Raw genomic sequence first — 57,671 nt, forward strand, 5'->3', positions numbered from 1 at the left:
CGGCACCACGGAGCAGACCTCGGCCCCGGATCAGGAACACCGCCAGTGCGATGACGAAGCTGAGCCCCAGCGGGATCAGGTAGAGCGCGAGCGGGTCGGTCGGGAGCCCGGCGCGGCTCAGCCAGCCGTTGACGAACCCGCCGTAGAGCGTGATCGGGGAGAACGCGGCACCGAGGGCACCGTGGGCGAGGATCACGCCCATCAGGAGCGGGTCGATCCGGTACCTGCGGGCGATCGGCATCGCGATCGGCGCCAGCATGCCGACCGCCAGGACCGCGCCCAGCGACATGAGCACCGCCCCGAGGGCGAACATCGCCCAGAGGACCGCCCAGCGGCGCCCGCGCACGGTGCCGATCAGCAGGGACACGAGAAAGTCCAGGGTCCCGTTGGCCCGGGCGATCCCGAACAGCAGCGTGACCCCCACGACGATCAGGAAGATGTCGCCGGGGAAATGCGCCACGACGTCGTCGGGCGGGACGCCCGAGACGACGGCACCCACGAGGAAGGCCGCGGCGAAGGCGAGGACCCCGAGACTGACCGGGGTCGTCGTGGCCAGGACGAACACGGTCACCAGCACGGCCACGGAGACGGCGTGGGTCATCGTCGACCTCTCGGTGCGGGACGGGGTGGCCGGCGCGTGATGACGTCGGCGACGGATCGGGCCAACCCCGAAACAAGTATCAGAGTTCACGGCGGTGCTCAACGCCGCGCGGGTGGAGGTCGGCAGGTCGGCGGCCGGTCGACCGCGGGTAGCGAGACCGGAGTCACGCCACCGCGTCCGGGTGGGTGCCGGAGCCGGTGTCACGGCGTCGTCGCTGCTCGGAGTGCGGTCGGCCGAGCCGGGACAGCCGGCCGTTGACACAAATTATGATCCTTATTAATGTGATACTTGTTAGCTGGTTCACACCGATCCCGCGTCCCCACCACGCGAAGGGTGTTCTCTTCATGGCCATCACCACGGAGGAGCAGGAGCTCCTCGTCCGCACCGGTCCCGGCACGCCGATGGGGGAGCTCTTCCGTCGCTACTGGATGCCCGCGTTCCTCGCCGAGCGGCTCCCGGAGGCGGACTGCCCGCCGATCGCGATCAAGATCCTCGGTGAGCGCCTCGTGGCGTTCCGCGACTCGTCCGGCCGGGTCGGCATCCTCGACGAGGCGTGCCCGCACCGCGGGGCGTCACTGGCCTACGGTCGCTGCGAGGAGGGCGGCCTTCGTTGCATCTACCACGGCTGGAAGGTCGACGCCGACGGCAACCTCCTCGAGGCGCCGCCTGAGCGCAACCAGGAACTGTTCGCCGGGAAGATCAAGCAGACGTCCTACCCGACCCGCGAGGCCGGGGGTCTCATCTGGGTCTACATGGGACCCCGTGAGGAGATGCCGGAGTTCCCGCACTGGCGGTTCTGCGACCTGCCCGACGACCACATCATGGCGGTGCACTACAACCAGCCGACGAACTGGTTCCAGGCGCTCGAGGGTGACATCGACGCCCCGCACGCGTCCTACCTGCACCTGTCGATGAAGGCCTACCGCGAGCGGCACACCGTCGAGGACGCGTTCGCGGCGTTCTTCGGGTTCCACCGCTCCCCGGACGGGCACGCCAAGCACATGCCCTGGGGTGTCGAGACGATCTGGGGCTACCCGATGGAGGACCCGGAGCGCCCGGGTGAGACCCGGACCGACGTCGAGGCCTTCCTCGTCCACCCCTACATCGCCCCGGCATCCAGCATCGTCGCCGGTGGTGAGGCACTGGGCATCCCGTTCATCTGGCACGGCTGGACCCCGATCGACGACGAGAACCACCTCGTCTACTACGTCCACTACGACCCGGACAAGCCGCTCACCCCGGAGATCCGGGAGGAGATCAACCACGACTTCGGCCACCACAAGATCGACAAGGACGACGAGTACCGCACGATCGCGAACCTGCGGAACCACCACTTCCAGGACCGCAAGAAGCAGAAGACCGAGACGTACTCCGGGATCGACGGGATCGCCGCCCAGGACATCGCCGTCATCCAGTCCCAGGGCCGGATCCTCGACCGGAGCACCGAGCACCTCGGCGTCGAGGACATCGGGGTGACCGCCGTCCGCAAGTTCCTGCTGCGGGCGATCAAGGCGGTACAGGACGGCAGACCGGCACCGAAGGCCCTGTCGGCCGAGCACTACGCCCAGCTCGACGGCTACGTCGGCGTCGTCCCGAAGGGCAGCGACTGGCGCGAGCTCGCCCGCAACCAGACCGCCGCGGAGCCCACCGCCGCGGTCTGACCGACCCCCCACACACGGACGCGGGTCGCCCGTCGGCGGCCCTGCGTGCGCTCCCGCCCGACCGAACGAGAAAGAGGCAGTACCAGCATGACCAGTAGCGTGAACTTCGTCCACGAGCGTCACCGGGCCTCGGCCGGCATCCCCGCCGAGGAGGAGTACCGGTTCTCCCGTGCGGTGCGGGTCGGCGACCGGGTGATCGTGTCCGGTTGCCCGGCCATCGGTCCGGACGGCCAGCTGGACCCGGCGCTCAAGGGCGACATGTACGGGCAGTGCCGGGTGGCGATCGAGATGATCGAGAAGGTGCTCGGTGACCTCGACTCGTCGCTCGACCACGTGGTGAAGGTGAACTTCTACATCACCGACGCGCAGTACGGTGCGGACGCGGTACGGGCCATGCGGGACTTCTTCGGGCGCGCGCGCCCGGCCGCCACGCTGGTGGGCACCCCGTTCCTGTTCGGATCGGACTTCCTCGTCGAGATCGAGGTCGAGGCGGTTGACTGACCTCGACACGGCGCCCGCCACCGTACGGACGCGCGAGCTGCAGATGCTGATCGGCGGGGAGTGGGTGGACTCCCGCACCGGCGACCGGTTCGACTCGGTCGACCCCTACACCGGCACGACCTGGGCCTCCGTGCCCTCGGCCGGGCCCGACGACGTGGACCGGGCCGTCCGGGCGGCCCGGTCCGCCCTCGACGGACCCTGGGGCGCGCTGACGGCGACGGCCCGTGGCAGGCTCGTCCGGCGGCTGGGGGAGCTCCTGGCCCGGCACGCCGACGAGCTCGGTGCGGTGGAGACCACCGACAACGGCAAGCTGCTGCGCGAGATGGTCGGGCAGGTCCGGTCGCTGCCCGACTGGTACGACTACTACGGCGGGCTCGCCGACAAGATCGAAGGCACCACCCCGCCGGACACCAAGCCGTCGATCTTCGCCTACACCCGGCCGGAGCCGGTGGGGGTGGTCGGCGCGATCGCGCCGTGGAACAGCCCGCTGCTGATCACGACGCTGAAGCTGGCCCCGGCGCTGGCAGCCGGCTGCACCTTCGTGGTCAAGCCCAGCGAGCACACCCCGGTGTCGACACTGGAGTTCGCGCGGCTGGTCGACGAGGCCGGCATCCCTCCCGGCGTGGTCAACGTCGTCACCGGTGACGGGGTCACCGGCCGTGCACTGGCCGCGCACCCCGGCGTGGACAAGGTGGCGTTCACCGGCTCCAGCACCAACGGCGTGAACGTGATGAAGTCCGCGGCGGAGCACGTCGCCCGGGTCACGCTGGAACTCGGTGGCAAGTCGCCGAACGTGGTGTTCGCGGACGCCGACCTGGCCGCGGCAGCGAACGGCGTGATCGCCGGGGTGTTCGCCGCGACCGGGCAGAGCTGCAACTCGGGCAGCAGGCTGCTGGTCGAGCGGAGCGTGCACGACGAGCTGGTCGCGCGGGTCGCCGAGCGCGCGCGCACGATCCGGATGGGCGACCCGCGGGCCGACTCCACGGAGATGGGGCCGATCGCGTTCGCCCAGCAGCTCGACAAGGTCCTCCACTACGTCGACCTGGCCTCGACCGAGGGGGCCACCGTGCACTGTGGTGGCCGGCGACCCGGCGACGGGGAACTGGCCGGCGGCTACTTCTACGAGCCGACGATCCTCACCGGCGTCCGCAACGACATGCAGGTCGCCCAGGAGGAGATCTTCGGCCCGGTGCTGTCGGTCATCCCGTTCGACAGTGAGGACGAGGCGTTGCGGATCGCCAACGACACCCGGTACGGGCTGGCCGCCGGGATCTGGACCGACGACGTCCGCCGGGCCCACCGGGTCGCGCACCGGGTGAAGGCCGGAATGGTGTGGATCAACTGCTACCGCACGATCAGCTACAACGTCCCGATCGGCGGCTTCAAGCACAGCGGCATCGGCCGCGAAGGCGGGATCGACGCGGTGCGCGAGTACACCGAGACCAAGGCGGTCTGGGTGAACATGTCGGACCAGACCCGGGACCCGTTCGTCGTCGGCTGAGCCGGGATCGCACGAACGCCCACGAACCGAAGGGCATGACAATGGTCGTCACTGCGACCGACGAAGACCGGCGGGTCGCCGTCGAGGGGCTGGACCGCCTCGCAGGGTTCGCCACCGGTATCGAGTTCGCGACGCTGCCCGAGGACGTGACCCGCCGGGCGCGGCACGTCCTGCTGAACAACGCCGGCTGCGCGCTCCTGGGCAGCGAGAACGTCCGGCTCGAGCGTCTCGACACGCTCACCGCCTTCTTCGGCGACGCCGACGAGGCCACCGTGATCGGGACCGGGAGACGCACCTCCGCACCGGTCGCGGCGATGATCAACGCCGCGCGGATCAACGCCACGGAGCTGTCCGAAGGCGTCTCCAAGGGATCGGTACACCCGGGAACCGTGATCGTGCCCGCGGTCCTGGCCGAGGGCGAGCGGATCGGCGCGGCCGGGCGGGATCTGGTCCGCGCGGTCGTCGTCGGGTACGAGGTCCTCATCCGGGTCGCCTGGGCGCTCTCCCACGACCCGGACCAGCCCGCCGACACCATCCAGGCCCAGTCGCTGCACCAGGGGTGGTACCCGCCCGCGGTGCTCGGCGGGTTCGGTGCGGCCGCCGCGGTCGGCGTGCTGCACGGACTGTCCCGCCAGGAGATGGTGGAGGCCTTCGGCATCGTCGGCAACCTCGCGCCGACCACCACGTTCGCCTCGTTCCGGGGCGGCGCTGACGTGAAACCGCTGGGCTCCGGATGGTCCTCGGCGCTGGGGATCCTGGCCGCCCGGCTCGCGAAGGAGGGCCTCACCGGTGGCGGCCCGGAGATCGCGGCCGACCTGTTCCCGCTCCTGGTCACCCCGATCGACTACGGCTGCCTGACGGCGGGGCTCGGCGAGACCTGGGAGATCATGAGCCTGGACATCAAGTTCATCGCGGCGGGCCCGGTGCAGTCCGAGATCGAGTGCGCGCTCCAGCTGCGGGCCGCCGAGGAGTTCGACGTCGCCGACATCGAACGCATCGAGGTGGACACCAACGCCCGCACGATGCTCTGCAACCGGCGCCGCCCGACGACCCCGTCCGGTGCGAAGTCCAGCGCCGCCTACGGCGTCGCGCAGGCGCTGCTGGGCCGGTCCCGCGCGGACCTGGTCACCCGGGCGTTCGAGCCGGACGTCATCACCCGCGACGACTGGCACCGGCTGGCGGACAAGGTGGAGATGCGCCTGGACGCGGAGTTCGACCGGACCTTCGAGACGAACCCGCCGCGCTTCCGGCCCAGCCGGCTGACCCTGACGATGCGTGACGGGCACCGGATCGTGCACCGGGTGGAGGGCTTCCACGGCCTGCCCGGGTTCCCGCCCTCGGAAGCGGACTTCGTCGCCAAGTACCGCTCCCTGGCGGGTCGCTCCTTCACCGAACCCGCCGTGGACGAGCAGGTCGACCGGCTGCTCGCGATCGACACCGTGGACGACGTCGGGTCGGTCGTCCGATTGCTGACGCCCGAGAAACCCCGTCCGGGATCGGAGGATCATGAAACCACCGCCGTTTGAGTACTGCGCCCCGCGCACGCTCACCGAGGCCGTCGGCCTGCTCGGTGAGGTGGAGGACGCCAAGGTGATCGCGGGCGGGCAGAGCCTGATCCCGCTGATGAACATGCGGCTGGCCCGGCCCGCCCGGCTGGTCGACGCGTGCCGGGTCCCCGAGCTCGGGGCGATCCGCCGCAACGGGCACCTCTCGATCGGTGCGACGGCCCGGCAGACCGCGGTGCTGCGGTCGGCCGAGGTGCGGGAGTTCGCGCCGATCATCCCGGAGGCGCTGTCGCACGTCGGTCACGCCGCGAACCGCAACCGCGGCACGTTCGGGGGGAGCGTCGCGCACGCCGACCCGGCCGCGGAGCTGCCGACCGTGCTCCGCGCGCTCGGCGCCGACATCGTCGTGCAGGGGCCGGCCGGGGAACGGGTGATCCCGGCCGACGACTTCTTCGTCTCCTACTTCACGACCGCGCTGTCCGAGGACGAGATCCTCACCGAGATCCGGCTGCCGCGCCGGCACGATCCCACCCGCGGGGTGTGGGCCTTCACCGAGGTCGCCCGCCGGCACGGCGACTTCGCGCTGGTCGGCGTGGCACTCGTGGCGGAGCTCGACGACGACCGGCGGGTCACCGCGGCCCGGATCTGCCTCAACGGCGTGGCCGAGCGCCCGCACCGGGCCGAGGCCGCCGAGCAGTACCTGCACGGCCGGCGGCTCGACGACCCGGACGTCGCCCGCGAGGCGGGCCGGCTGGCCGCGGCGGACCTGCAACCGCCGTCGGACCTGCACGCCTCGGACCGGTACCGCAAGGACGCGGCAGCGGCCCTGGTGGCCCGCGCCGTCGGCAGCGCCGACGCTCGTTCCGCCGGCGCTGCGCCCGGCGCCGCACGACAGGAGGACGGACAGTGAGCACGGAGATCATCAACGGCGAGACGGTCGTCCGGCTCACCGTCAACGGGGAGCCGCACAGCGGGATCGCCGAGCCGCGGACGCTGCTCAGCGACTTCCTGCGGCACACGCTGGGCCTGACCGGGACGCACGTCGGGTGCGAGCAGGGGGCGTGCGGTGCCTGCACGGTCCGGCTCGACGGCGAGATCGTGCGCTCCTGCATCACCTTCGCGGTGGCGGCCGACGGTGCCGAGGTGGAGACGGTCGAGGGTCTGGCGGGGCCGGACGGCCTGCACCCGATCCAGGAGGCGTTCCGGGCGAACCACGGCCTGCAGTGCGGGTTCTGCACGCCCGGGATGCTGCTGACCACGCAGGCCCTGCTCGAGGAGAACCCGGCACCGACCGACGGTGAGATCCGCGAGCACCTGTCCGGCAACGTCTGCCGGTGCACCGGATACCAGGGGATCGTGGCCGCGGTGAAGGACGCCGCCGGCCGGCTCGAGAAGGAGGGACGATCGTGACGGGTGACGTGGCGGCGGCACGGCCGCCCCAGTACGTCGGGGCCCGGGTGCCCCGGGTCGAGGACCCGCGGTTCCTCGCCGGCGGGCACGGCTACCTGGACGACATCACGCGTCCCGGCCTGCTGCACGCCGCCTTCGTGCGCAGCCCGCACGCCCACGCCCGGATCCGCTCCGTCGACACCACGGAGGCGGCGGCCGTCCCCGGCGTGGTCGGGGTGTTCACGGCCGACGACCTGCAGGGCGTCCAGCCCATCGTGACCGCGCTCGACCGGCCGGAGGCGACCCCGGTGAGCCGGTCGGCCCTGGCGAAGGACAAGGTGCGCTTCGTCGGCGACGTGGTCGCCGTCGTGGTCGCCCGCTCCCGCTACCTGGCCGAGGACGGCGCCGACCTGGTCGACGTGGACTACGAGCCGCTCCCGGCCGTGCTCGACGCCGAGAAGGCGCTGGCGGCCGACGCCCCGGTCCTGGACGAGGAGCTGGGGCACAACAACTTCATCCACACCGAGGACTCGGCCGGTGACGTCGAGCAGGCGTTCGCCGACGCCGCGCACGTGTTCGCCAAGCGGTTCCGGGTCGGCCGCAGCGCGGGCGCGCCGCTGGAGACCCGCGGCACCATGGCCGACTACGACGTCGCGTCGGGCCGGCTGACGGTGTGGTGCTCGACCCAGCTCCCGCACCTGCTGCGGACGTTCCTGGCACCGACCATCGGCGTGTCCGAGGGCAAGCTCACGGTGATCTCGCCGGACCTCGGCGGCGGCTTCGGCACCAAGGCGCACATCAACTTCCCGGACGAGGTGATCATCCCGGCGCTGAGCCGGCAGCTCCGCAGGCCGGTGAAGTGGATCGAGGACCGGTACGAGAGCCTGGCCGCCAGCGTCCACTCCAAGGAGCTGATCGGCGACATCGAGATCGCGGTGGACGCCGACGGGACGTTCCGCGCGTTCCGCGGCCGCTTCATCGGCAACAGCGGCGCCTACGCCGTCGTCCCGTGGTCCGGGATGGTCGACCCGGCCTGCGCGGCGACGATGCTGCCCAGCATCTACGACGTGCGCAACGTCGCGTGGTCCGCGGACACCGTGCTGACCAACAAGTGCCCGACCGGCGCCGTCCGCGGTGTCGGATGGACCCCCGGCCAGCTCATTCGGGAGTCCCTGATCGAGGACGTCGCCCGGGCACTGGAGATCGATCCGGTGGAGCTGCGGGTGAAGAACGCGATCGGCCCCGAGCCGTACGTGACCGCGCTCGGTGCGCGCTACGACGGCGGCAGCTACGTCGAGTCGATGCGGGTGGCGCAGAAGGCGATCGACTACGAGAACACCCGGCGGCGGCAGCAGGAGCTCCGCGGGCAGGGCCGCTATCTCGGCATCGGGTTCAGCCCGTTCGTGGAACCCACCGGGTTCGCGTCGAAGGGGGCCCACCAGGTCGGCTACCCGATCCACTTCCACGACCAGACGTCGGTGACGATGGAACCGGACGGCTCGGTCACGGTGAAGACCGGGATGCACAGCCACGGGCAGGGCCACGAGACGACCTTCGCCCAGGTCGTCGCCGACCGCCTCGGCGTGCGGCTGGACGACGTCCGGGTGGTCCGGGGCGACACCGACCACTCCCCGTACGGCATGGGCACCTACGCCAGCCGGAGCGCCGTGATCGCCAACGGTGCGCTGAGCTACGCGGCTGCCGACGTGCGGGCCAAGCTGGTCCGGCTCGCGTCCGTCCTGCTGGAGGCGAGCCCGGACGACATCGAGCTGCACGACGGCCAGGCGTCGGTCCGCGGCGTTCCGGGCCAGGCCGTGCCACTGGCCTCGGTCGCGGGGTTCGGTTACTTCGGGCCGAAGGAGGTCGTCGCGGCCGACGGGACCGAACCCGCGCTGACCGCGACGCGCACCTACGACCCGGAGGAGAACTACGCCAACGGCACCTGCGCGGTCGTCCTCGAGGTCGATCCCGAGCTCGGGACGATCCGGATCGAGCGGATCGTCGCCGTCGAGGACTGCGGCGTCATGCTCAACCCGACGATCGTCGAGGGGCAGATCTCCGGGGCGATCGCCCAGGCACTCGGCCTCACGTTGCTGGAGGAGGCGGCGTACGCCGACGACGGCAACTTCCTCGCCGGCAGCCTCATGGACTACCTCTACCCGACCGCGGCCGACGTCCCGGAGATCACGATGGAGCACATCGAGACCCCGTCCGCCGTCACCGAGAGCGGGGTCAAGGGGGTCGGTGAGGCCGGCACGGTGTCGGCACCGGCCGCCGTCGTCAACGCGATCACCGATGCGCTGGCCCCGTTCGGGGTGACGGTCGACCGCACCCCGGTGACCCCCAGCTACATCCGCGACCTGATCCGTGGCGCGACCACCTGACCGGGCGGTGCGGTGACGTGGCCCGCGGCGGCGCGGGTCCTGCCCGTCGTGACCTGGAGGGACGATGACCGGCACGATGACCGAAGTCGAGACGACCGTCGAGGTCGTGCAGCGGGTGCGGGCCGCCGACGGGGTGGTCCGGCTCGTCCTGCGGAATCCCGAGGGCGAGATGTTCCCGCCGTGGGAACCGGGCGCCCACGTCGACCTCGTCCTGGGCGAGGGGATGATCCGCCAGTACTCGCTCTGCGGGAACCCGGCCGACCGGCACACCTACGAGGTCGCCGTGCTCCGGGAGCCCGACGGTCGTGGCGGATCGGCCTTCGTCCACGACCGGCTCGAGGCGGGGGCGACGATCCGGCTCCGGGGCCCGCGGAACCACTTCCCGCTGGTGCCGGCAGCCCGGTACCGGTTCGTCGCCGGCGGGATCGGCATCACGCCGATCCTGCCGATGCTGCGGGCACTCGGTCCCTCCGCGGACTGGACCCTGCTCTACGGCGGGCGGACCCGCCGCTCGATGGCCTTTGCCGACGAGCTGCAGGACCGCTATCCCGGCCGGGTGGCGATCTGCCCCCAGGACGAGACCGGTCTGCTCGACCTCGACCGGGCCCTCGCCGACCCGGACCTGGGGACCGTGGTCTACTGCTGCGGTCCGGGGCCGTTGCTGGACGCGGTGACGGCGCGGTGCACCCACTGGCCGGAGGGGACGCTGCACGTCGAACGGTTCGCACCGGCCGAACAGGTGGATCGTCCTGCCACCGCGTTCGTCGTCGAATGCGAGCGCTCCGGGATGACGCTTCCGGTGCCGCCGGACCGCCGGATCGTCGACGTGCTCGACGAGGCGGGGATCGACGTCGACGTCTCGTGCGAGGAAGGCATCTGCGGCACCTGCGAGACCGCGGTGCTGGACGGCGTCCCCGAGCACCGGGACTCCATCCAGACCGAGGCGGACCGCCGCCGGAACGACACGATCTTCGTGTGCGTGTCCCGAAGCTGCTCGCCCCGACTGAGGCTCGACCTGTGAGCGCCGGGCGCCGGGAGCCGGCGGTTACCGTGGTCGAGGCCGGGGATGCCCGGCCCTCGACCCCGGTGACGCGGGGTGAGGAGCGAGAGGGGAGGGCGCACGAGGTGGCCGCTTCCGAGCGCCCGGTCCGGCGCGGAGCGTTGCCCGCCCACACGGCGCGGCGCATCATGCGGGACTTCCTCGACCGCGGCCTGCGACCCGGCGACGCGCTCGCCGGCGAGGCCACCCTCGTGGAGCGCTACGGGGTGTCGCGGGGGACCCTGCGCGAGGCACTGCGGCTGCTCACCCACCTCGGGGCGGTCACGGTCAAGGTCGGCCCGTTCGGTGGACCGCGGCTCACCACCCCCGGACCCGACGTGGTCGGGAGTGCACTGGGGATGGTGGTGCAGTTCCGGGGGGCCACCCTGCAGACGGTGTTCGAGGCCCGGCTCGCGATCGATCCCGCGGTCGCGGCCCTCGCCGCCGTGCACCGGGACGACACGGACCTGGCGGCGCTCGACGCCTCGGTGGCGGCGCTCGCCTCGGCGCAGCAGCGGCGTGGACCGCAGTACGCCAAGCTCGCCGGGCGGCACATGGTGCGCGTGGCCGAGGCGTCGCACAACGCGATGCTCGCGACGATCGTGCCCGCACTCGCCGCGATGCACGCGTCCGTGCCCTGGCGGTACCCGGCCGGGAGCCGGGTCGAGCTGACCGAGCGCGTGCAGGCCAGTGTCGAGGCGATCCGGATGCAGGACGCCGAGGCGGCGAGCGAGATCACCAGGAGCATGCTGACGCTGCTCATCGAGGACATCGCCTCCAACCAGCGGCCGCAGCTCGAGAGCCCGATCCTCTGGCCCGACGTGGACGAGGTCGTGTCCGGGACCGACGGCGACTGACCCGCGGACGACCTACCCGGCACCCGGTCCCGCGTGGCCTTGAGCTTCGTCCGTGTCCGTGTAATTATGATACTAATTGAGTCGACGTGAGGTAGCACGATGGGTTCACTGGCAAAGAAGGTCTGCGTCGTCACCGGCGCCGGACGGGGGATCGGCCGCGCGATCGCGGCGCGGGCCGCCTCGGCCGGCGGCGTGGTGGTCGTCGCCGACATCGACCGCGCCGCCGCGGACGAGATGGCGGAGGCGTTGGGCGGTGACGCGACCGGCGCCCACGTCGACGTGGCCTCGCGCGAGTCGGTGGACGCGCTCGTCGGCGGGGTCGTCGATCGTTTCGGCCGGATCGACGTCCTGGTGAACAACGCGGGCTGGGACAAGGCCGGCCCGTTCGTCGACTCCGACCCCGCCGACTGGGACCGGATCATCCGGATCAACCTCTACGGCGTGCTGCACACCTCGCGGGCGGTGCTGCCGCTGATGGCCGAGCAAGGCCACGGATCGGTCGTGAACATCGCGTCTGACGCCGGTCGCGTCGGCTCGTCGGGCGAGGCGGTCTACTCGGCGACCAAGGGCGGGATCATCGCGTTCACGAAGACGACGGCCCGCGAGCTCGCCCGCAGCGGCGTGCGCGTCAACTGCGTGTGCCCCGGACCGACCGACACCGACCTGCTCGCGTCGTTCGCGGGGGAGAAGCTGCGCAACGCGCTCGTCAAGGCCATCCCGCTGGGTCGGGTCGGTGACCCGGCCGACGTCGCGAACGCTGTCGTCTTCCTCGCCGGCGACGAGGCCGGGTTCGTGACCGGGCAGACCCTGAGCGTCAGCGGCGGCCTGACGATGGTCTGACCGGCCGGCCCCTCCGCACCACGGAACTCGCAGAAAGGTCAGCCATGAGCAACGAGGCATCAGTGGCGACGGCCGAGCGCCCCGCGCCGGACACCGCGGTCGCGGTGCCGCGGGTCACCGCGACGCTGACCTCGGCGTTCGCCGAGGTCTACCGGCGCTACCCCGACCGGATCGCCGTCCGGTCGCTCGACGGGACCGCCTGCACGTACGCCGAGCTGGGCGCGCGGGCGCGCCGGCTGGCGTCCGGTCTCGCCGGCCTGGGCATGCGCCCGGGGGACCGGGCGATCGTCCTGATGAAGAACCGTCCGGAGAGCATCGTCATCGACCACGCGCTCGCCGCGGGCGGGTTCGTGCGGGTGGCGCTGAGCTACCGCCTGCACGGCCGCGAGGTCGTCGGCGTCGTGCGGGACTGCACCCCGACCGTCGTGTTCGTCGACGACGAGCGCGAGTCCGACCTCGCCGCGGCCCTGACCGAGGCCGGCCTGGACGTGCAGGTGGTGGCGGTGGACGCGCCGCGCACCCGGGGGGCGGTCGGCATCGGCTCGCTCCTCGACCAGCCGGAGATCGAGTCGCCGCCGGTCGCCACCGAGGACCTGGCCTGGCTGCCGTACACGTCGGGGACCACCGGCGAGCCGAAGGGAGTGATGCTCAGCCACCGCAGCCTGCTGGCGTGTGCCCGCAACCTCATGGTGGTCCTGGACGCGATCGAGTCCGACGACGTCGTGTACCACGTGGCCCCGCTGACCCACCTGTCCGGCTACCTGTCTATCCCCTACACCCTGCGTGGGGCCACCCACGTGTGCGTGCCGAAGTTCGAGCCGGCCGAGACCCTGCGCGCGGTCGGCGAGCTCGGCGTCACCGTGCTGCCGATGGTGCCGACGATGCTGAACATGTTGCTGTCCGAGCTGGACTCCGGGGGCTGGGACACCCGGAGCCTGCACACCGTCCTCTACGGAGGATCGGCGATCGCGCCGAGCCGGCTGACCCGGCTGGTGGGACACCTGGGGGATGTCTTCGTGCAGGCCTACGGGCTGACCGAGATCCCGTTCCCGCTCGCGTCGCTGTCCAAGCACGACCACCGCTTCGACCCGGACGGTCCTCCACCTGCCCGGCTGGCCTCGGCCGGGCGGATCACCCCGTTCGTCGAGATCCGGTTGCGGACCCCGGACGGCGGTGCGGCCGCGGACGGCGAGGAAGGGGAGATCCAGGCCCGCGGGGACACCACGATGATCGGGTACTGGAACCGGCCCGAGGCCACCGCGCAGGTCCTGCTGGAGGACGGGTGGGCGGCCAGCGGGGACGTCGGGCGGATGCAGGACGGCTACCTGCACATCGTCGACCGCAAGAAGGACATGATCGTCTCCGGTGGGTTCAACATCTTCCCGGCCGAGATCGAGAACGCCATCGCGGTGCTGGAGGGCGTGGACGAGGTGGCGGTGGTCGGCGTGCCGGACGCCCGGTGGGGCGAGGCGGTCAAGGCCGTCGTCGTGGTCCGGGACGGGTTTGCGGTGACCGAGGCCGACATCGATCGCGTGTGCCGGGAGCAGGTCGCGTCCTACAAGCGGCCGCGCTCGGTCGAGTTCGTCGACAAGCTGCCGAAGACCGGGTCCGGGAAGATCCAGCGCCACGAGATCCGGGCCCGGTACTGGGCGGGGGAGGAGCGCCGTGTCGGCAGCTGAGACTGTGCCGCTCCCGGACGCCCTGCTGGAGTTCCAGCGCACCCTGGCCCCGCCGGCCTCGGGATCCGCGAAGGATCTGCTCGCGGCCTTCGACGCCTACACCAACCAGGGGATACCGGACTCGGTCGAGACCACCCGGGGCCTCCCGATCCGCGAGGTCGACGGTTGGCGGGTCACCGCCGACGTCCACCGCCCGGCCGGCGAGGGTCCCTTCCCGGTCCTGGTCCACCTGCACGGCGGCGCCTGGGTCCTCGGCACGCCGGGCACCCACCGGCGGCTGGCCGGCGACCTCGCCGAGCTGGGCCTGCTCACGGTCGTGGTCGACTACCGCCGGGCTCCGAAGCACCGGTTCCCGGCCGCGGTCGACGACGCGGTGCACGCGGTGAACTGGGCGCGGCAGCACGCGAGCCGTCTCGGTGGGGACCCCGACCGGATCCTGGTCGGCGGTGACTCGGCCGGGGCGAACCTGGCGGCGGCGGCGCTGGCGGCCGGTGGGATCGGACCGATCACCGCGGCGCTGCTGTTCTACGGCGTCTACGACGTGCACCGGGCGCTCCCGGCGCTCCGCCACCTGGTGGGCGGCGACACGCCCGAGACCCAGCTCTACCTCGAGCCCGATGACGCCCGGACCCTGCTCGACGACCCCCGCCTGCACCCTGAGCGGTACTGCACCGGATTCCCGCCGAGCCTGGTCCTGACCGGTGCCGACGACCCGCTCGCCGCCGAGTCGGCCGGGCTCGCCGAGCGGCTCTCGTCGGTGGGCGTGGACCACGAGCTCGTCGTGCTGGCCGGTGCGCCACACGGCATCCTGCAGCTCCCGACCCATCCGGGGCACCGCGCGGGGCTGGACCGCGTCGCGGACTTCCTGGACCGGCGCGGGATCCGGAGCCGCGCCCGCTGACCGCCCGCTGCCGGCCCTCCGGGGCCGCTCCGACGTGTGTGGCCGCCGCGCGCTGCCGCCGGAACGAGGAACGATGGAACAGACCCCGACAGCCACCCCCACCCCGACCGTGCTCGACGCCGTCGGTGACGACGACCTCCGCGCCGCGCTGGCCGAGGCCAACCTCCCGACGCTGCAGCTCGTCCTCGCCCAGCTGACCGGCGAGGAGGACTGGCTGGACGGCGAGTTCCGGCCGACGCGGACGGTGGCGCTGGACGACAACGACACGGCGGGTCTCCCGGCCGGGTCCCGCGCGAGGATCGTGGCGGCGGCCTTCGAGGTCCTGCGGGACGTCCGGGACGGTCGCCGGCCCCTGCCGGCCGCGCCCTCGGACGCGCAGCTGGTCGCGCTCCTGAGCCGTTCGTTGGGCGAGGATGTCCCGCCGGAGTACGGGCCGTCGATGGCCGAGGAGGCGGGGTTCCGTGCCCGGGAGGGCCTGGCCTGGACGGCCGCTCGGCCCGCGGCCGCCGACCGGACGCACGTCCTGGTGATCGGGGCCGGCGCCGCCGGGATCGCCACTGCGGTCCGCCTGCGCGCGCTCGGCATCCCGTTCACCGTCGTGGAGAAGAACGAGTCGGTGGGTGGGGTCTGGTACGAGAACACCTATCCCGGAGCCGGGGTCGACACGCCAGCCCACCTCTACTCGTTCTCGTTCTCGCCGCGGCGGGAGTGGTCGCGGTACTACGCCAAGCAGCCCGAGGTGCTGGAGTACCTCGCCGACACGGCGGCCCGGTTCGACCTGCACCGCCATATCCGGTTCGGTATCCGGGTCCGCGAGGCGCGCTGGGACGACGCGGTCGGGCGCTGGCAGGTCGTGCTCGACGGCCCGCGTGGTGCGCGCACCGAGCTGACGACCGACGCGGTCGTCAGCTGCGTCGGCACCCTGACCGAGCCGGTCGTTCCCGACCTGCCCGGGCTCGAGGAGTTCGCCGGACCGGCCTTCCACTCCGCTCGCTGGGACCACTCGGTCGACCTCACCGACAAGCGGGTCGCGGTGGTGGGCACCGGCGCGACGGCGATGCAGATCGTGCCGGCGATCGCGGACCGTGCCCGGGAGACGGTGGTCTTCCAGCGGACCCCGCAGTGGGTCGTGCCGAACGGCAACTACCTGCGGGACGTGCCCGCCGGCGTCCGGCTGCTGATGGAGCAGGTGCCCTACTACGCCGCGTTCTACCGCCTGCGGCTGGTGTGGCAGTTCCAGGACAAGCTGTTGACGACGCTGCGCCGGGATCCGGAGTGGCCGCATCCCGAGCGGGCGGTGAACGCCACCAACGACCGCCATCGGGCGTTCATCACGCGCGCCATGGAGGAGCAGCTCGGCGAGGACGCCGACCGGCTGCGCGACGTCGTCGTCCCCGACTACCCGCCGTACAGCAAGCGGATCCTGATGGACAACGAGTGGATCCGGACCCTCCGCCGGGACGACGTCCTGCTCGTCCCGGAGCGGGTGACCGAGCTCGACGAGAAGCACGTGCTCACCGCCGGCGGCGACGCGCACCAGGTGGACGTGGTCGTGTTCGCGACCGGGTTCCGTTCCCGCAGGATGCTCGCGACGCTGGAGATCACCGGCCGGGACGGGACGACGTTGCGCGAGACGTGGGGAGACGACGACGCCGACGCCTACCTCGGCATCACCGTGCCGAACTTCCCGAACCTGTTCATCGTCGGCGGCCCGCAGACGACTCCCGCGCACGGCGGCAGCGCGATCTTCGTCGCCGAGTGCGCGGCGAACTACGCCGTCCAGATGATCGTGCGCATGATCGAGGACGGCATCGGCGCGGTCGAGGTGCGGCCGGAGGTGGCCGCCGAGTACAGCGCCCGCGTGGACGCCGAGCACGAGCAGCTGGTGTGGACGCACCCGGGCACGACGAACTGGTACCGCAACGCCCGCGGCCGGGTGGTCAACGCGCTGCCCTGGCGGGGCGTCGACTACTGGCGGATGACCCACCACCCGGACCTGGCGGACTACCTGGTCCGGCGAGCCGACGGGAGCACCTCGTGGACGACCGCCTCCGGCAGCTGATCGACAAGGACGAGATCCGGGATCTCATGGCCCGTTACGCCCGGGCCGTCGACCGCAACGACATGGATCTGCTGCGGGAGGTGTACCACCCGGACGCCTACGACGACCACGGCGACTACAAGGGGGATCTCGAGGGCCTGGTCGGCTTCGTGACCGACCGGGTCGGTGACGTCCCGCAGGTGATGCACTTCCTCGGGCAGTGCCACGTCGAGCTCGCCGGCCCGGACGTCGCGGTGGTCGAGACCCACTTCATGACCGCGCACACCCTCGGCCCCGAGGCGCAGGCCGCCTACGGGATCACCGACGGCGCGGGGTCGCTGCAGCTGTCCATGTTCGGCCGCTACGTCGACCGCGTCGAACGTCGCCTCGGGCGGTGGCGGATCGCCGTCCGCGACACCGTGTTCGAGGCCACCCGGTTGTTCACCGGCACCGTTCCGCCGATCAACCCGGAGTGGGCCCGGTTCCGCCGGGACCACGACGACCCGATCTTCCGGCGGCGGAGGGAGGCTGGGCTGTGACCGGACCCTCGACCGTGCGCGTCTTCGAGCTGCCCCGCACCGACCGGGTCGGATACGGCGCCGGGGCGGCCGAGCTCGCCGGGGACGAGGCCCGCCGGCTCGGGATGACGAGGCCGCTGGTGGTGGCGAGCCGGACGCTGGCCACGACGACCGACGCCGTCGACGAGCTGGCCGCGCGTGTCGGCGCCGCCGGGATCTTCCACGGCGTGTCCTCCCACGTGCCCCGGCCCACCGTGCTCGAGCTCGCGGAACGCTGTCGCGAGCTGGACGCCGACGGCCTCGTCAGCGTCGGCGGGGGATCACCGATCGACGCCGCCAAGGCCGCGGCCCTCTGCATCTCCGAGGGGATCGAGGACGAGGAGGGGCTCGCGGCGCTCCGCGTCCGCTACCGTCACCCCGGGCCGGCGGAGATCCCGGCGATCACCGGTCGGCCGCCGCCCCACCTCGCGCTGGGCACGACGCTGTCCGGCGCGGAGTTCACCTCGATCGCCGGCGTCACCGACCCGGCCCGCGGTGTGAAGGACCTGTTCACCGCCGACGCCCTGTGCCCGGCCTCGGTCCTGCTCGATCCCGAGCTCGCGGCCCACACACCGCGCAGCTTGTGGCTCCCGAGCGGGGTGCGCGCGATCGACCACGTCGTCGAAGGCGTCTACTCGGTGCGCCACACCCCGGTCACCGACGCGGTCCTGCTGGGCGCCCTGGAGATCCTGTCCCGGGACCTGCACCCGAGCTCCGACGATCCGGGCGACGCGGGCCTCCGGAGCCGCTGCCAGGTCGCCGCCTGGATGGCGATCATGCACCTGCGCAACGTCTCCACCGGCCTGAGTCACGGCCTCGGGCACCAGCTGGGTGCGCTCCTGGGGGTCCCGCACGGCGTGACGTCGTGCATCCTGCTTCCGCACGCGATGGACTTCAACCGGGCGGTCACCGCCGGCCGGCAGGCGCTGCTGGCGCCGGCGCTGGGAGTCGAGACCCGCGGCATGGACGACGAGCGGGCGGCCGAGGCCGCGGTGGGTGCGTTGCGCGCGCTGCTCGTCCGGATGGAGGTGCCGACGCGGCTCTCCGACGTCGGCGTCGAACGCCGGCATTTCGCCGCACTGGTCAGGGCGACGCTCGACGACATGATCGTGGCCGGGAACCCACGGCCGGTCACCGCCGACGACCTGCAGGCGGTCCTGGAGGCAGCCTTCTGAACCCGCCGAGGTGAACCGGCAATTGCCGGCACATTCAATGTGCGATATATTTTCTTCTAGTATAATAGTTCCGGATCGTGAAGGTCTCGTGCTCACGGAAGGACACCCAACATGGGTCTACTCGACGGCAAGGTCGCGCTCGTGACCGGCGCGGCCCGCGGCCAGGGCCGCGCTCACGCCCTCACCTGTGCCCGCGAGGGCGCCGATGTCATCGCGCTGGACACCGACAAGCAGCTCGCCTCGGTGCCCTACGGGATGGGGACGGCCGAGGAGCTCGCCGAGACCGCGAAGGCGGTCGAGCATCTCGGCCGCCGGGTGCTGACCGCGCGGGCCGACGTACGCGACCAGGCCGCGGTGGACGACGCCGTCGCCTGCGGTCTGTCCGAGTTCGGGCAGATCGACATCCTCATCGCCAACGCCGGCATCTGGACCCGCGGCGCGTTCTGGGAGCTCAGCGACGACCAGTGGGACGAGATGATCGGGGTCAACCTGACCGGGGTCTGGCGCACGGCCAAGGCCGTCGCTCCGCACATGATCGAGCGCCAGACCGGATCGATCGTGATCATCGCCTCGGCCAACGGCCTCGAGCCGGGGGCGAACTACGCGCACTACTGCTCCGCCAAGCACGGCGCCATCGGCTTGATGAAGAACATCGCGCTGGAACTCGCCCCGCACGGCATCCGGGCCAACGCCATCTGCCCGGGGGCGATCGAGACGCCCATGACCGACCACCAGGCCGTGTACGACATGTTCGCGGGTCATGAGGGCGGTACCCGCGAGGACAAGCTGGCGGGCGGCTACCACTTTCACGCGCTCAAGGGCGCCACGTTCCTCGATCCGCAGGTCATCGCCGACGCTGCGCTCTACCTCAACTCGCCCCTGGCGTCGGCGGTCACCGGTGTCGCGCTCCCGGTCGACGCCGGCCACATGATTCTCACCGGTCTCAACATGGCACCGGTCACGGGCTGAGCCACGGTTCCCACTGGTCGTGGGGCCGGCCCGTGCGGACGACGGCGACGGCCGGCCGCCGACGACCGCACCGGTCGTGATGCTTCTCCCGGATCGCACTCGGAACCCGTGCGCTGCCGTGGCAGATCGTGCATAATGCTCGATATATCTGGATCTGACCGTCGTGAGTCCGAGCGTGCCCGGCACGGCAGATCTCGAGAACGGCGCCACAACGATGCGGTGCCACCCGCGTCCCCCGGACGTGCCGACAGCACACGGTGGGGCGTGGGAGGCCCGGGAAGGTCTTCACCCGTGCACATATCGCCCCCGGCGAGAGGAATCCTGATCGGGTTGCTCCTCGCCCTCTGCCTCGTCCTCACCGGCTGCGGGGCCGGTCAGCTCCGCTCCGCCGACGGCACGTACCACCTGTCCGTCGCCGACTTCTTCCCGAACGGGCACGTCATCTCCGTGAACGGTGCCCGCCACTTCATCGCCCGGGCCGAGGAGCTCAGCGGCGGCACGGTGAAGTTCGACTACTTCCCGGCCGCGCAGATGGGCGACGCCGAGAACCTCGTGGACCTGACCCGGGCCGGTGTCGTGGACGTCGCGACCGCCGTACCGGCGTACGTGCCGGCGAAGCTCCCGCTGTCCGGTGTGGCCGACCTCCCCGGTGCCACCACCGATGCCTGTGACGGGTCGCTGGCCTTCGAACGGCTGTCCGCGCCGGGCGGAATCCTGTGGGAGAAGGACTTCACGCGCAACGACATCCGACCGCTGTTCGTGGCCGTCCTCCCCGGCTACGAGGTGATGACCCGCACCCGCCCGGCGCTGACCCCGGCCGACGTGCGGGGGATGACGCTGCGGTCCTCCGGCGGCACCGTCGACCGTGCGATCAGTGCCGCCGGGGCGGCGCCGGTGTCGATGTCGTCGACCGACACCTATCTCGCGGTGTCCCGCGGCACCGTGGACGGCCTGGTCTTCCCGCCCCTGAGCGCGTCGCCGTACCGGCTCGGCGAGGTCGTCGACCACATCACCCAGGGTGCGAACCTCGGCGCCGGCAGCATCACCTACTCGGTGAGCGAACGCGTCTGGCAGCAGCTGCCGCCGGAGGTCCAGCAGGCGCTGGAGCAGGCGGGCCGGGAGACGACGCGCCACCTGTGCCAGCAGGTGACGCGGAAGAACGCCGAGGCGCTCGCCGGTATGGCCCGGGACGGGGCGCGGGTGCACACCCTCACGCCCCAGCAGCGCGCGGCCTGGGCGCGTGAGATGGACACCGTGACGGCCACCTGGCGGTCCGAGATGGAGAGCGTCGGGCTGGCCGGCGACGCCGTGTACGCCGAGATGACCCGGGTCATGGCCGAGGTGCGGGAGGAGCGCCGATGAGCACGCCCGTCGAGACGACGACGCCCGACGGCGGCGTGCCGGCCCGGTCCGGCGCCTGTGCGGCCGGCCGACGGCTGGAGGGGGTCGCCACCGCGGTGAGCGGCACCGCGCTCGTGCTCATCGGCGTGGTGACGATCGCCGAGGTCGTCATGCGGTACGTGGTCGGCGCGCCGCTGTCGTGGGTGCTGGGTCTGATCACCGACTACCTGCTGCCGGCGATGTTCTTCTTCGGACTGTCCTACGCCTACCGGACCGGCTCGCATGTCAGCATCGACTTCCTCCACCGGACGTTCCCGCCTCGTGTGCGCCGCGTGGTCGACGTCATGGGGACCGTCCTCGCACTGGGGCTGTTCGTCCTGCTCGGCACGGCCGGGCTGCTCAGTACCCACGACGCATGGTCGGCCGGCGAGATCCCGCCGCCGGGCGGTGCCGAGTTGCCCTTGCCGACCTGGACGTCGCTCGTCCTCATCCCGCTCGGCGTGCTCGTGCTCGTCGTCCGGATCCTGCACACCCTGATCTCGCTCGTCCGTGGCGAGCAGCCCGAGGAGGACCGGTAATGCTCGCCGTCGGAGTCATCGCACTCATGTTCGTCCTCATGCTGTTGCGGATCCCGGTGGGCTTCGCGATCGGGATCTCGGCGGCCGTGGGGCTCTGGGTCCACGGCGGGACCCCGGTCCTGCTCGGCGTGTTCGAGACCGCACCGGCCTCGGCCGTGACCGAGCACGCGCTGGTGGCGATCCCGCTCTTCCTTCTCATGGCCCAGTTCATCCTGCGCAGCGGCGTGGCGGACCAGATGTTCGACGCCGCCCGGGTCTGGGTCGGGCGGACGCCGGCGGGGCTCGGTGTCGCCACGACCGGTGCCGGCGCACTGTTCGCCGCGATCTCCGGGTCGAGCACGGCATCCGCCGCGACGTTGGCGTCGACGTCGATCCCGCAGATGCGGGCCCAGGGCTACGAGACCCGGCTCGCGAGCGGGCTGGTCGCGGTCGTCGGCACGCTCGCCGCGATGATCCCGCCCAGCGTGGCGCTGATCCTCTACGCGATCCTCGCCGAGCAGAGCGTGGGGGAGATGCTGGTCGCCGGTGTCGTGCCGGGGATCCTGGTCGCCTTCGCGATCGTCGTCGCGACCTGGGCCATGGTCTGGCGGAACCCTGATCGCGCGCCACGTGGCTCCGGCTACCCGATGCGGGAGAAGCTGGCGAGCCTCGGTGGGCTGCTCCCGATCCTCCTGCTGTTCGTGCTGGTCACCGGCACGATCTTCTTCGGGGTGGCGACTCCCACCGAGGCGAGCGCGCTGGGGGCGCTGGGGGCGCTGCTGATCGGACTGTACGGGCGGAAGCTGCCGGGGCCGGCGCTGCGGACCTCCGTGCTCGAGGCGGTGTCCACCTCCGTGATGCTCCTGATGATCATCGTCGGGGCCTACCTGTTCAGCTACTTCCTGACCGCCACGCAGGTCACGCTGGACCTGGTCGCCTGGGTCGAGGCGCTCGCGGCGCCGCCGCTGGCGATCTTCGCGGTGATCGCGCTCGGGTACCTGGTGCTGGGCTTCTTCATGGACCAGGCGGCGATCCTGGCGTTGACCGTCCCGATCGTGTTGCCGGTGGTCGAGGCCCTGGGTTTCGACCCGGTGTGGTTCGGCGTCGTCCTCGTGGTCCTCGCCGAGATCGGCCTGGTCACGCCGCCGCTGGGCCTCAACGTGTTCGTCGTCGCCCGGACCACCGGGCTCGCGGTCGAGGACGTGTTCCGTGGCTCGGTGCCCTATGTGGTCGCGATGCTGCTGGTGGTCGTGCTGTTCACCCTGGTGCCGGGCATCGTCCTGTGGGGGCCCGCACTGATGTAGCCGAGGCGGGGCAGCACTCTCGACGACAGACGACATTTAATATATTGTGCGAGTGCGGCGGCGAGGCCGCACCAGGCCGAGCAGAGGAGCACGACCCCCGATGGACACGCCGCTGGTCGAGACCGTCCCGGCCGAGGACTTCGCGCACATCCGGGACCAGGTTCGCGACTTCGTCCGGAACGCGGTCGTCCCCCGCGAGCAGGAGATCGCCGAGAGCGACGCGATCCCCGCCGACATCCGCGAGCAGGCCGCCACGATGGGCCTGTTCGGGTACGCGCTGCCCGAGGAGTACGGCGGTCTGGGGCTGGCGATCACCCAGGACGTGGAGCTGGCGATGGAGTTCGGCTACACCGCGCTGTCGTTCCGGTCGCTGTTCGGGACCAACAACGGCATCGCCGGGCAGGTGTTGGTCGGGTGGGGGACCGAGGAGCAGCGCAAGCGCTGGCTGGAGCCGATGGCCGAGGGCCGGGTGATCGCGTCGTTCGCGCTGACCGAACCCGAAGCCGGGTCGGACCCGTCGGGGATGCGCAGCACCGCCACCTGGGGTGACGGTGGATGGACGATCGAGGGCCAGAAGCGGTTCATCACCAACGCCCCGCTGGCCGACCTCCTGGTCACCTTCGCCAAGGTCCGCGGCTACTCGGCCGACGACGAGGGGAAGGTCGCGGTCTTCCTCGTCCCCGCGGACGCCCCGGGCGTCACGGTCGGGCCCAAGGACCGCAAGATGGGCCAGGAGGGCGCCTCGACCTCGGACGTCACCTTCTCCGGGGTCCGGGTCGGCGCCGACGCGCTGGTCAGCGGCGAGGTGCGGGCCGGGTTCCGGGCCGCGATGAGCGTGCTGGCCCGCGGCCGGGTGCACATCTCGGCGCTCGCGATGGGACTGGCGCAGCGGGCGGTCGACGAGTCGGTCGCCTACTCGGCGCAGAACCGGCAGGGCGGTGTCCCGACCGGGGAACGGCAGCTGGTGCAGGCCATGCTCGCCGAGCAGCAGTCCCTCGTGCTGGCCGGGACCGCGATGGTGCGCGAGACCGCGCGGCGCTACCTCGACGGCAGCGACCGCCGGCTCGCCCCGTCCGCCACGAAGCTGTTCTGCACCGAGGCCGCCGGCCGGGTCGCCGACCTCGCCGTCCAGGTGCACGGCGGCAGCGGCTACATGCGCGAGATGCCGGTGGAGCGGATCTACCGCGACGTCCGGTTGCTGCGGCTCTACGAGGGCACCAGCGAGATCCAGAAGCTGATCGTCGGCCGCGAGCTGATGCGGCGCGAGAACGAGAGGACGGCACGTGGCTGACCGATACGACCGGTTCCCGAGCCTGCGGGTCGACGGGCCGGATGAGAACGGCGTCGTCGAGCTGGTGCTCGACGCCCCGAACCTCAACGCCGTGAGCGAGGACGCGCATGCCGAGCTCGCCGAGGTCTGGCGGGAGTTCGACGCCGACCCGGCCGTCCGCGCCGTGCTGCTGCGCGGGGAGGGCAAGGGCTTCTCCGCCGGCGGGTCGTTCGACCTGGTCGAGAAGCTGTCCACCGACTTCGCCGCGCGCAGCCGCACCATGCGCGAGGCCCGCGACCTCGTCTACAACGTGCTCGACTGCACCAAGCCCATCGTGTCGGCCATGCACGGTCCCGCCGTGGGGGCCGGCCTGGTCGCCGGCGTGCTCTCCGACGTCTCCGTGGTCTCCGCCCGCGCGAAGATCGTCGACGGCCACACCCGGCTCGGCGTGGCCGCCGGGGACCACGCCGCGATCTGCTGGCCGCTGCTGTGCGGGATGGCCAAGGCGAAGTACTACCTCATGACCTGCCGGCCGCTGTCCGGTGCGGAGGCCGAGCGGATCGGGCTCGTCTCGCTGTGCGTGGACGACGACGCCGAGCTGCTCCCGACCGCCCGTGAGGTCGCCCGCGAGCTCGCGCTCGGGGCGCCGACGGCGATCAGCTGGACCAAGCAGTCGCTCAACAACTGGTACCGGCACGTCGCCGGATCGATCTTCGACGCCTCGCTCGCGCTGGAGTTCTACGGCTTCGGCGGCCCCGAGGTCCGCGAGGGTCTCGCGTCCCACCGGGAGCGCCGCGCCCCCGACTTCTCAGGAGGAAACCCGCAGTGAAGCCCTACCGTTCGATGCTGTTCGTGCCGGGACACAAGGCGTCCTGGGCCGACAAGGCGATCGCGTCCGGTACCGACGCGGTCATCCTGGACCTGGAGGACTCGGTCCCGGCCGCCGAGAAGGCGGACGCCCGCAAGATCGTGCGGGAGACGATCGGGCGGCTGCACGCCGAGGGGGTGCGGGCCGACGTCTGGGTGCGGCCCAACCCCTACGACAGCGGCCTGTTCGGCACCGACGTCGAGGAGATCGCCGTCCCGGGCCTCGCCGGGCTGTTCCTGCCGAAGGTCTTCTCGGCGGAGGAGATCGTCCGGATCGACGCCGTCGTGTCGCACGTCGAGACGCGCGAGCAGCTCGAGGCTGGCTCGGTCGGTCTGATCGTGAGCTTCGAGACCGCGGAGTCCATGGCGCACTGCGAGGAGATCGCCGCCGCCAGCCCGCGGGTGTCCAGCCTGCTGGGGGCGACCGGGCCGAACGCCGATGTCGGCCGGGCGCTGGGCTTCGAGTTCACCCCGGAGGGGCTGGAGTCGCTGTACCTGCGCAGCCGGATCGTGCTGGCAGCCCGCGCCGCCGGGCTGCACCACCCGGTGACCGGGGTGTGGCAGGACATCAAGGACGTCGACGGCTTCCGCCGCTTCGCCATCGACGCCCGCCGGCTCGGCTACCGCGGCATGGTGTGCATCCACCCGTCGCACGTGGCGCTGTCCAACGAGCTCTTCACGCCGTCGGACGAGGTCGTGGCGTACTCCCGCCGGATGATCGAGGCGTTCCGGGCCGCCGAGGCGCAGGGCAGCGCCGCCGTCGACTTCGAGGGCCAGCACGTCGACATCGCCCACGTGAAGACCGCCGAGGGGATCATCGCGCTCGCCGACGCGCTCGAACGCTGAGTTCCGACCCGCCGGGCCCCGCCGGAGTGTGAGCGGGGTCCGGCGTTCCATCCCCGCGGCCACCACGGTGGCGGGCACCGAGCCCTCCACCACAGCCTGACCCGATCTCGACCCAGGAGGTGGATCCGTGCGCCGCGCGGCCATCGTCAGCCCCGTCCGAACCCCCGTCGGCGCCTTCGGTGGCGCGCTCCGCTCCGTGCCCGTGGAGGACCTGGCCGCCGCGGTGGTCACCGCCGTGGTCGAGCGTTCCGGGGTCGACCCCGAGCGGATCGACGACGTGGCGTTCGCCCAGTCGTACGCCAACTCGGAGACCCCGTGCGTCGGGCGCTGGGCCGCGTTGCACGCCGGGCTGCCGATCTCGGTGCCGGGTTTCCAGACCGACCGCCGCTGCGGCAGCGGGCTGCAGGCCCTGGTCACGGGCGCGATGATGGTCCAGACCGGGGCCAGCGACGTCGTGCTGGCCGGCGGGGTCGAGAGCATGTCGAACATCGAGTACTACTCGACGACGGCACGCTGGGGCGCCCGTGCGGGCACCGTGTCGCTGTACGACCGGCTCGACCGGGGCCGGGAGCGTTCGCAGCCGGTGCACCGGTTCGGCCGGATCTCCGGGATGATCGAGACGGCGGAGAACCTGGCCGAGCGCTACGGCATCACCCGTGAGCAGGCCGACGAGTTCGCGGCGGGCAGCCAGCGCAAGGCGGCGGCGGCCCAGGAGGCCGGCCGGTTCGACGACGAGATCGTTCCGATCTCCGTCCCGCAGCGTCGCGGTGAGCCCACGGTGGTCGACCGGGACGAGGGCGTGCGCCCGGACTCCACCCCGGAGAAGCTGGCGAAGCTGCGCACGATCACCCCGGGCGGGACGGTGACGGCGGGGAACGCCAGCCAGCAGAACGACGCCGCGGCGGCCTGCCTCGTCGTCGCCGAGGACGCGCTGGACGAGCTCGGGCTGGAACCGATCGCCTACCTCGAGGGCTGGGCGGCGGCCGGGTGCGACCCGGCGACGATGGGCATCGGTCCGGTCCCGGCGGTGGCGAAGCTGTTCGGCCGCACCGGCCTGTCGTTCGACGACCTCGACCTCGTCGAGATCAACGAGGCGTTCGCCGTCCAGGTGCTCTCCGTGCTCGCCGAGTGGGGCTGGCACGACGCGGAGCGGCTCAACGTCAACGGCTCGGGGATCTCGCTCGGGCACCCGGTGGGCGCGACCGGGATGCGCATCCTGACGACCGTGCTGCACGAGCTGCGCCGCCGCGGCGGGCGTCGTGCCCTGGAGACCATGTGCATCGGTGGCGGTCAGGGGATGGCCGCCTCGTTCGTCGCGCCCTGATCTCGGCGCCGGCCGGGCGTGCGGCGAGCTTGAACTGTTACACATAATATATTACGTTTGAGCCACACGCTGGCGTGATCGACGAGGGAGACAGCAATGGTGCGCACCCGCGGTGTCGTCGTCCGAGAAGTTCCGGGCAAGTTCGAGGTGGTGGACCTCGACGTCGAGGATCCGCGGCCGGACGAGGTCCAGGTCGAGCTGGTCGCCTCGGGCATGTGCCACTCCGACGACCACCACGTCACCGGGGACATCCCGCCCGCGATGTTCCCCTTCGCGCTCGGGCACGAGGGTGCCGGGATCGTGACGAAGGTCGGCGGGCCGAACCGCAAGGGGCTCCGGGAGGGCGACCACGTCGTGCTGTCGGCGATCCCGAGCTGCGGCAACTGCCGGTGGTGCATGACCGGCCGGCAGAACCTGTGCAACCTGGCCGCCGGGATCCTCGCAGGCCCGCGCTGGACCGACGGCACGTTCCGGCTGCACGAGCCGGACGGCACGCCGGTGGGTCAGCACTGCGGGATCTCCACGTTCGTCGAGACCACCACGGTGTCCGTGGACTCCTGCGTGAAGATCGACGACGACATCCCGCTGGAGGTCGCCTGCCTCGTGGGCTGCGGTGTCAGCACCGGATGGGGCTCGGCGGTCAACGCGGCGGGTGTCCGGCCGGGCGACACCGTCGTTGTGATGGGCATCGGCGGGATCGGGATCAACGCCGTGCAGGGAGCCCGGCACTGCGGCGCCGGTCAGATCATCGCCGTCGACCCGGTCGAGATGAAGCGGGAGAAGGCCCAGGAGTTCGGGGCGACCCACGCCGCGTCGTCGATGGAGGAGGCCACCGAGCTCGCCAAGCAGTTCACCGACGGCCAGGGCGCCGATGCGACGATCGTGACCGTCGGCGTCATGCGTCCCGAGTACGTGACGCAGGGGCTCGCCGCGACCCGCAAGGCCGGGACCTGCGTGGTGACCGCGGTCGGGGCGGTCGGTGAACACGCGGTGCAGATGAACCTGCACGAGCTCACGCTGGCGCAGAAGAGCCTGGTCGGCGCCCTGTTCGGGGCCACCCAGAGCACCTGGGACATCCCGCGGCTGCTGCAGCTGTACCGGGCCGGGGCGCTGAAGCTCGACGAGCTCGTCACCCGGACCTACTCGCTCGACGACATCGCCCAGGGCTACCGGGACATGCACGACGGCAAGAACATCCGCGGTGTCATTCGCTACCGCTCGTGAGCGGGTGTCGCGGCCGGGCGGGTGATCCGCACGCACGAGCCCCACGAAGGAGGGCCATCCCCATGCGTCCGTACTCCGCCACGCTGTGGAACGAGATCGAGGCCGCGCCCCCGGACGAGGCCCGGCGGGTCCAGGACCGGCAGGTGCGCGAGCAGATCGCCTACCTGGCCGCGCACAGCGCGTTCTACCGGGCGAAGTTCACCGAGCACGGCGTGGACCCGGACGCCGTCCGCGGGACCGACGACCTCGCCGGCCTGCCGTTCACCGAGAAGCAGGAGCTGCGCGACAGCCTCGCCGCGCACCCGCCGCTGGGCAGCCACGTCGCGGCCGAGCCGGACGAGATCGTGCAGATCCAGGCGTCCTCGGGGACGACCGGCAGCCCGTCCTACGTCGGGCTCACCGCCGGCGACGTCCAGGTCTGGTGCGAGCTCGGCGCCCGCGCGCTCTACGCGAACGGGTTCCGGCCCGGGGACCGGCTGCTGCACGGCTTCGGGATGAGCAAGGGGTTCGTCGGTGGCCTGCCGGTCGTGCAGATCGCGCAGTACATGGGGATCGTCGACATCCCGGTCGGTGCCGAGGCCGGCGCGGAGCGCCTCCTCCGGGTGGCCGCCGACCAGGCGCCGAACGCCCTGATCGGAACCCCGCACTTCCTGGCCTACCTGGCCGAGCAGGCACCTGCGATCGTGGGCCGGCCGGCCCGGGAGCTGAACGTCCGGACGATCAGCGTGGGTGGCGAGCCCGGCGGCGGGATGCCCACGGTGCGGGAGAACCTGGAGGCCCTCTGGGGCGCGACCTCCCGGGAGATGCTCGGCGGCACCGACATCGCCTGCACCTACTGGGGCGAGTGCGCGGAGGCCGCCGGCATGCACTTCCTGTCGCCGGACCTCATGGTCGCCGAGCTGATCGACCCGGACACCGGAGACCGGGTGGAGCCCGTCGAGGGCGCGAGCGGGGAGCTGGTCTACACCGCCCTGCAGCGGCGGGCGTCGCCGCTGCTGCGGTTCCGCACCCGCGACCACGTCGTCGTGACCGGGACGGACTGCCGGTGCGGGCGCACCGGATACAAGGTCCGCTGCGTGGGCCGGACCGACGACATGCTGATCGTGCGCGGGATCAACGTGTTCCCGTCGGCGGTGAAGGACCTGGTCAACGGGATGCGGCCGGAGGCGACGGGGGAGATGCGGATCCGCCCCGACTTCGACGGGCACTCCACCCAGAAGCCGCTGCCCGTCGTCGTCGAGCACGCGGCCGGGCTCGACGCCGAGCGGCAGGAGGCCCTGCGCCGCACCGTGTTCGACCGCGTCCGGTCGGCGCTGAACATCAGCACGACGGTCGAGCTGGTGCCGGAGGGGACGTTGAAGCGACCCGACCACGTCAAGGTCGCCCTGGTCGAACGGCTGTCGTCGTGAGCGGGCGCGCGGCCGCGCCGCTGGACGGGATCACCGTCGTCTCGCTGGAGCAGGCGATCTCGGCGCCGCTGTGCACACGTCACCTCGCCGACCTCGGCGCCCGGGTGATCAAGGTCGAGAACCCGGGGATCGGGGACACGGCCCGGCACTACGACGGCGTCGTCCGCGGCATGGCGGCCCATTTCGTGTGGCTCAACCACGGCAAGGAGTCGGTCGCCCTCTCACTGACCGACCCGGAGGACCGGGCCGTGTTCGACCGCGTCCTGGCCCGGGCCGACGTGTTCGTCTCCAACCTCGCGCCGGGCGCGCTGGGCCGGCTCGGCCTGGCCCCGGACGACCTGGTGGAGCAGCACCCGCGCCTGATCGTCGTCGACATCTCCGGGTACGGGACCGGCGGGCCGCTGGACCACAAGCGGGCCTACGACCTGCTGGTCCAGGCCGAGGGCGGGTCGTGCGCGATGACCGGCACGCCCGGCCACCCCGCCAAGTCCGGGGTCCCGGTGGCCGACGTGGGCACCGCCCTGTACGCCTACTCCGCGGTTCTCGCGGCCCTCTACACCCGCGAGCGGACCGGCCACGGGACCGTCGTGCCGATCGCGATGCTCGACGTCGTCGCCGAGATGACCGGCTTCGCACTCAACACCGTGCTGCACGGCGGCGACGAACCCGAACCGGTCGGGATGGGGTCGCCGATGGTCGCCCCGTACGGCGCCTACGCGACCGCCGACGGGCAGACCGTGGTGCTGGGCACGACCAGCGACCGCGAGTGGCGCCGGCTCGCCGGCGACCTGCTGGGCGACGCCGAGCTGGCCGCCGACCCCCGCTACGCCCGCAACGCGGACCGGGTGGCCTGCCGCCGCGAGCTGGACCGGATCGTCGGTGCCTGGTGCGCCGAGCGGACGCTGGAGGAGATCCAGCGGCTCGCCGACCGGGCCGGCATCGGGAACGCCCGGCTCAACGCGGTGCACGACCTCGCCGGACACCCGCAGCTGGCCGAGCGGAAGCGGTGGCGGGAGGTGGGCACCCCGACGGGGCCGGTCCCGGCCCTGCTGCCGCCGGCGCTCGGACGTGACTGGCCGACCCGGGACGGCCGCGTCCCGGCGCTGGGGGAGCACACCGAGGCGGTCCGGGCGGAGTTCGCGACACGTCCGGATTGCTGACACATAATATATTGTGTAATGTCGCAGTGACAGCGGACGACCCGCGGCGACGCCGCCGCGCCGAGCGAAGGAACCACGCATGAGCGGTCTGTACTTCGAGGAGTTCGAGCCGGGCCAGGCGATCGAGCACTCCACCCGCCGGACGGTGACCGAGACCGACAACGTGCTGTTCAGCACGCTGACGCTCAACCTCGCCCCGCTGCACCTCGACGCCGAGTACTCGAAGAACTCGATCCACGGGCAGCGCCTGGTGAACAGCCTGTTCATCCTGGGGCTCGTCTCGGGCATCACCGTCCCGGAGACCACCCAGGGCACGACGCTGGGCAACCTGGGCTTCAAGGAGATCAACTTCCCGAAGCCGGTGTTCCACGGCGACACCATCCGGGTGCGCACCGAGATCGTCGACAAGCGCGAGTCGCGCAGCCGGGACGACTCCGGGATCGTGACCTTCCGGCACCTGGGGATCAACCAGCGCGACGAGGTCGTCTGCGACGCGGTGCGGGTCGGGCTGATGATGAAGCGCCCGGCCTCCGAGCAGACCGGGTCCTGAGGAGGTCCACGATGACCCCAGCCTGGGTGCCCGACGACGCGCACCTGCGTCGCAGCCGGCTGCTCGACGCCGCCCGCCGGTGGGGGTATGCCGGGACCGCGGAGCTGCATCGCGGGTCGGTGGAGGACCCGGAGACGTTCTGGCCGCGCGCGGTCGAGGACCTCGGGGTCACGTTCAGCGAGCCGTTCGAGCGGGTCCTGGACGAGTCCGAGGGCCGGCCCTTCCCGCGCTGGTTCCCCGGCGGCCGGCTGAACGTCGCGGAGCTCTGCGCACACCGGCACGCCACCGGCCCGGGCGCGGGAAAGACCGCGGTGGTCTACGAGGGCGACGACGGGCAGCGCCGCACCCTCACCTACGCCGAGCTCGACGAGCAGGTTCGCCGGTTCGCGGCCAACCTGGCGCGGCTCGGGGTCGGGCGCGGTGACCGCGTCGTGCTCTTCCTGCCGGTCGTCCCGGAGGCGACCGTGGCGTTCCTGGCGATCGCGATGCTGGGTGCGGTGTCGGTGCCCGCGTTCACCGGCTACGGGGCCGAGGCCGTGGCCACCCGGCTGCGGGAGTCCGGTGCGGTCGCGATGATCACCGCCGACGCCACCACCCGGCGCGGGAAGCGGGTGGAGCTCAAGGCGATCGCCGACTCCGCCGTCGCGGCCGCGCCGTCGGTGCGCGCCGTCGTGGTCGTCCCGCACCTGGGACACGACGTCCCGATGACCCCGGACCGCGACCACTGGTGGGACGGGCTGGACCCGGTCCCGCCGCCCGTCGAGACGGTGGCGACCGGGTCGAACGATCCGCTGTGCATCGTCTACACCTCCGGCACGACCGGACTGCCCAAGGGCATCGTCCACTCGCACGCCGGGTTCGCGGTCAAGACCGCCGTCGACTTCGGCTACGGCTTCGACGTCCACGACGACGACGTCGTCGCCTGGATCGCCGACCTCGGCTGGCTGGTCGGCCCGATGCTCATCGTCGGCGTGCTGCAGCTCGGCGCCACCGTCGTGTTCACCGAGGGTGTGCCGACCCACCCGCGGCCGACCCGGCTCTTCGAGATCATCGAGCGCAACGGAGTGACCGTGCAGGGCATCGCGCCCACCGGTGCCCGCGGGATCCTGGCCGCCGGTGTCGAGTCCGCCGAGGGGCTGGATACCCTGCGCATGTTCGTCTCCACCGGTGAGGCCTGGGACGAGCCGACCTGGCGCTGGCTGTTCGAGGAGATCGGGCAGCGGACGCGTCCGATCGTCAACTTCACCGGCGGCACCGAGGTCGGCGGCGGGCTGCTCATCAGCTACCCGTTCGCGCCGATGGGGCCGGCGAGCTTCACCGCGGCCCTGCCCGGGGTCGACGCGGCCGTGTTCGACGCCGACGGCGAGCCGGTCACCGGCTCGATCGGTGAGCTGGTCGTCCGCAACACCTTCCCGGGGATGACCCACGGGTTCTGGGAGGACCGCGAGCGCTATCTCGCCACCTACTGGGACCGGTGGGACGGTGTCTGGGTGCACGGCGACCTGGCCAGCGTCGACGCCGACGGCGAGTGGCGGCTGCACGGCCGGTCGGACGACACGATCAAGGTGTCCGGCCGCCGGATCGGCCCGGCCGAGATCGAGGCCGGGGTGCTGCGGGACCCGCGCATCGCCGAGGCCGCCGCGATCGGCGTTCCCGACGAGCAGCGGGGACAGCGCATCACCGTGTTCGTCGTCGTCCGCGAGGGCATCACCGCCGACCCGGACGAGCTCACGGCGACCGCCGTCGCGAACGTCGGCCGGTCGTTCGCGCCGACCCTGTGCATCGTCCCCGCACTGCCGAAGACCACCAACGGAAAGATCATGCGGCGCGCGATCCGGTCCCGGTACCTCGGTACGCCGACCGGTGACCTGTCCTCGCTCGACGCCGCCACCTCGCTCGACGACATTCCCGTCCTCGAGCAGTCGCAGAGGAGTACGTCATGACCGCCACCGAGCCGTCCGACCTGGAGCTGATCCGCAGCACCGTGCGCGGGCTCGCCCGCAAGTTCGACTGGGACTACTGGCGGCGCTGCGACGCCAACCACGAGTACCCGTGGGAGTTCGTCAAGGCCTTCGCCGAGGGCGGCTGGCTCGGCGCGATGATCCCCGAGGAGTACGGCGGCCTGGGCCTGGGCATCACCGAAGCCGCGGTGATGATGGGTGAGATCGCCGCGTCCGGGGCCGGGATGAGCGGCGGGTCGGCGATCCACTTCTACGTCTTCCCGCCGGCACCGATCGTGCGCCACGGCTCGGAGAAGATGAAGCGGGAGTGGCTGCCCAAGCTGGCCGCCGGTGAGATCCTCTGCGCGTTCGGTGTCACCGAGCCGACCGCGGGCGTCGACACCTCCCGGATCACCACCCGGGCCGACAAGGTCGACGGGGGCTACGTCGTCAACGGGCAGAAGGTGTGGATCACCAACGCGCAGAACGCGCACAAGATCCTGCTGCTGGCCCGGACCTCGCCGCGGCGCGAGGACAAGCCGCTGCACGGCATGACGCTGTTCTTCACCGACCTGAACCGGGACCGGATCACGGTCAAGGAGATCGAGAAGCTCGGCCGCGCGGCGATCGACTCCAACGAGCTGTTCATCGACAACCTCGAGGTGCGCGACGACGAGGTCGTCGGCGAGGTCGACAAGGGCTTCTACTACCTCATCGACGGCCTGAACCCGGAGCGGATCGTCGTCGGCATGGAGGGCATCGGCCTGGGCCGCTCCGCGCTGGAGCTCTCCACCCAGTACGCCAAGGACCGGGTCGTGTTCGACCGGCCGATCGGCAAGAACCAGGCCGTCGCGCACCCGCTGGCGGACTCGTGGATCCGGCTGGAGGCCGCCGAGCTGGTCGCGATGAAGGCGGCCGCGCAGTTCGACGCGTCCGAGCCGTGCGGCGAGCTGTCGGCGGCGGCCAAGTTCCTCGGCGCCGAGGCCGGCTTCGAGGCCTGCGACCGCTCCATGTCCACCATGGGTGGCTACGCCTATGCCAAGGAATACCACGTCGAGCGGCTGTGGCGAGAGGTCCGGCTGCTCCGCAACGCGCCGTTCTCCCAGGAGATGGTGCTGAACTACATCTCCAACCAGGTCCTGAAGCTGCCGAGGGCCTACTGATGCCGGGGCTGCTCGACGGCCAGGTCGCCGTCGTCACCGGCGGGGCGCAGGGGATCGGGCTCGCGATCGCGGAGGCGATCACCGGGCACGGCGGCCGGGTGCTGGTCGCCGACGTCGACGGGGACAAGGCCGCCGAGGCCGTCGCCCCGCTGGCCTCCGCCGGTGCCGAGGTGGCCGCGGTGGCCTGCGACGTGACGTCGGCCGCCGACCAGGAGGCGATGATCCGGTCCTGCGTGGACCGGTTCGGCCGGGTCGACCTGCTGGTCAACAACGCCGGCGTGACCCGGGACGGCTACATCGCGAAGCTCGACGAGTCCGACTTCGACGCGGTCGTGGGCGTCAGCCTCAAGGGTGCCTGGCTGGGCACCCGCGCGGTCGCTCCGCTGTTCCGCGAGCAGCAGGGCGGCGGCATCGTGAACATGTCCTCGCTGTCGGGCAAGGTCGGCAACCCCGGCCAGACGAACTACAGCGCGGCCAAGGCGGGCCTGGTCGGCCTGACCAAGGCGTCGGCCAAGGAGATGGGCCGGTTCGGGGTGCGGGTGAACGCCGTGCAGCCCGGCCTGGTACGGACGGCGATGACCCTGGCCATGAAGCCCGAGGTGTACGCGGCGAAGGAGGCCGAGGTCCCGCTCGGCCGTGCGGGTACCCCGGAGGAGGTGGCGGGCGCTGTGGTGTTCCTGGCCTCGCCGCTCGCGTCGTACATCACGGGCTCGGTCATCGAGGTGACCGGCGGCCGCGGCATCTGAGGGGACTCGCCATGGAGGAGAAACCGGGCCCGCTGGCCGGCGTGCGCGTCGTCAGCCTGGCCGGGATGGGACCGACCCCGTTCGCCGGGATGCTGCTCGCCGACCTCGGCGCGGAGGTCGTCCGCGTGACCCGCCCGCCCAACCGGGCGGGCCGGGCGCTCGGGCAGACCGAGGGGCTGGCCGCCGAGCACGACCTCGCCAACCGCGGGGTGACCTCGGTGGCCCTGGACCTGAAGACGCCGGCCGGGATCGAGAAGGTCCTCGCGCTGGTCGCCGCGGCCGACGTGTTCATCGAGGGCTACCGGCCCGGGGTCACCGAGCGGCTCGGCCTCGGCCCCGAGCAGGTCCAGGCCCGCAACCCGGCCGTCGTGTACGCGCGGCTCACCGGGTACGGGCAGTGCGGTCCGCTCGCGCGGACCGCCGGGCACGACATCAACTACGTCGCGCAGACCGGGGCGCTGCACGCCATGGCCCGGGCCGGCGAGGCCCCCCGCCCGCCGATCAACCTGCTCGGTGACTACGCCGGTGGCGGGCTCGTGGCGGCGTTCGGCATCGTCTCGGCGGTGCTGGAGGCCCGCTCGTCCGGGCGGGGGCAGGTGATCGACGCCGCGATGGTCGACGGGGTCGCACTGCTCACCGCGAAGATCCAGGGTCTGCGGGCCGCCGGCCGGTACGACGACGAGCCGGGGACCAACTACCTGGACTCGGGCGCCCCGTTCTACGACACCTACCGGTGCGCCGACGGCGGCTACCTGGCCGTCGGCGCGCTCGAGCCGAGCTTCTACGCGGAGTTCGTCGGCCGGCTCGGCGCCGACACCACGGACTGGCCCGAGCAGGACGACCGGTCACGCTGGCCCGAGCTGCGCCGCCGGATCTCCGACGCGATCGCCGCCCGCACCCGCGACGAGTGGGCGTCGGTCTTCGAGGGCACCGACGCCTGCGTGACCCCCGTGCTGACCTTCGACGAGGCCGCCAAGCATCCGCACAACGTGGAACGCGGCCTCTACTCCGACGTCGGGGGCACGCTCCACCCGGCACCGGCACCGCGGTTCGACCGCACCCCCGGGCGGGCCCCCGAGCCGCCGACCGACCGCCTGACCGGTGTCGAGGACGTGCTGGCCGCCTGGTCCGGGACGGCGTGACCCCCACCCCTTCCGTCACGAGAGGTGACGCCATGCCGAGGTTCGAGAGGTCCGGGTCCGAGGACCCGATGAGCACGCTGTGCCGCATGGTGGTGCAGACCGGCTACGACGACCTGCCGGACGAGGTGCTCCGGCACGCCCGGCACACCCTGCTCGACGCCATGGGCGTGACGATCGGGGGCTCCGGGATGGACGGCATTCCGCAGATCGTGGAGCTGGTGCGGGACAAGGGCGGCAAGCCGGAGACGGTGCTGCCGTTCTACGGCGGCCGGGTCCCGGCCGCCGAGGCGGCCCTGGCGCTCGGCCCGATGCCTCGAGCGATGGACTGCGGTGACCTCCACGAGGAGGCCGGGCACATCAGCGAGTACATCGTGGCGAGCTTGCTCGCCGCCACCGGCCTGCGGCCGGCGGTGACGGGGCGGGAGTTCCTCACGGCGCTGGTGGTCGGCCAGGAGATCCTGGTCCGTGCCGGCTCGGCCTACAAGGTCATCAGCCGGGCGGTGAAGGACAACGACTGCGGGGGCCACTACATCTTCGGAGCGGTCGCCGCGGTGGGCAAGCTGCTCGGGTTCACCCAGGAACAGCTCGAGAACGCACAGGGGATCGCCCGGACGATGACCCAGCCGCACACGATGGGGATCTACGCCCCGGCGACGCTGATGGTGCGGGTGCACCACGGCCTGGTCTGCCAGTCCGCGATCACGGCGTGCCTGCTGGCACGGCGCGGCATCACCGGCCCGCGCCAGGAGGTGCTGACCGGGCCGAACGGTTTCCTGCGCACCGTCCGCTGGGAGACCGACCCGGACGCGCTGACCCGGGACCTGGGGGAGCGCTGGGAGATGACCCGGATCACCACCAAGGGCCACAGCGCCTGCTACTTCTCGCACTCGTCGATCGACGGCATCGTCGAGCAGATGCGTGACCACGGCTTCGGGCCGGGCGACATCGAGAGCATCCACATCGACGTGTCCACCCCCGGGTGGCGGGCGGTGTGCGAGCCGGTCGACGTCAAGTGGGAGCCCCGCACGGTGCCGGAGTGCCAGTTCAGCCTGGCCTACGTGGTGGCGACGGCCGCCGTCGACGGCGTGGTGTTCGTGCAGTCCTACTCCGAACGGGCCCGGGCGAACCCGGAGGTCCGGGCCCTGATGGGGCGGATCCGGGCGACCGAGGACCCGGCGATGCCGGACTGGGGCGCGCGGCTGCGGACCACGCTGCACGACGGGCGGACGATCACCACCGAGCACGTGTACGTCAAGGGGCACCCGGACAACCCGTTCGACGAGCAGGACTTCGTGGCCAAGTTCCGCTCCTGCGTGCCGTTCTCGGCGCTCCCGCTCGCCGACCGGACGGTCGAGGCCATGATCTCCGACGTGCTGCACCTCGAGAAGCGCGACGACGTGGCCGCCGTGCTGCTGGAGCCGCTCACCCCGCAGGCGCAGGCGGCGGGCGGCTGATCCCGCACCGCCGGCGTCCGGGCCCGACCGGCCCGATCCGGCCGGGCCGGGCCGGCACGGCCGGCACGACGAGGCCCCGCCACCGGATCTCCGGTGGCGGGGCCGTCGTGCGTTCCGGGGTCAGCCGTCGGCGTTGAGGATCCCCGCGCTGACCAGCTCGTCGATCCGGGCGGCGTCGTAGACCTCGCCGGCGATCTCGCGGGTGTGCTCCCCGATCCGCGGGGTCGGCCGGCCACGGTCCGGCCGCGCGCCGTCGAACCGCCACGGCGGGCGCAGCAGCTGCATCCCGCGCGGTCCCGGCTCGAACAGCTCCAGCCACTTGGTCTGGGGGTGGTCGACGTAGCCGGACATCGTCAGCACGGGCGCGAACGGCACGTCGTACTCGGTGAGGATCTCCTCCCACTCGTGCAGCGGCTTCGTCGCGAAGACTGCCTCCACGATCGGCACCAGCTGGAAGTAGTTGTCCTCCCGCACCCGGTACGGGTGGAACCGCGGGTCCTCGGCCAGCTCCGGCCGCTCCATCGCCGCGCAGAGGTTGCGCCAGAACTTCTCCGACGACGACAGGTGCACGGCGATGCTCTCGCCGGACGCCGTCGGCATGCAGAAGTTCTGCGCCTGCGGGTGCCGGGTCTGCCGGGTCGGGTCCGCGCCGGTGTCGAAGTACTGGCTCAGCGCGTCGGTGGCCAGCACGCTGACCGACTCCATCAGCGAGGTGTCGACGCGGGTCGCCCGCCCGGTACGGCCGCGCCCGACGAGCGCGGCCAGCACTCCGCTCGCCGTGGTCAGCCCGGTGACGACGTCGGCCAGGATCGTGCCGGTCAGGTTCGCGTGGTCGGGCTCGCCGAGGATCGAGTACAGGCCGCCGAACGCCTGGCCGATCGTGTCGTACGCCGGGCGGTCGCGCAGCGGCCCGCCGTCACCGAACCCGCTCGTCGAGCTGATGATCAGGTTCGGATTCAGCTCCGCGCACACCTCCGGCCCGAGCCCGAGCGCGGCGAGCTTGCCCGGGCGCATGTTCTCCAGGAGCGCGTCGAAGCGGGGGAGGAGTGCCTTGACCAGTTCGAGGCCCTCGGGCCGCTTGAGGTCTACGCTCAGGCTGCGCTTGCCGGCGTTGACCTGGACGAAGTAGGTGCTGCGGTCGTTGTCGCGCCGGCGGAAGTCGTCACCGGCGGTCGATTCGACCTTGACGACGTCGGCGCCGAGCGCGCTGAGCAGCGCCCCGCCCATCGGCATGGAGATGTAGCCGCCGACCTCGAGGATGCGGATACCGGTCAGGGGCTTCTGCGACGGTGGCTTCTCAGACAATGGTGTCCTCACTCGATCGGTCACGGTCACAGCACCAGCCGGTCCACGAGGGCGGCGGCGGGCTGCGAGGGATCCCCGGTGACGATCGCTCTGAGCAGCTCCTCGCTGCGCTCCGCACCGAGCCGCTCGACGGTGAGGTCCCGGAACTTGGCGTCGAGGTCGTCCTGCGAGATCGGATTCTCCGCCGTGCCCTGCGGGTTGTCCACGAACGCGGACTCGCGGGTGCCGTCGGTGTAGGTCACGGTGATGTCCCCGACCCACTTGCCGGGGTAGCCGGAGTCCAGCTCGGGTTTCGGCACGATGGTGATGCGGCGGGCGACGCCGGCGACGTCGCTGTCGTCGGTCAGCTTCAGCCGGCCGTCGAGGTAGGCGTGGTGGGTCGAGTAGCCGTTCCCGTGGCCGGTCAGGGCCAGCGCGACCTGGAAGGGCAGGCTGTACTGCAGCTGCTCGATGGTCTGCGGCGCCCAGGCGTGGGCGTTGCGGTTCCCGACGACGACGTCCGCGCCGGCCTGGATCCCCAGCTCGACGGCCTCGATGTCCTCGGCCCTGCCGGAGAGCGTCCGGGCGGCGTCGAGGTAGGCGTGGTTGCACCCGCAGCAGCAGTACGGCTTGATCCACAGCCGGGTGATCTCGAACGTGCGGTCCGGGGAGAAGGCCTCCGCGGCGTCGTCTCCGGTCGCGCGGCCGGCGAAGCAGGCGAGGTAGCCCTTCGACCCGGTCAGGAACGAGGCCGGGCCGGTGATCCCGGCCGCGGCCATCTCGGCGGCAAGGATGCCGTTGCGGGTGCCGATCCCGGCGTGCAGCCGCTTCACCGAGCCCCCCGCTGAGGTGTACTCGGTGGTGCCGGCGCTGTGGCTCATCGCGATGGACAGCGCGTGCAGGGTCTGCTCGGCGTCGTAGTTCCGCATCTTGGCGACCACGGCGGCGGCGCCGAACGGTGCCAGCTGGGCGTGCGGGTGGTTGCCGCGCTCGAGCAGCTCCGGCGCGGCGAGCACGCCGATGCGGGTGTAGGTCTCGTACCCCGCGACGATGCCGAGCAGGACCTCGCGCAGTGTCAGGTCGTCCTCCTCGCCGATCGCCAGCGCGGCGGACACCACGCAGCTGCCGGGGTGGCTGGAGCTGGCCCGGTGGGCGTCGTCGTACTCGAAGCTGTGGCCGAGCGTGCCGTTGACGAACGCCGCGTCGCCGGGGCTCATGCGGTCGCCGTGGACGACCGTCCGGGCCCGGCCCGGGGCGTGCCGGCTCCGTGCCAGCTCGACGACCGCGCGGCTCCACGGGAGTGCCTCGCAGCCCACCTGGAGGCCGAGCTGGTCCTGCATCAACCGGCGGGCACCGGTCAGCGCGTCCTCGGGGATCGCGTCGAAGGTCAGGTCGGCCACCAGCCGGGCAGCTGCGTCCTCGACCGGGGGAAGGTCGTTCATGTCGCCTCGCTCCACATCGAGCTGTCGTGTCGTCACATCATATATTGTGTGTGCTACGACGGGAAGGGTGAGGTTGCGCCGCCGCTGGGTGCGCGTGCGTGTGTCAGCCGATGACGCCGCGGTCGTGCAGCGCGCCGATCTCGGTGGCGGACAGGCCGAGCTCGTCGGCGAGGACCTGGTCGGTCTCGCGGCCCAGCTGCGGCGCGGTGCCGGGCTCGCCGTGCTCGCCGTTCCAGCGGATGGGGGTGCGGGCGGTGACGGCGGTGGGACCACCGGGGAGCGGGAGGTCGGCGAGCAGCGGGTGGTTGCCTGCCCGGTGCTCGCCGACGACGTGGGTCATGGGCTGGTACTGGCCCCACAGCACGCGGGCGTGGTTCAGCTCGGATTCGACGGTCTCCGAGTCGCGGGCGAGGAACCACGGCTTGAGGACGGCGGCGATGGTGTCGCGCAGCCGGTAGCGTTCGGTCTCGTCGGTGAGGTCGGCGTCGAGGGCCTTCTCCAGGGCGCTGAAGACGGCGTCGGTTCCGGTGACCGTGACCAGCGCGGTCCACTGGCCGGGGGTGAGCGCGACGACCATGACGCGGTGCCCGTCCGAGCAGGCGAAGTCGGTGCCGAAGCTGCCGTAGACGTGGTTGCCGTGGCGGGGGCGGTCGTGGCCGAGCTCGGCGGCCTCGGAGAGCCAGCCGAGGTTGGCCACACCGGCGAGCGCGACGTCGGACAGGGCGATCTCGGAGTACACGCCGCGGCCGGTGCGGGCGCGCTGGAGCAGGGCGGCGAGGACGGTCGTGGAGACGGTCAGGCCGGTGACCAGGTCCCAGGCGGGCAGCACGTGGTTGACCGGGGCGCCACCTTCCTCGCTGCCGGTGATCTGCGGGATGCCGACCTCGGCGTTCACGGTGTAGTCGACGGCGGGCCGGCCGTCCGGGTAGCCCTGGACGCGGACGTGGATCATGTCTGTCCGGCGTGCGGTGAGGACGTCGTTGGCCATCCAGCGGCGGCCGACGACGTTGTCGACGAGCACGCCGCGGTCCTCGCCGGGAGCGGTGGCGAGGGCGAGCACGAGCTCGCGGCCCTCGTCGGAGCGCATGTCGACGGTGATCGAGCGCTTGCCCTGGTTGAGCGAGGCCCAGTAGTAGGACGGGCCGGTGCCGTGCCCGGCGGCGGGCCAGCGTCCGTGGTCGGGGCCGCCGCCGATCGGGTCGATGCGGATCACCGAGGCGCCGAGCTGGGCGAGGGTCATCCCGCCGGTCGGGCCTGCGACGAAGCTCGCGCACTCCACGACCCGCAGGCCCGCGAGCGGGCGGTCGGTCACGAGGCGGACTCCCGGGCGTCCCACAGGCCCCGCTGCTCGAGCAGCTGGATGACACCGTCGGCGCCGGCGAGGATGTGCTTCTCGGTCAGCGAGCGGGCCTTGCGGACGCTGCGGCTGCGGAGAGCCTCGATGAGCTCGGGGTGGTCGTTGTGGGTGGCGGCGACCTGGCTCTCGATCGAGGCGTAGAAGCGGTTCGGCAGGTGCTTCACCACGGCGCTGAGCAGCAGGGTGAGCCGGCGGGAGTCGGCGGCGAGGTTGATCTCGCGGTGGAACTGGTGGCCGAGAGCGCCGAGGGCCTCGTGGTCCCCGGCGTCCTCGGCGGCACGGAACTCCTCGTCGATCTCCTCGAGCCGGGCGATCCGCTCGGAGGTGATCTTCTTGGCGGCGCGGGCGGCGAGTTCGGCGGCCAGCTGGGCCTGGGTCCAGAACAGATCACGGATGTCCTGCTGGGACACCGGGGCGACGACGAAGCCGCGACGGGGGACCAGCTCGACGAAGCCCTCACTGCTGAGTGTGAGCAGGCCTTCGCGGACCGGTGTGTTGCTGACCCCGACGGCCTCGGCGATGGGCTCCATGCGGAGGAACTCGCCGGGCCGGACCTCGCCGGACAGGATCAGCTCCCGCACGTAGCCGGCGACCTCCTCCGGCAGTTGCTGGCGCCGTGAGGAGTTGTCACGCATACGGATCACGTCCTTGGCCATCGCTCGCCCAATCCCTTCATCGAGATCTGAGCATGATATATATCAATGTCGATTATGGCACGCACCCTCCGGGATGTCGGCCGACCGGCCGTGCCGGACGTCGTCGCTCCGACGTGGTGTCGCCCGCCGGGTCGTCGGTGTCGGTCGTCGGTGTCGGCAGTGTGACCTCGACTGCCATACGACGACAGGATCATACATAATGCGTAATCTAAGGCATCGATCCGGTCCGGGATGAGTGGCCCGTCACCGTGATGCGGCGCGGCGTCCCGATCGTGGCTGCCCCATCGACGTGCAGGAGGTCGAAATGAAGATCGTGGCCCTGGTGAAGCAGGTGGCTGACACCTACTCGGAGCGGAAGCTGTCCGAGGCTGATCACACCCTCGACCGGGAGGGGACCGAGGCGGTCATCGACGAGATCAACGAGCGTGCTGTGGAGCAGGCGCTGCAGGTGAAGGAGGCCGCCGGCGAGGGCGAGGTGGTCGTGGTCTGCATGGGCCCGGACGGCGCGTCGGACGCGATCCGCAAGGCGCTGTCGATGGGCGCGGACTCGGCGGTGCACCTGTCGGATGAGGCGGTCCACGGTTCGGATGCGGTGCAGACCGCGCGGGCGCTGGCGTCGCTGATCGGGCGGGTCGAGGGCTGGGACCTGGTGATCGCCGGGAACTCGGCCTCGGACGGGCAGGTGGCCGCGGTGCCGGCGATGGTCGCCGACCTGCTCGGCGTGCCGGCGCTGACGTGGGCGAACGAGCTGTCGGTGGACGGGTCGACGGTGTCGGTGAAGCGGGAGACCGACGACGGCGTGACCCACCTGTCGGCCGGGCTGCCGGCGGTGGTGTCGGTGGGGGAGAAGTCGACCGAGCCGCGCTACCCCTCGTTCAAGGGGATCATGGCGGCGAAGAAGAAGCCGGTCGAGAAGCTGGACCTGGCCGGGGCCGGGATCGAGTCCTCGCAGGTGGGGCTGGCGAACGCGCTGGTCACGGTGACCAGCTCGGCGCCGAAGCCGCCGAAGCAGGCCGGTGAGAAGGTCGTCGACGAGGGCGACGGCGGCGCGAAGATCGCCGAGTACCTGGTCGGCCAGAAGCTCGTCTGAGCACCTGCGGTACCCCTTTACCTGCTTGGTTTGGAGATAGAGAGTCATGGCTGAGGTTCTGGTTCTCGTCGACCACGTCGACGGGGATGTCAAGAAGACCACCTACGAGCTGCTGACCGCCGCGAAGGCCCTCGGGTCGCCGTCCGCGGTGGTCGTGGGCGCCGCCGGCGTGGCCGACAAGCTGGCCGACGGGCTGGCCCAGCACGGCGCGGAGAAGATCTACGTCGCCGAGACCGACTCCACCGACTTCCTGGCCCCCGAGGTCGGGGTGCTGGAGTCCCTGGTCGGGTCGGTCGACCCGGCCGGGGTGCTGATCTCGGCGTCGGCGAACGGCAAGGAGGTCGCCGGCCGGCTGGCCGTGCGCACGAACTCCGGGCTGCTCTCCGACGTGGTCGGGGTGACTGCTGAGGGTGTTCAGCACTCGATCTTCGGTGGCGCCTACACCGCGGAGGCGAAGGCCAACACCGCGCACCCGGTGATCACGGTGCGGCCCGGTGCGGTCGACGTCGAGGCCACCGCGGGTGCCGGGGCCCGCGAGGGCGTCGAGGTGCCGGCGGTGTCCGGGCGGCAGGCCACGGTGACCGGCCGCGAGCCGCTCCAGGGCGGGTCGCGCCCGGACCTGACCGAGGCCACGGTGATCGTCTCCGGTGGTCGGGGTGTCGGGTCGGCCGAGGACTTCTCGGTCGTGGAGGGCCTGGCCGATGCGCTGGGTGCCGCGGTCGGGGCGTCGCGGGCGGCGGTGGACTCGGGCTACTACCCGCCGCAGTTCCAGGTCGGCCAGACCGGCAAGAGCGTGTCGCCGCAGCTCTACATCGCGCTCGGGATCTCCGGTGCGATCCAGCACCGGGCCGGGATGCAGACCTCGAAGACGATCGTCGCGGTGAACAAGGACGAGGAGGCGCCGATCTTCGAGATCGCCGACTTCGGCATCGTCGGCGACCTGTTCAAGGTCGCACCGCAGCTGCAGGACGAGGTCACCACGCGCAAGGGCTGATGTCGGCTCACCGACAAGGCGCGACTCCGGTCGGTGTCGCGGCATCCGGCACGGTCTGCGGACGGAGATGCACATGACCTGGGTGCAGTACACGCTGGGCACCGTCACGGTGGTGTCGGCGATCGTCGCGGTGGTGCTGGTCGCACGCACCGTCGCGAAGATGGTGTCGATCATCCGGCTGGGCCAGCTGGACCCGACGCGGACCGGCCCGTTCGGGCCGCGGTTCGCGACCATGCTCACCGAGACCCTGGGTCACACCAGGATGCTCAAGTGGAGCCACGTCGGGGTCTTCCACTGGCTGGTGATGGTCGGCTTCGGTGGGCTGTTCCTGGCGCTGGTCGAGGCGTTCGTCGAGGTGTGGAACCCGACGTACCACCTGCCGCTGCTGGGCGAGTGGAGCCTCTACAGCCTGTTCGTGGAGATCCTCGGTGTGGGCACCGTCGTCGGGATCGCCGTGCTGATCGTGATCCGCCAGCTGAACAGCCCGCGCACGCAGGGGCGGTTGTCGCGGTTCTACGGCTCGCACCAGGGCCGGGCGTACTTCGTCGAGGCGATCGTGTTCCTCGAGGGCCTGGGCATCCTGGTGGTGCGGGGCGCCAAGGAGGCGCTGGGTGTGTTCGACGTGCCGACCTGGTCGGCGCCGGTGTCGAAGGCGCTCGGGCTGGTCCTGCCGGCCTCGCCGACGCTGGTCACGATGTTCGCCACGGTGAAGGTGCTCTCGGCGACGGTGTGGCTGATCGTGATCGCGCTGACCCCGACGATGGGGGTGGCGTGGCACCGGTTCACCGCGTTCCCGAACATCTACTTCAAGCGCAACGACGACGGCTACAAGGCCCTCGGCGCGGTCAAGCCGATGATGTCGGGTGGCAAGCCGCTGGACTTCGAGGAGGCCGACCCGGACACCGACGTGTTCGGGGCCGGCCGGGTGGAGGACTTCACCTGGAAGGGGCTGCTGGACTTCACCACCTGCACCGAGTGCGGGCGGTGCCAGTCGCAGTGCCCGGCGTGGAACACCGAGAAGCCGCTCTCGCCGAAGCTGCTGGTCAACGCGCTGCGTGACCACGCATACGACAAGGCCCCGTACCTGCTGGCCGGTGGGTCCACGGACATGGCCGGCGACGAGGTCGGGATCACCGGCGACGACGCGGCGGCCCGGCTGGCCGCGATCCCGGAGTCGGCGCGCAAGGAGGCCGAGCGGCCGCTGATCGGCGGCCAGGACGTCCTGGGTGTGATCGACCCGGACATCCTGTGGTCCTGCACGATGTGCGGGGCGTGTGTCGAGCAGTGCCCGGTCGACATCGAGCACGTCGACCACATCGTGGACATGCGCCGCTACCAGGTCATGATCGAGTCCGAGTTCCCGACCGAGCTCAACTCGCTGTTCAAGAACCTGGAGAACAAGGGCAACCCCTGGGGACAGAACGCCAAGGACCGCCTGGAGTGGACCAAGGGCCTCGACTTCGAGGTCCCGGTGTTCGACGGCGAGCTGTCGCCGGACACGGAGTACCTGTTCTGGGTGGGCTGTGCCGGCGCGTTCGACGACGGCCAGAAGAAGACCATCCAGGCCACCGCCGAGCTGCTGCACCGCTCGGGCACCAAGTTCGTGGTGCTCGGCCCGGAGGAGACCTGCACCGGTGACCCGGCCCGGCGCTCGGGCAACGAGTTCGTCTTCCAGATGCTCGCCCAGCAGAACGTCGAGGTCCTCAACGGCGTGTTCGAGGGCCGCGAGCCGGGCACCCGCAAGATCGTCACGACCTGCCCGCACTGCCTCAACACCCTGGGCCGCGAGTACCCGCAGCTCGACGGGCACTACGAGGTCGTGCACCACACCCAGCTGCTGAACAAGCTGGTCCGCGACAGGAAGCTGATGCCGGTGTCGGCTCCGGCCGGGGAGGGCTCCGGCCCGGTCACCTACCACGACCCCTGCTACCTGGGCCGGCACAACGAGGTCTACGAAGAGCCCCGCGCCCTGGTCGGCGCCTCCGGCGCGACGCTGTCGGAGATGCCCCGGCACGCCGACCGGTCCATGTGCTGCGGCGCCGGCGGCGCCCGGATGTGGATGGAGGAGCGGATCGGCAAGCGGATCAACTTCACCCGCGCCGAGGAGGCCGCCGAGACCCTCACCCAGGCCGGCTCGAACGGCGAACCCTCCGGCACCCTCGCGGTCGGCTGCCCGTTCTGCCGCACGATGATGACCGACGGCGTCAACCAGACCGCCGGTGAGGCCGTCAAGGTCCAGGACGTCTCGCAGATGCTGCTCGCCGCCGTCCGCCGCGGCGACCCCGCCCCGGAACCCGGCACGCCGCCGGCCATGGGCGCCGCCGCAGACCGGCCGGACGGGCATTGACGCGGTGTCCGCCGGAGCTGGCGACCTGCCCGGCCCGGTGAAGGATCGTCCCCGTGCGCCAGGTTGCCTGGCGTAGCGTCAGCCCTGTCCAGGTCGCGGCCTCGGATGAGAGCACGAGCATCTGATGGATCTTGGCCTCGAACTTCATGTCGATCTGCACGGCTGGAGGAGGTGAACTGTCGCGGCTTATTTCCTGCAGAGCAGCGTGGTGCCGGTCGTGGTGCGAACGACGGGTGCGTGGTGCGAATCGTGCGACCGGTGTGGAGGCAATCTGCGACCATTGTTGCTGGTCAGGGCCTTGGTCGTCGGTGAGGAGCTTCCTGGGGGTCAAGGGGTCGCAGGTTCAAATCCTGTCGTCCCGACGCAGGTCAGGCCGGGTATCGAGATCATCGGTACCCGGCCTGACAGCTTTCTGGGACAGCAACGGCGTCATCCGCCCAGCTCCTCGTCCAGCTGATCGAGTGCAGTGCGCTGGGTATCCAGGTCGTGTGGCCGTAGACGTTCATTGTCGTCTCGGCCGGCGTGCGGCTGGTCGCCGTGGCCCGCCTGCTCACTGAGGACACGCGGGTGCTGCCGTGCTCACACCTGGACCCGGGACCATGTCCGGACGCAGGAGCTGCTATGACGGAACTGAAGTTCGGCGGTGTGGTGTCGGCCGGTGCGGGAACGGTCACGCTTCGCGCAGGCTCGTGGCGCGGGTCGGGCCCCTGTTCAACAACTGTTCCCGGTACCCGACCGTCCGACGTCGGCGACGTCGGGCCGGGCCGGCGACATTCAACCGGCCCTGCGCGCCAGTGACCAGCGGCGATCGTCCGGCCATCGCGATCGTCATCGGCCGCTGCCGAGCAGCCCGCCGAGCGTGAGATCGCGCAGTCGCGGATCATCGGGGTGCGCGAGCCGCGTGCTGGCGAGGTCGCTCAACGACCGGTCGGCGCCGGGCACGATCCCGTGCCGGTCGAGTGCGTCGAGCTCGTCGGCCACCAGCAGGGCGACGCGTCTGCGGTCGCCGGGGGTGAGGTCATCGCTGTTCCATGCGCGGGCGATCGCGTTCTTGCGTACGTCGTCGTACGTGTCACGGTGCCCACGGATCAGGGCGTCGCCGGCGGTGCGGACAAGAAGATCCAGCTCGGGGAACCGCCAGTCGTCGCGCTCGGTGCGGCACTCGATCCGGACGACGAGGTAGTCGAGTCCGACAGGTGGCTCGCACGACGTTGCGCTACGCAGATTCAACTGTCCGTTGTGGATCTCGGGCACCCCGGCGAGACCAGCCTCGTTGCTGTTCAACACGACGAGGTGTCCGGGGCGCAGGACGTTCGGGCCACCGCCGGGGCTGACCATCGTCGCGTGCAGGGCCAGTGCCGGCGCGCTGCCGGTTGCAGACACCACGGTGTCGAGTCCCTCGGAGACCTTCTCGGCGATGCTGGCGGCTGTGGCCAGCGGGGGCCCCATCAGGGCGGCGAACCCGCCGAGGAGATCGATCGCCGTGCCCAGCGGCCCATCCTCGCGAGCCTCGTAGAGTGCGGCTTCGACCTCGACGGTTCCACCGTTGAACGGCAGCAACGTCGTGATCGGGAAGTTGAGCTGGGCGCCCGGTGCGCGCCACGCGTCGGGTGGGCGGTTCAGGGTGGTGAACGTCGCCCTCTCCGAGCCGAGGAAGGTCAGTGACACTCCGCCGTGCAGCAGCGGGAATCGGTCGGCTCCCCACGTGCGCGCCAGCCCGAGGAACCCTTCCGCCAACCACATCCGCAGGTAACCGGCGTACGGCTGGATCGGTGGCGCGTCGTCGGGTATGAACCGCACGGTCACGTGCTCCGCGTTGGCGACGAACCACCCGGCGATGCGCTTCCACATCCCCTGGACGACGGTTTGGGTCATGGCGGTCTCCTGTTCGGTTCATCGAGATGTGACTCGTCGCGCGTTGGCGAACAGCAGGACGTCGCGCTCAGCCGGGGCGCCGCCGGCGGCGTTCGAGGCTGCGGCGATGCGGGCCCGTACGTCGAGTGCGAGATCGACGATGTGTACGGGGTGGGTGCGGTGCCCGTGGCGGACCGTTGCGGACCAGCAGGCGGAGGCGACGTCGGCCGCGACGGTGTCCGGCAGCGGCGGCACGACTAGTACTGCACCGGCGCCGGCGTCGCGGAACTCTGCGGCCAGATCGACCATGCCCTCGTACTGCTCGTCGAGCCGGCGGGGCGGTCCGTCGACCGGCTCGGCCTGCAGCACGACCAGGGCCGTGTTGTCGAGGGTCAGATCGTCCGGTCCGACCAGCTCGTCACCGAGGAAGGTACCGCGACCCTGCCGCTGGTACTCACCCTGTGCGGGCGCCCCGCCGGCGACCCGGAACCGGACTCCGGCCGAGGTGGGCACCGGGACGCCGATCAGGTGCTGGACGGCCGTCACACGGTGGCGCGGCCGGACCTCGCCGCCCGCCCGGGCTGCGTGCCCCTCCGGTACCAGGTGCCACGGGCCGCGGTAGTCGGACCCGATCGATGTGCCACGCGCCACTGGACCGGGCCAGACCTGCCAGGTCACCGGCGGTTTGGCCTGGCGGAATCGAATGCCCAGCGGGCTCGGTGGAGACGCCCCGCTGGTCGCGTACGGGTCGGGAGACCCGCCCCGCCGTGGGGCGAGGAGGACGACGATGGACCGGGTGGCGGCCGGGCGTCGGGCGGCCGCGCCCGCCAGGTCGAGTACGAGCGCACCGGACGTGGCCCGTAACCGGCACTCGAGCCGGTCGCCGCTGCCGGTGATGGCGACGACGAGCTGGTCCATACGTGGTCGGCGAAGGTGTGCCCAGCCGCGGGCGAGGTACGGCAGGGCGCGGACCAGGAGCACGATCGAGCCGGCGAGGACCAGCACGATCACCGCGATGCTCAGCGGCGTCGCGCCGTTCGAGCCGGTGGGCACCGGCACAGTGGTGGGCGCCGGCGCGGTGGTGGGCGCGGACGGCGCGGATGGCGGCGAGCTCGCGACTCCGAGCCTCAGGGCCAGCACGACCAGGACCGCCGAGAGGACGAGCGTGGCGGTCACGGTCGCGATGACCCACGGCCGCCCTGGCCGGGACAACCTCGCCGGTGGCGCCGGTGCATCCGACCGTGGACGGCGCGCGGGTGGGGGAGGCAGACCTGCGGGCAGCCCCGACATCGGGCCGGCCACGGACGGAGGCCACCCGGGGGAGGCCGACTCGACCGGGATTGCTGCAGCCCCGACGGGATCCTGCGGCGGGTCGACGCGGAGCTCGGGCGACGGTCCGGTGGCCCGCGGTAGCGGACCGCCGTCGAGCAGGCGGACGGCCAGCTCGGCCCGGTCCGCCCACCCCGTCGCGTCCGTGGCCGCACGCAGCAGCGCCCCGATGGCGACGCGGTCCGTCGCGGGTACCGGTCCGGCGTCTACTCCGGCGCGCGCGCAGCAGAGGACCCGAAGGGTCGCCGCCCGCCCGGCCAGCAACGGATCTCCGGCTGCGGTCGCGCGGTCGGCGGCGAGGCGCAACAGTCCGATCGCCGCCACCGGCAGCCGCAGGCTCAGCAGCTCCCCCTCCGCGAGAGCGGCCTCCGCCACGGCGCGGTCCGGCTGACCGTGGGTGATCGTGTCCGCCTCGGTGGGCCACCCGCACAAGGCGGCGACGCGGAGCGCCGACGCGAGGCCGCGACGCTGTCCATGGTCAGTCGGTATGGCGGCCCGGGTCAGCGCCTCGAACAGCGCGGGCTCGCGCGCGGCGAGATCACGGACGTCCTGGCCATGACACAGCGCGTACTCGAGGCGGTCGACGGGGGAGGTGCCCGGCGGCGGGGGATGCTCGGCGATTCGGCCGATGGGCGCGATCTGGGAACGCAGCCAGGTCGCCCAGTCGCCGGCATCGGCGGGCTCGCGCGGGGACTCGCCTTTTACCAGGGCGAGTGTCGCCCACGCGTCGAGCCGATCCTGGCCCGTGCCGTCCCATGCCATCCGGTGCACCGACGAGGTGAACGAGGTCGTCCGGAACTGCCGGCAGAGCCCGATCAGCGCCGACTCGCAGTCGGCGATCGTGGCCGGGTCCTCGCCGTCGGCGACGGCTTGCTCCCGGCGTTCGCGCAGGGCCGCGGCCGCGGCCGACGGATCCCCCACGGCAGCGGTCGCACGGGCGACGGTGGTCTGCAGTGAGGGCACGGCCGCATGCCACGGGCTCGTCGGTCGCTGCCGTGGGGTGTAGCGCTCGACCCCCGCGGTCTGCGCGACGACTCCCGGGTCGACCGGATGCCACGCCAGGCGCGCCGTGATCGTGGCCGAGGCGAGCCGTTCGGCGTCGATGTCGGAGAGTTCGGTCAGGGCGTCCGACCGCCACGTGTCCAGCGGGAGCGGAGTCAGCTCTTCGCCACGCGCCATGGCGAGGACGATGCGGGCGAGTCGGGGCCGATGGCGAAGTCCTGGCGGTGGTCCCCAATGCGCGTAGCGATGCGGCTCGACCGGTGCGGCGTCGGTCAGTGCGAGCGCCCGCTCGACGTCGGCCACCGCACCGACGAGATCGCCGCGTGAGAGCCCCTGCCACGCCCTGATCAACCGGGCCGAGGCGGCGATGTCGCGCGTGGCGGACGTGCACAGCTCGTCGAGCGGCACGCGCAGCGCGGCCGGGACTGAGGTCGGGGCGCGGCTCAGCTCCTCGAACGCGGCGATGGCGGAGTCGTCAGCCCCCACCGGGCGATCGGACCAGACCAGGCTCAGACGTGCGATCGCGGCCGGGTCGCCGGTCCCCGTCCGCGCGCAGAGGGCGCGGAAAGCGAGCAAGGCGGCGATGATCGGGTCGGGGTGACGTCCGGCGTGCCGCGCCACCTGGTCCCACAGCGCGGTACGACCCGGCCGCCCGCGGCGTGTGACGGCAGCTGCCTGGGTGGCGTGGATCGCGGCCAGGATCGTCGGGCCCTCCGCGGTGGCACGCGCCAGCTCGGCGGCGGCGGCTCGGGCGGTGGCGTGCTCGGCCCACGACCACGCCGCCGGGCCGGCGACGATCCGCCGTTCCAGCTCGTCCCACAGCGTCCCGAGATCGTGCACCGGGAGCAGCCGGATCGCGGTCTCCAGCGCGGTGATCCCGGGCTCGTCCATCGGCCCGGCGCGCAGGTACGCGGCCATGTCGGCACCCAGGCGGGCCCGGTCCAGCGGGAACCGTTGCGGATGGGCTGCGATCACCGCTCGCAGCCGGGGGCGGAGCTGACCGTCGATCTCGACGGTGTGCGGGCGGCCGGACTCGTCGAACGTCACGGCCGAGACCCACTCCTGCGCGGCCAGACCGGAGAACGCGCCGTCGGCGTCGATTCCGCGCCGGTGCAGCTCGGGGCCGATCAAGCTCCGGTCGAAACGGCCCAGCTCGACGGCGGCCGGCAGGCTGTCGCGGACGGTGCTCGACGGCAACCGGGCGATGATCCGCTGCTCCACGTAGGGGTCGCCGGCGGCGGTTCGCAGTTGCTCCGCGTCGAGATCGGGCTCAGCGAGTGCCCAGTCGCAGTAGCCGGCTACCTCGAACGGGTTGACGGTCGGACTACCCGGGATCGTGCTGCGTTCCACGATGGCGGCCCGCAGCGCGGGCGACACGGTGTCGCGGGGGTCGCGCAGCTCGAGGTAGGCCTGCACCTGGTCGGGGTCGAACCCACCGAGTGGCTCGACCCCGAGGTACGGTCGCGGTTCGAGGACGAGGTCGTGCCTGGGGGCACCGTCGGGGGGTGGCACCAGCCACCGACGTCCGGCGAGCACGACCCGCACGACGGGGGCGCGGTCGTGGATCCGTTCCAACATCGCGAACGTCGCGTCGACCGCGGCCGACCGGCCACCGGGCGGGTGCAGCTTCGCCAGCTCCTCGCAGGTGTCGAGGACGAGAACGACGAGGCCGCCGAAGGCCAGCACGTACCCGGTGAAGGCCTCGACCGAGTCGTCGAGCAGAGCCGCGACGTCTCCCGTTCCCGGGTCGGTCGACGCCTCGTGCAGCCGTGCGACGACGTCGTCGAAGTGCCGGTACCGGTACTCGGCCTCCCGCGTGGTGTTGTACGGCGCGAGCTCGCCTGCGAGTGCCGCCAGCAGCTCACCGGGACGGTCCTCGGGGTAACGCGGGTCGATGTGGTCGAAGTCGATACGGGCGATCGGGAACGGCGACATCCCGGCCCGGGTCGCGAACCGACCCGAGCACAGGTCGCGGATCGCCATCGTCTTGCCCACACCGCCGTCCCCCAGCAGGTGCAACGCCCACATCGACCCGTCACCGCCGAGCAGCCGCCCGATCGATTCCTCCAGCCCGGAGCGGCTGAGGTAGTAGGTCAGGCTCCGGGCGTCGAGCGCCTCGCGGTAGGCACGGTCGATCCGCCAGCGCGCGCGCCGGGTCGCGGAGCCGAGCGGACCGCCCAGCAGATCCGCGAGGGCCTGGGCGGAGCCCACGGTGCTCAGCGCCTCGGTCGTCCGGTCGTGCGCCACCAGGTCGTCGACGGCATCGAGGAGGCCGCCGCCGGTGACGTCGGTGAGCTGGTCGAGGACCCGCAACCAGGGGCGGAGCTGCGTGTGCGTCGACGGTAGGCCGCGCAGGATGTCCGCCAACGCGCGCAGCCGATCGGTGAGCGCCGCCGTCGACGCACCGGCACGCAGCAGCTCGCCGACCTCGCCGCGCACGGAGCCCGGGAGCCAGAACGCGGTGATGGTTCGACCGTCGGTGTCGACGTCGTCGCGTCGGGTGAGCAGCCCGGCCGCCTCCAACCGGTCGAGGAGCAGCCCGAGCGGCGTCGGGTCCGGCGGCGGTGGGAATCCGGCGGCTGCGGCCAGCGGTCCGGTCCACTCCGGGAGAGCGGCCAGCCAGAGCAGCGTGTCCGGCGCGAAGCGGGACAGCCTGCGGCGGCGGAACGCGGCGACCTGCTCGTCGAGATCGGTGCTCGGTTCGGGGAGCGCGATCACAGCCGGTATCCCGGGTTGTTGTCGACGTAGGTGCTCCAGGCTCCTTCGTCGTCGTCGCAGCGGAGCTTCTTCCAGTACGCTCCCTCGTCCGCGGCGGCGTACAGCCGGTCCCACACGATCGTCGGACGGCCAGCGAGCCCGCGCAGTCGCTGCTCCCACTCCGCGACGGACTCGGGCCTCGGCGTGTAGACGCCGCCGAAGACGGGATCGATGTCACGACGAGCCGTCCACGGGTGCAGCAGGACCCACTGGTAGCCGACGACGCGTTCCTCGGGGGTGAGGTCGTCCAGGGGGTAGCGACGCAGGCCCGTCGTGGCGTTCCGGCACCACTCGTCCACCGTCGTGCCGTCGCACTCCGTCGTGGAGGCGGTGAACACGACCGGGGCCGGCCGCTCCCGGCGTCCGAGGCCGTAGGCCGGATCGAGCATGTCCAGCAGGAACCGCAGGCCGCTGCGCGGTGGAGCCGCCCACGCGTGCACGTCGTCGCACAGCACGAGGACCCGCGTGTGCTCCCCGAAGGGCGCGCCCCATCCCGCTGCCCGCTCCGCGAGCCGCGCGAGGTCGGTGGCCAGCAGGTCGCGAACCGCCGCTGCGATCAGCTCGCCCGGAGCGTCTCGTAGCTGCAGCAGCCGACGCCGGATCGACGCGCGAGCCAGACCCGGCTCCGGTTGCGCGAGGTCGGCCTGCAGGTCGGACCGCTCCTCGGGAGTCAGCTCGGCCAGCAGCGCCAACGGTGCGAACGGGTCGATGCCCAGCTGCTCGGTCATCGTGACGGCCGTGTCCAGGAGAGTCTGAACGAGTGCCCTGCCGTGCGTCGGCGTCTTGGTCGCCTCCTGGAACGGCCCGAGCAGAAGGGGAACGTGCCCGTCGCGCAGCGCGCGCCAGCCGATCTCGCGCAGCAGGCGCGGCCCTCCCAGTCCGGCACTCGAACCGTTCGCCAGCACGGCGACGACACCCGTCGGCTCACCGGTTCCGAGCGTTGCGTCGGCTCGGGCGAGGATGTCGGCACGGCCGATGAAGACCGGTTCCTGGCGGAGCCGCAGCGAGTTCGCCAGCGCCGTCAACCGGCCCGACCGCTCGGCGTCGATCAAGCGCTGACCAGGATCGATGTGCTCGGCGAGGAACAACGCCGGCAACGCCCAGTCGATCTCGGTGCTCGGCTCCGCGCTGCCGATCAACGCGGCCCGGCGACCGTGCGCCGAAGCCTGTACCACCGGCAGCCCCCGGTGCAGTGCTGCCGCCAGACGCCGGGTGTAGAGGCGACACGCCGACTCGCGGATCTCGCCTGCCATCGCCGATACGACGGGGATTCCGCCGGCGACCAGCTGGGCGGCCAGTGGCGCGGTGTCGGTCGGGTCAGCAGGCTCGCCGGCACCTGCCCCGCCGGGTCCCGCCGTGTTGCAGGCCGACAGGGCCACCGCGACCGGACGGTGCTCGGTACTGGTCATCGCGCGGATCAGGGCGGCCGCGTCGGCCTCCCGTTCCATCCCGTCGTCGCCGCGCAGCATCAGCGCGCCCCGCCCGCCGTCGATCAGCACACCGTGGGCGACGAGGTGCACCAGGTCAGGTTTCCATCGGGCACAGGCCTCCTGCAGGTCGGCCACGGAGATCGCGTTGACGGCCCGCGCCCGGCAGTGGCCGGCGGAGTCCAGCTCCTGCAGCAGACCCATGTACATCGCGCCCGGACGGATCGTCGGGTCCGTCAGTGCCACGCTCGTGGCGAACAGCACGGACGGCACGCCGTCGATCGTGCCCACCGTCCGTGGTTCGGCCGGGACCAGCCGCGTGATCGCGACGACCATGTCGGGGTGGCCGGCGAGCGGCGCCCGGGTGTCACGCATCGACTCCCACACCATCCGGTGCAGGTCGGCTGCGGTGGCCGGCCAGGACAGCGCGAGTTCGACCGCATGGTCCACACTGATGTCGGGATGGCCCAGGATGACCTCCCAGGCCTCGCCGAGCAGGCATTCGAACAGCCACCGACCGTAGTCGCGCACATCGTCGGGGTCGTTCCGACGACGTCGGATGCGACTCAGCAGGGCGGCCAGCGCTTCGGGATCGCCCTCGCACAGCGGCGCGTGCGACCCAGCCACGGTGCCTGCCCGCTCCGGTGGCAGAGCGGGGACCCGACGCCCCGCGACGTCCGCCGCTGCCATCCGGTAGGGGGCGACCAGGTTCGTGCCCGGCGCGCCGCGGTGGGGCCCGACGAGCCGGACCGTCACCGTCCATCCGGCCGGACCGATCTCCTCGACCCCGACCACCACCCTGTGCATCACGGCCCCACTCTGGTCCCCGCGGTCGTGAAGAGGTGAGCGGTCAACCGCTCGGCGACGGCCACCGTGTCGGGCGGAGCCTGCGCTGCGAGTACGCCCGGCGGGCCACAGGAGGCGAGGAGCTCAGGCAGGGTCGCCGCCAGCCGGTGCCGGCGAGCCGCGACGTCACCGCCACCGGCCGCCTCCTCGACCAGTTCGCGGTAGGCGCGGACCCCGCCGGCGATGCCGTGTATCGCCGCCGTGGGGGCCTCGCGCCCGGGGATCGTCGGCCGTGCCGAGCGCAGCGCGGCCGTCCACCGCGCGACCGGGCCGTCGGCACCGAGAACGCCGGGAGCCCAGCCGCACACCTCGCGCAGGCTGATCCCGCCGACGTCGAGCGTGGCCAGCGCCTCCGCCACGGCCTGGGTTCGGTCGAGGTGGGCGGCGAGCGACTTACGGACCGGTGGCTCGACGATGGCCGGATCGACCGTCGCCAGCCATTTCCCGACCTCGCTCGGTCCCGGACCCGCGCCGGCCGCGCCGGCAACCTCGGCCAGCGCGCCGAGCAACGCGGTGCGCACCAGCGGCGGGGGGTACCGACGGCGCGCCGAAGGCATCGTGGCAATCCGGCCCGGCGGGCCGTGCTGCAGTTCCTCGACGGCCCATGCGGCGGCAGAACCGACGCTGAGAACGGCGAACGCATCTGCGAAGATCTCCTGCGCCCACGCCGCCCAGCACGGCTGGTGCTCACCGGCCACGTGGCCGACCGCTCCCACCGCGTCGCGGGTCCGCGCGATCGGATCATCGCCGAGCTCGTGGTGAATGTGGTGTGCGGTCTCGTGTGCGGCCACGACGAGCCACCACGGCTCGCTCCGGGCGGCGGCCGGCAGCGCGACGATCGGGATCGGCAGCTCCCGGACATACTCACCGATCACCGTGTCGTCCGCGGCACGTAGGTCCGACGGCACCGAGACCCGTGGCGTCGCCAAGGCGTCGAAGCGCACGTCCAGGTAGGCGAGCGGGCCGGGAGGAGCCGCCTTGTCGAGGGCGCCGAACGCTCCGGCCCAGCAGCTGCGGATCACCTCGTCGGCAGCGCGCAAGGTGAGGCCACCGGCGTCATCGAGACGCTGGTCGTACTTGTCCCGATACCATTCGAACAATCGGCGGACGATCGTGAGCCGCTCATCGGATTCCCGGCACCGCTCGTACACCTCGCCGCTCGGCCCAGCGGGATCGACCGAGTCCACATCGGCCCGGATCGCCGCGAGCATCCGGTCGAGCACGGCACGCAGGGCCGTGAAGTGTCCGGTGAACCGCGCGAACCGCGGGTCCGCAGAGCGGATCCCCAGCCATTCTCCGACCTGGCCGCTCACCTCCGCCGTGCTCCGGTGGCACCGGGCAACGCGCTCACGAGGCGCGTTGTCCGGCCACGTCATGACGTGCCCCGCG

At 72.0% G+C, this 57,671-nt stretch carries 45 protein-coding genes (1 of these 45 running past the window's edge); 35 read left to right on the forward strand and 10 right to left on the reverse strand.

Going from position 1 to position 57,671, the window contains the following annotated elements:
* Both H7X46_RS11970 and H7X46_RS11975 read right to left on the reverse strand, forming a co-directional pair.
* Window positions 1–601, reverse strand: partial view of an SLC13 family permease gene (locus H7X46_RS11970; RefSeq protein ID WP_186359480.1) — the 5' portion only. It extends 692 nt beyond the left edge of the window; 601 of the gene's 1,293 nt are visible here — the first part of the coding sequence; the start codon lies at window positions 599–601; the stop codon falls past the left edge of the window.
* 163 nt (window positions 602–764) lie between these two features.
* Window positions 765–947 carry a hypothetical protein gene (locus H7X46_RS11975; protein ID WP_186359481.1) on the reverse strand — a complete coding sequence of 61 codons (183 nt, stop codon included), beginning with the start codon at window positions 945–947 and terminating at the stop codon, window positions 765–767.
* Between H7X46_RS11975 and H7X46_RS11980 the strand changes: the two genes are divergently transcribed.
* The 32 genes from H7X46_RS11980 to H7X46_RS12135 all read left to right on the forward strand — a co-directional run bounded on the left by H7X46_RS11980 (window position 946) and on the right by H7X46_RS12135 (window position 37,897).
* The gene (locus H7X46_RS11980; RefSeq protein ID WP_186359482.1) at window positions 946–2,262 is read left to right on the forward strand and encodes a Rieske 2Fe-2S domain-containing protein; all 1,317 of its coding nucleotides are present in this window, start codon (window positions 946–948) and stop codon (window positions 2,260–2,262) included. The genes H7X46_RS11975 and H7X46_RS11980 overlap by 2 nt on opposite strands.
* An 87-nt stretch (window positions 2,263–2,349) precedes the next feature.
* Window positions 2,350–2,763 carry a Rid family hydrolase gene (locus tag H7X46_RS11985; protein WP_186359483.1) on the forward strand — a complete coding sequence of 138 codons (414 nt, stop codon included), beginning with the start codon at window positions 2,350–2,352 and terminating at the stop codon, window positions 2,761–2,763.
* Entirely contained in the window at window positions 2,756–4,264 is a 1,509-nt protein-coding gene (locus H7X46_RS11990; RefSeq protein WP_370588719.1) for an aldehyde dehydrogenase, read from the forward strand. The genes H7X46_RS11985 and H7X46_RS11990 overlap by 8 nt, the downstream gene beginning before the upstream one ends.
* Window positions 4,265–4,305: 41 nt before the next feature.
* Window positions 4,306–5,790, forward strand: a complete 1,485-nt coding sequence (locus H7X46_RS11995; RefSeq protein ID WP_186359484.1) for an MmgE/PrpD family protein — start codon at window positions 4,306–4,308, stop codon at window positions 5,788–5,790.
* Window positions 5,771–6,679, forward strand: coding sequence for a xanthine dehydrogenase family protein subunit M (locus H7X46_RS12000; RefSeq protein ID WP_186359485.1), 909 nt, complete (start codon window positions 5,771–5,773; stop codon window positions 6,677–6,679). The genes H7X46_RS11995 and H7X46_RS12000 overlap by 20 nt, the downstream gene beginning before the upstream one ends.
* On the forward strand, window positions 6,676–7,179 hold the full coding sequence (locus H7X46_RS12005) for a (2Fe-2S)-binding protein (RefSeq protein WP_370588720.1): 504 nt from the start codon (window positions 6,676–6,678) through the stop codon (window positions 7,177–7,179). The genes H7X46_RS12000 and H7X46_RS12005 overlap by 4 nt, the downstream gene beginning before the upstream one ends.
* On the forward strand, window positions 7,176–9,542 hold the full coding sequence (locus H7X46_RS12010) for a xanthine dehydrogenase family protein molybdopterin-binding subunit (protein ID WP_222131280.1): 2,367 nt from the start codon (window positions 7,176–7,178) through the stop codon (window positions 9,540–9,542). The genes H7X46_RS12005 and H7X46_RS12010 overlap by 4 nt, the downstream gene beginning before the upstream one ends.
* A gap of 64 nt (window positions 9,543–9,606) precedes the next feature.
* On the forward strand, window positions 9,607–10,563 hold the full coding sequence (locus H7X46_RS12015) for a PDR/VanB family oxidoreductase (protein ID WP_186359486.1): 957 nt from the start codon (window positions 9,607–9,609) through the stop codon (window positions 10,561–10,563).
* A 104-nt stretch (window positions 10,564–10,667) separates the two neighbouring features.
* The gene (locus tag H7X46_RS12020; RefSeq protein ID WP_186359487.1) at window positions 10,668–11,438 is read left to right on the forward strand and encodes an FCD domain-containing protein; all 771 of its coding nucleotides are present in this window, start codon (window positions 10,668–10,670) and stop codon (window positions 11,436–11,438) included.
* 99 nt (window positions 11,439–11,537) lie between these two features.
* Window positions 11,538–12,278, forward strand: coding sequence for an SDR family NAD(P)-dependent oxidoreductase (locus H7X46_RS12025; RefSeq protein WP_186359488.1), 741 nt, complete (start codon window positions 11,538–11,540; stop codon window positions 12,276–12,278).
* Window positions 12,279–12,322: 44 nt separating this feature from the next.
* Entirely contained in the window at window positions 12,323–13,957 is a 1,635-nt protein-coding gene (locus H7X46_RS12030; RefSeq protein WP_186359489.1) for a class I adenylate-forming enzyme family protein, read from the forward strand.
* Window positions 13,944–14,858, forward strand: coding sequence for an alpha/beta hydrolase fold domain-containing protein (locus H7X46_RS12035; protein ID WP_186359490.1), 915 nt, complete (start codon window positions 13,944–13,946; stop codon window positions 14,856–14,858). The genes H7X46_RS12030 and H7X46_RS12035 overlap by 14 nt, the downstream gene beginning before the upstream one ends.
* A gap of 73 nt (window positions 14,859–14,931) precedes the next feature.
* The gene (locus tag H7X46_RS12040; RefSeq protein WP_186359491.1) at window positions 14,932–16,920 is read left to right on the forward strand and encodes an NAD(P)/FAD-dependent oxidoreductase; all 1,989 of its coding nucleotides are present in this window, start codon (window positions 14,932–14,934) and stop codon (window positions 16,918–16,920) included.
* Window positions 16,896–17,438, forward strand: coding sequence for a nuclear transport factor 2 family protein (locus H7X46_RS12045; protein WP_186359492.1), 543 nt, complete (start codon window positions 16,896–16,898; stop codon window positions 17,436–17,438). Before H7X46_RS12040 ends, H7X46_RS12045 begins: the two co-directional genes overlap by 25 nt.
* The gene (locus H7X46_RS12050) at window positions 17,435–18,631 is read left to right on the forward strand and encodes an iron-containing alcohol dehydrogenase (protein WP_186359493.1); all 1,197 of its coding nucleotides are present in this window, start codon (window positions 17,435–17,437) and stop codon (window positions 18,629–18,631) included. The genes H7X46_RS12045 and H7X46_RS12050 overlap by 4 nt, the downstream gene beginning before the upstream one ends.
* Before the next feature lie 111 nt (window positions 18,632–18,742).
* Window positions 18,743–19,600 carry a mycofactocin-coupled SDR family oxidoreductase gene (locus tag H7X46_RS12055; protein WP_186359494.1) on the forward strand — a complete coding sequence of 286 codons (858 nt, stop codon included), beginning with the start codon at window positions 18,743–18,745 and terminating at the stop codon, window positions 19,598–19,600.
* A gap of 291 nt (window positions 19,601–19,891) precedes the next feature.
* Window positions 19,892–20,962 carry a TRAP transporter substrate-binding protein DctP gene (dctP, locus tag H7X46_RS12060; RefSeq protein ID WP_186359495.1) on the forward strand — a complete coding sequence of 357 codons (1,071 nt, stop codon included), beginning with the start codon at window positions 19,892–19,894 and terminating at the stop codon, window positions 20,960–20,962.
* Window positions 20,959–21,519, forward strand: a complete 561-nt coding sequence (locus H7X46_RS12065; RefSeq protein ID WP_186359496.1) for a TRAP transporter small permease — start codon at window positions 20,959–20,961, stop codon at window positions 21,517–21,519. Before dctP ends, H7X46_RS12065 begins: the two co-directional genes overlap by 4 nt.
* Window positions 21,519–22,802 (forward strand): TRAP transporter large permease, encoded by a 1,284-nt coding sequence (locus tag H7X46_RS12070; protein ID WP_186359497.1) that lies wholly within the window; start codon window positions 21,519–21,521, stop codon window positions 22,800–22,802. Before H7X46_RS12065 ends, H7X46_RS12070 begins: the two co-directional genes overlap by 1 nt.
* Window positions 22,803–22,902: 100 nt before the next feature.
* The gene (locus H7X46_RS12075; RefSeq protein WP_186359498.1) at window positions 22,903–24,093 is read left to right on the forward strand and encodes an acyl-CoA dehydrogenase family protein; all 1,191 of its coding nucleotides are present in this window, start codon (window positions 22,903–22,905) and stop codon (window positions 24,091–24,093) included.
* Window positions 24,086–24,901: an enoyl-CoA hydratase/isomerase family protein gene (locus tag H7X46_RS12080; protein WP_186359499.1), complete on the forward strand. Its 816-nt coding sequence runs from the start codon at window positions 24,086–24,088 to the stop codon at window positions 24,899–24,901. The genes H7X46_RS12075 and H7X46_RS12080 overlap by 8 nt, the downstream gene beginning before the upstream one ends.
* Window positions 24,898–25,785, forward strand: a complete 888-nt coding sequence (locus H7X46_RS12085; protein WP_186359500.1) for a CoA ester lyase — start codon at window positions 24,898–24,900, stop codon at window positions 25,783–25,785. Before H7X46_RS12080 ends, H7X46_RS12085 begins: the two co-directional genes overlap by 4 nt.
* Before the next feature lie 127 nt (window positions 25,786–25,912).
* A complete protein-coding gene (locus tag H7X46_RS12090) occupies window positions 25,913–27,109 on the forward strand; it encodes an acetyl-CoA C-acetyltransferase (protein WP_186359501.1) in 1,197 nt (398 codons plus the stop codon).
* A gap of 96 nt (window positions 27,110–27,205) precedes the next feature.
* The gene (locus H7X46_RS12095; RefSeq protein WP_222131281.1) at window positions 27,206–28,333 is read left to right on the forward strand and encodes an NDMA-dependent alcohol dehydrogenase; all 1,128 of its coding nucleotides are present in this window, start codon (window positions 27,206–27,208) and stop codon (window positions 28,331–28,333) included.
* Between the two features lie 62 nt (window positions 28,334–28,395).
* Complete coding sequence (locus H7X46_RS12100) at window positions 28,396–29,742, forward strand: phenylacetate--CoA ligase family protein (RefSeq protein WP_186359502.1); 1,347 nt, start codon at window positions 28,396–28,398, stop codon at window positions 29,740–29,742.
* Complete coding sequence (locus H7X46_RS12105; protein ID WP_186359503.1) at window positions 29,739–30,902, forward strand: CoA transferase; 1,164 nt, start codon at window positions 29,739–29,741, stop codon at window positions 30,900–30,902. Before H7X46_RS12100 ends, H7X46_RS12105 begins: the two co-directional genes overlap by 4 nt.
* Before the next feature lie 79 nt (window positions 30,903–30,981).
* Window positions 30,982–31,452, forward strand: coding sequence for a MaoC family dehydratase (locus tag H7X46_RS12110; RefSeq protein ID WP_186359504.1), 471 nt, complete (start codon window positions 30,982–30,984; stop codon window positions 31,450–31,452).
* 11 nt (window positions 31,453–31,463) lie between these two features.
* Complete coding sequence (locus H7X46_RS12115; RefSeq protein ID WP_186359505.1) at window positions 31,464–33,395, forward strand: AMP-binding protein; 1,932 nt, start codon at window positions 31,464–31,466, stop codon at window positions 33,393–33,395.
* Window positions 33,392–34,555: an acyl-CoA dehydrogenase family protein gene (locus H7X46_RS12120; RefSeq protein WP_186359506.1), complete on the forward strand. Its 1,164-nt coding sequence runs from the start codon at window positions 33,392–33,394 to the stop codon at window positions 34,553–34,555. The genes H7X46_RS12115 and H7X46_RS12120 overlap by 4 nt, the downstream gene beginning before the upstream one ends.
* Window positions 34,555–35,301, forward strand: a complete 747-nt coding sequence (gene fabG, locus H7X46_RS12125) for a 3-oxoacyl-ACP reductase FabG (RefSeq protein ID WP_222131282.1) — start codon at window positions 34,555–34,557, stop codon at window positions 35,299–35,301. Before H7X46_RS12120 ends, fabG begins: the two co-directional genes overlap by 1 nt.
* Window positions 35,302–35,312: 11 nt before the next feature.
* Window positions 35,313–36,443 carry a CaiB/BaiF CoA-transferase family protein gene (locus H7X46_RS12130; protein ID WP_186359507.1) on the forward strand — a complete coding sequence of 377 codons (1,131 nt, stop codon included), beginning with the start codon at window positions 35,313–35,315 and terminating at the stop codon, window positions 36,441–36,443.
* A gap of 32 nt (window positions 36,444–36,475) precedes the next feature.
* A complete protein-coding gene (locus tag H7X46_RS12135) occupies window positions 36,476–37,897 on the forward strand; it encodes an MmgE/PrpD family protein (RefSeq protein WP_186359508.1) in 1,422 nt (473 codons plus the stop codon).
* Between the two features lie 120 nt (window positions 37,898–38,017).
* Here H7X46_RS12135 and H7X46_RS12140 read toward each other — a convergent pair whose 3' ends face one another.
* The 4 genes from H7X46_RS12140 to H7X46_RS12155 form a co-directional block, all read right to left on the reverse strand.
* The gene (locus H7X46_RS12140; RefSeq protein ID WP_222131283.1) at window positions 38,018–39,202 is read right to left on the reverse strand and encodes a CaiB/BaiF CoA-transferase family protein; all 1,185 of its coding nucleotides are present in this window, start codon (window positions 39,200–39,202) and stop codon (window positions 38,018–38,020) included.
* Window positions 39,203–39,228: 26 nt separating this feature from the next.
* Window positions 39,229–40,659 carry an MmgE/PrpD family protein gene (locus H7X46_RS12145; protein WP_222131284.1) on the reverse strand — a complete coding sequence of 477 codons (1,431 nt, stop codon included), beginning with the start codon at window positions 40,657–40,659 and terminating at the stop codon, window positions 39,229–39,231.
* Window positions 40,660–40,726: 67 nt separating this feature from the next.
* Window positions 40,727–41,935, reverse strand: coding sequence for a CoA transferase (locus tag H7X46_RS12150; protein WP_186359509.1), 1,209 nt, complete (start codon window positions 41,933–41,935; stop codon window positions 40,727–40,729).
* Window positions 41,932–42,615, reverse strand: coding sequence for a GntR family transcriptional regulator (locus H7X46_RS12155; protein WP_222131285.1), 684 nt, complete (start codon window positions 42,613–42,615; stop codon window positions 41,932–41,934). Before H7X46_RS12155 ends, H7X46_RS12150 begins: the two co-directional genes overlap by 4 nt.
* Before the next feature lie 325 nt (window positions 42,616–42,940).
* Between H7X46_RS12155 and H7X46_RS12160 the strand changes: the two genes are divergently transcribed.
* The 3 genes from H7X46_RS12160 (at window position 42,941) to H7X46_RS12170 (ending at window position 47,067) form a co-directional block, all read left to right on the forward strand.
* On the forward strand, window positions 42,941–43,726 hold the full coding sequence (locus H7X46_RS12160; protein WP_186359511.1) for an electron transfer flavoprotein subunit beta/FixA family protein: 786 nt from the start codon (window positions 42,941–42,943) through the stop codon (window positions 43,724–43,726).
* A gap of 46 nt (window positions 43,727–43,772) precedes the next feature.
* Window positions 43,773–44,720 (forward strand): electron transfer flavoprotein subunit alpha/FixB family protein, encoded by a 948-nt coding sequence (locus tag H7X46_RS12165; RefSeq protein ID WP_186359512.1) that lies wholly within the window; start codon window positions 43,773–43,775, stop codon window positions 44,718–44,720.
* Between the two features lie 73 nt (window positions 44,721–44,793).
* The gene (locus H7X46_RS12170) at window positions 44,794–47,067 is read left to right on the forward strand and encodes a (Fe-S)-binding protein (RefSeq protein WP_186359513.1); all 2,274 of its coding nucleotides are present in this window, start codon (window positions 44,794–44,796) and stop codon (window positions 47,065–47,067) included.
* An 828-nt stretch (window positions 47,068–47,895) separates the two neighbouring features.
* Here H7X46_RS12170 and H7X46_RS12175 read toward each other — a convergent pair.
* The 4 genes from H7X46_RS12175 to H7X46_RS12190 form a co-directional block, all read right to left on the reverse strand.
* The gene (locus H7X46_RS12175) at window positions 47,896–48,873 is read right to left on the reverse strand and encodes a hypothetical protein (RefSeq protein WP_186359514.1); all 978 of its coding nucleotides are present in this window, start codon (window positions 48,871–48,873) and stop codon (window positions 47,896–47,898) included.
* An 87-nt stretch (window positions 48,874–48,960) separates the two neighbouring features.
* Complete coding sequence (locus H7X46_RS12180) at window positions 48,961–53,970, reverse strand: hypothetical protein (RefSeq protein ID WP_186359515.1); 5,010 nt, start codon at window positions 53,968–53,970, stop codon at window positions 48,961–48,963.
* Complete coding sequence (locus H7X46_RS12185; protein ID WP_255426523.1) at window positions 53,967–56,243, reverse strand: CHAT domain-containing protein; 2,277 nt, start codon at window positions 56,241–56,243, stop codon at window positions 53,967–53,969. Before H7X46_RS12185 ends, H7X46_RS12180 begins: the two co-directional genes overlap by 4 nt.
* Entirely contained in the window at window positions 56,243–57,595 is a 1,353-nt protein-coding gene (locus tag H7X46_RS12190) for a hypothetical protein (protein ID WP_186359517.1), read from the reverse strand. Before H7X46_RS12190 ends, H7X46_RS12185 begins: the two co-directional genes overlap by 1 nt.
* Window positions 57,596–57,671: the final 76 nt, after the last annotated feature.

It is taken from the genome of Pseudonocardia sp. C8, from assembly GCF_014267175.1.
Lineage (GTDB): Bacteria > Actinomycetota > Actinomycetes > Mycobacteriales > Pseudonocardiaceae > Pseudonocardia.

What these genes read in the sequence shown, in the direction of transcription:
- H7X46_RS11985 (WP_186359483.1), top strand. Translation starts at nt 2,350, where the DNA reads ATGACCAGTAGCGTGAACTTCGTCCACGAGCGTCACCGGGCCTCGGCC.
- H7X46_RS12155 (WP_222131285.1), bottom strand. Translation starts at nt 42,615, where the DNA reads ATGCGTGACAACTCCTCACGGCGCCAGCAACTGCCGGAGGAGGTCGCC.
- H7X46_RS12025 (WP_186359488.1), top strand. Translation starts at nt 11,538, where the DNA reads ATGGGTTCACTGGCAAAGAAGGTCTGCGTCGTCACCGGCGCCGGACGG.
- H7X46_RS12165 (WP_186359512.1), top strand. Translation starts at nt 43,773, where the DNA reads ATGGCTGAGGTTCTGGTTCTCGTCGACCACGTCGACGGGGATGTCAAG.
- H7X46_RS11995 (WP_186359484.1), top strand. Translation starts at nt 4,306, where the DNA reads ATGGTCGTCACTGCGACCGACGAAGACCGGCGGGTCGCCGTCGAGGGG.
- H7X46_RS12015 (WP_186359486.1), top strand. Translation starts at nt 9,607, where the DNA reads ATGACCGGCACGATGACCGAAGTCGAGACGACCGTCGAGGTCGTGCAG.
- H7X46_RS12130 (WP_186359507.1), top strand. Translation starts at nt 35,313, where the DNA reads ATGGAGGAGAAACCGGGCCCGCTGGCCGGCGTGCGCGTCGTCAGCCTG.
- H7X46_RS12095 (WP_222131281.1), top strand. Translation starts at nt 27,206, where the DNA reads ATGGTGCGCACCCGCGGTGTCGTCGTCCGAGAAGTTCCGGGCAAGTTC.
- H7X46_RS12075 (WP_186359498.1), top strand. Translation starts at nt 22,903, where the DNA reads ATGGACACGCCGCTGGTCGAGACCGTCCCGGCCGAGGACTTCGCGCAC.
- H7X46_RS12185 (WP_255426523.1), bottom strand. Translation starts at nt 56,243, where the DNA reads ATGCACAGGGTGGTGGTCGGGGTCGAGGAGATCGGTCCGGCCGGATGG.
- H7X46_RS12030 (WP_186359489.1), top strand. Translation starts at nt 12,323, where the DNA reads ATGAGCAACGAGGCATCAGTGGCGACGGCCGAGCGCCCCGCGCCGGAC.
- H7X46_RS12115 (WP_186359505.1), top strand. Translation starts at nt 31,464, where the DNA reads ATGACCCCAGCCTGGGTGCCCGACGACGCGCACCTGCGTCGCAGCCGG.
- H7X46_RS12000 (WP_186359485.1), top strand. Translation starts at nt 5,771, where the DNA reads ATGAAACCACCGCCGTTTGAGTACTGCGCCCCGCGCACGCTCACCGAG.
- H7X46_RS12120 (WP_186359506.1), top strand. Translation starts at nt 33,392, where the DNA reads ATGACCGCCACCGAGCCGTCCGACCTGGAGCTGATCCGCAGCACCGTG.
- H7X46_RS12100 (WP_186359502.1), top strand. Translation starts at nt 28,396, where the DNA reads ATGCGTCCGTACTCCGCCACGCTGTGGAACGAGATCGAGGCCGCGCCC.
- H7X46_RS12160 (WP_186359511.1), top strand. Translation starts at nt 42,941, where the DNA reads ATGAAGATCGTGGCCCTGGTGAAGCAGGTGGCTGACACCTACTCGGAG.
- H7X46_RS12055 (WP_186359494.1), top strand. Translation starts at nt 18,743, where the DNA reads ATGGGTCTACTCGACGGCAAGGTCGCGCTCGTGACCGGCGCGGCCCGC.
- H7X46_RS12070 (WP_186359497.1), top strand. Translation starts at nt 21,519, where the DNA reads ATGCTCGCCGTCGGAGTCATCGCACTCATGTTCGTCCTCATGCTGTTG.
- H7X46_RS12040 (WP_186359491.1), top strand. Translation starts at nt 14,932, where the DNA reads ATGGAACAGACCCCGACAGCCACCCCCACCCCGACCGTGCTCGACGCC.
- fabG (WP_222131282.1), top strand. Translation starts at nt 34,555, where the DNA reads ATGCCGGGGCTGCTCGACGGCCAGGTCGCCGTCGTCACCGGCGGGGCG.
- H7X46_RS12065 (WP_186359496.1), top strand. Translation starts at nt 20,959, where the DNA reads ATGAGCACGCCCGTCGAGACGACGACGCCCGACGGCGGCGTGCCGGCC.
- H7X46_RS12110 (WP_186359504.1), top strand. Translation starts at nt 30,982, where the DNA reads ATGAGCGGTCTGTACTTCGAGGAGTTCGAGCCGGGCCAGGCGATCGAG.
- H7X46_RS11975 (WP_186359481.1), bottom strand. Translation starts at nt 947, where the DNA reads ATGAAGAGAACACCCTTCGCGTGGTGGGGACGCGGGATCGGTGTGAAC.
- H7X46_RS12170 (WP_186359513.1), top strand. Translation starts at nt 44,794, where the DNA reads ATGACCTGGGTGCAGTACACGCTGGGCACCGTCACGGTGGTGTCGGCG.
- H7X46_RS12135 (WP_186359508.1), top strand. Translation starts at nt 36,476, where the DNA reads ATGCCGAGGTTCGAGAGGTCCGGGTCCGAGGACCCGATGAGCACGCTG.
- H7X46_RS11980 (WP_186359482.1), top strand. Translation starts at nt 946, where the DNA reads ATGGCCATCACCACGGAGGAGCAGGAGCTCCTCGTCCGCACCGGTCCC.